Here is a 40,397-nt window from a genome sequence, read left to right as displayed (position 1 = left end):
CGCGGGGAAGGTCGGGATGTCCTGGCTGTACCTGTCAAATCCGTGTGCGTTTTCTTACTACCGTTGCACACGGTGCTGCGGGCGCAGCCGGCGCCCGGCCTTCTCCGCGCCCTCTTTTCGAAGAGGGGGCAACAGAGATGCAAAACCTCGGGCAGATCGTGCCGCGGGAACGAGAGCGCATGTTTCACCGTCATTGCGAGGAGCGAAGCGACGAAGCAATCCATCGCTCCGCGAGCGTATTGATGGATTGCTTCGCTTCGCTCGCAATGACGGAAGTGGGCAGCACGCAGGCCCGCCCTACATCTTCCTCGCCAGCTCCGGCGCCATCGCCTTGGCGGCTTCCGTGGTCCGTGCGGCGTAGGCGCGCAGGCGCGGCAGGATGTCCTCGACGCGTTCGGCTTTCAGCACATCGACCTCGAGGTTGGGCCGGATGAATTGGGCTTGCCGCATATGGGCGAGAAGCGACAGCAGCGGCTCCCAGAAGCCGTCGACGTTGGCGAGCAGGATCGGCTTGGCGTGGCGGCCGAGCTGCTGCCAGGTCATCATCTCCACCAGCTCCTCCAGCGTGCCGACGCCGCCGGGCAGCGCGACGAAGGCGTCCGAGCGCTCGAACATCAGCCGCTTGCGCTCGTGCATGTCGGGCGTGACGATCATCTCCTGCACGCTCGTCAGCGCATTCTCGCGCGCGCGCAGGAAGTCCGGGATGATGCCGGTTACGGCACCGCCATGTTCGAGCGCGGATTTGGCGATAGCGCCCATCAGGCCGACCGAGCCGCCACCATAGACGAGGCGGATGTTGCTCTCTGCGAATATCTTGCCGAGCGCTTGTGCGGTTTCGACGTAGCGGTGGTTTACACCTGGGCCGGAGCCGCAATAGACACAAACAGTCTTGATTTGGTTCATCTTCATCTAAAGCATGTGGCACTGCACAGCGGGAGCGTCAAGCTTATCGGATTCGCCGGGCCAGGAGAATTTCCCCGCAAATCCCCGGAATCGCGAAAGAATTGCCGGCGAGGAGGCTGTACGCGACAGCCAAAGCCTCTATATGACAGGCAACATGCAGCCAGATGAACGAAGACCCGCGGTTCGGGGCAGGCACTGATCGATGGCCCACCCGCATTCGCAAGCCCAAGCGCCAGCGACCGAACCTGCCGCGACCTCGCCCGACAAGGCGACCCTGGCCGGGACGCTGGTGCATCTGTGGCCCTACATCTGGCCGCACGACCGCAACGACCTGAAGATGCGCGTTGTCTGGTCGATGGTGCTGCTGCTCGTCGCCAAGCTCGCCACGCTCTCGGTGCCCTTCACCTTCAAATGGGCGATCGATGCGCTGACCGGCGCCAACACCGCGCCGGTGGAATCTTCCAACTGGATGCTGTGGCTGATCGCCTCGCCCTTGCTGATGACGCTGGGCTATGGCGGCGTGCGCGTGCTGATGGCGCTCTTGACGCAATGGCGCGATGGTCTGTTCGCCCGCGTCGCCATGCATGCGGTGAGGAAGCTCGCCTACATCACCTTCGTCCATATGCACGAGCTCTCGCTGCGCTTCCATCTCGAGCGCAAGACCGGCGGATTGACGCGGATTCTCGAGCGCGGCCGTTCCGGCATCGAGGTGATCGTGCGCATGGTGATCCTGCAGCTGATCCCGACGCTGGTCGAGGTCACGCTGATGTTCGGCGTGCTGTTCTGGCAGTTCGACTGGCGCTACGTGCTGGTGACCGCGATCATGGTCGGCGCCTACATGTACTACACCTATATCGCGACCGAGTGGCGGATCGAGATCCGCCGCAAGATGAACGATTCCGACACGGAAGCGAACACCAAGGCGATCGACTCGCTGCTCAACTACGAGACGGTGAAATATTTCGGTGCGGAGGAGCGTGAGGCCCGGCGCTACGACCGTTCGATGGAGCGCTACGAGGAAGCGAGCATCCGTACCTACACGTCGCTGGCCGTGCTCAATGCCGGGCAGGCGGTGATCTTCACGGTCGGATTGACCGTGACCATGATCATGTGCGCGTTCGGCATCCGCAACGGCACCCATACCGTCGGCGACTTCGTGATGATCAACGCCATGATGATCCAGCTCTACGTTCCCCTGAACTTCATGGGCATGGTCTATCGCGAGATCAAGCAGGCCATCATCGACATCGAGAAGATGTTCAACGTCCTGCAGCGCGACCCCGAGATCAGGGACTTGCCCGGTGCGAAGCCGCTTGTGGTGACGTCGGGCAATGTGCGCTTCGAGGACGTGCGCTTTGCCTACGAGGCGGACCGGGCGATCCTGAAAGGCCTCAGCTTCGAGGTGCCGGCCGGCAAGACGGTGGCGATCGTCGGCCCCTCCGGCGCCGGCAAGTCCACGATTTCGCGGCTGCTGTTCCGCCTCTACGACGTCTCCGGCGGCAGGATCCTTATCGACGGGCAGGACATCAAGGGCGTGACGCAGAGTTCGCTGCGCGCGGCGATCGGCATGGTGCCGCAGGACACCGTGCTGTTCAACGACACCATCCGCTACAACATCCGTTATGGACGCTGGGACGCCGGCGACGCCGAAGTGGAGGAGGCGGCACGGCTGGCGCAGATCGACGGCTTCATCAAGGCTTCGCCCAGGGGCTACGAGACCCAGGTCGGCGAGCGCGGCCTGAAACTATCCGGCGGCGAGAAGCAGCGTGTGGCAATTGCGCGCACGGTGCTGAAGGCGCCGCCGATCCTGGTGCTGGACGAGGCGACCTCGGCGCTCGACAGCCACACCGAGGCCGAGATCCAGGGCGCGCTGGAGCGCGTCTCGCAGAACCGCACCTCGCTGGTGATCGCGCACCGTCTCTCCACCATCGTCGCCGCCGACGAGATCATCGTGCTCGACCAGGGCAGGATCGCCGAGCGCGGAACCCATGCGCAGCTTTTGGCTTCCGGCGGGCTTTATGCCAGTATGTGGAACCGGCAGCGCGAGGCGGAGGAAGCGCGCGAAAAGCTCGCGCAGATCGACGACGAAAGCGAGGCGCCGAACCGCGCGCCACCGCCGGTCGACGATCCGCGCGACGATCCCATCGCCAGCGCTGCGGAGTGAGTTCTCGACCGCTCTCTCAGAACGAGGGCGGGCATACGATAGCGTTTTCGAGCGAAGTGGGTACCGGTTCGCGTTAAGAAAACGCGTCAAACCAATGAGTCAGTGAGAAGCAATGTCCATCAGCAATTCCATCCGCGCGCAGATCCCGCCGATCCATCCCGAAGGCTATCCGTTCATCGGCGGCTTTGCATTGGCGAGCCTGATCCTGTTCTGGATCTGGACACCGCTGGGCTGGATCGGCACGGTGCTGACCGTCTGGTGCACGCTGTTCTTCCGCGATCCCGTGCGCGTCACGCCGGTGCGCGAAGGCGTCGTGGTATCGCCGGCCGACGGCCGCGTCTCCATGATCACGCAGGTGCTGCCCCCCGCCGAGCTCGGGCTCGGCGACAAGCCGCTGACGCGCGTTTCCGTGTTCATGAGCGTGTTCAACTGCCATGTGAACCGCGCCCCCGTGACGGGCCGGATCGAGCGCATCGTCTACCGGCCCGGCGTCTTCATCAATGCCGAGCTCGACAAGGCCAGTGAGGACAATGAGCGCAATTCGCTGGTGATCGGCACGGCGCAGGGCCGCATCGGCGTGGTGCAGATCGCAGGGCTGGTGGCGCGGCGCATCGTCTGCTTTTCCAAGGAAGGGCAGGCGATCGGGGCCGGGGAGCGGTTCGGCCTGATCCGCTTCGGCTCGCGGCTCGACGTCTATCTTCCCGACGGCACCAAGCCGCTGGTTTCGGTAGGCCAGACCGCGATCGCCGGCGAGACCATCCTGGCGGATTTCCGGCTCGGCGATAACGGGCTCGGCTTCCGTGCCAATTAACCATCGGTAATTGTGGACTTTGCCGCTGATACAGCCGATGGCGGAGGGCCCGCCCACTTGCTATATTCGAGGAATGGTGCCGCTCGATTACAAAACCCCTGAAGGACGTCGCCGCCGCTTTCGCCCGATCCCGGTGCGCATGCTGGTGCCGAACGTCATCACGCTGCTGGCGATCTGCGCCGGCCTGACCGCGATCCGTCTTGCCATCGAAGGCAAGATGGAGTGGGCGGTCGCGGCCATCGTGTTCGCCGCCGTGCTCGACGGCATCGACGGCCGCGTCGCACGCATGATCAAGGGGCAGTCGAAGTTCGGCGCCGAGCTCGACTCGCTGGCCGACTTCGTCAATTTCGGCGTCGTGCCCGGCCTGCTCCTGTATTTCTGGCAGTTGCACGAATTGGGCAATGGCGGCTGGATCGCGGCCATGGTGTTTGCAATCTCGGGCGGCCTGCGGCTCGCGCGGTTCAACGCCAGCATCGACGATCCCAACAAGCCGCCCTATGCCGCGAATTTTTTCACCGGCGTGCCCGCGCCGGCCGGCGCGGTCACCGCGCTGTTGCCGCTCTATCTCGGCTTCCTCGGCGTCGGCAAGCCGCCGGCGACGTTGACCGCAGGCTATACGCTGCTGATCGCGATCCTGATGGTGTCGCGCCTGCCGGTGTTCTCCGGCAAGCAGGTGCGCATGCGCGTGGCGCCGGAAATGGTGCTGCCGCTGTTCGTGTCGGTGATCTTCTTCATCGCGCTTCTGATCGGCTATCCCTGGTACGTCCTCTCCATCGGCTCGGCGCTCTATCTCCTGAGCCTTCCTCTGGGCTGGAAGTCCTACAAGAATCAGGAGCGCGCCGCCGCGGCGGCTGCGGCTCAGGCCGCGCCGGCAGGCGAGGCAACTTCCGCCGGCCCGACGCAGACCTTCGCTGCGCCGGTCTCCGACAATCCGCCCGACGATCGTCCGGAGCGGTTGCACTAGAGGAGCGAGGTATTTCCCCTCATCCTGAGAGGCTGTGAATCTTTCGATTCCGGCAATTTTCGACATGAGTCAAATCAAAGACTTAGAGTCGTCGAAAATCGCGAAAGTCGAATAGGTTCACATTCTCTGAGGAGCCGCGAAGCGGCGTCTCGACGGATGAAGGCCCACGCGGGCCATCATGGTTCGAGACGCGCGTGCCGCGCTCCTCACCATGAGGGTCTGACACAAATAGCAGCCATGAGCGCAGCCGAGTTGGGTTCACCCCCGATCTCGGCTATGACCGTGGCTGCACGAGCCCGCGACCAACGCCGGCCGAGACCAGGAGAGAAATGCCGTGACCCAGTCCGCCCCGCCGCCCGCATCGGTCCTCGAAGCGCTGGGTCGCTACGACACCCCGACCATCTGCAATGCGATGGAGATCGTGGCGCCGGAGCGTCGGCTGATCGGCTACACGACCAAACCGCTTGTCTGCCCGTTTCCGAACCTGCCGCCGATGGTCGGCTATGCCCGCACGGTGACCATCCGCTCGGTGCTGAAATCCGGTCTGCCCGCGGATGAGCAGGCCAAACGCCGCATCGCCTATTACGAATATGTCGGCACCGGCTTCGGCCCGCGCATCACCGTGATCCAGGACATCGACGGCGCCGACGTCGGCTATGGTGCGTTCTGGGGCGAGGTGCAGAGCAACGTGCACAAGGCGCTCGGCTGTCTCGGCGTCATCACCGATGGCTCGATCCGCGACATCCCGCAATGGGCGCCGGGCTTCCAGGCGCTGGCCGGCTCGATCGGCCCGTCCCACGCCTGGGTGCATGCCGAAAATTTCGGCGGCGAGGTCCGCGTCGCCGGCATGACCGTGAAATCCGACGACCTGATCCATGCCGACCAGCATGGCGCCATCGTCATCCCCTACGACGTCGCCGCCAAGCTGCCGGACGCCTGCGAGCTCTGCGGCCGCCGCGAGACGCCGATTCTGGAGATCGCGCGAGCCAAGGACTTTTCGCTGGAGAAACTGAAAGAGGCGCTGAAGCGTTCGGCGGAGATCCATTGATCGCAGGTCCTTCGCGATGGAGATGAAAGGCAAGACCGTCTTCATCACCGGTTCGACCGACGGCGTCGGCCGCCATGTCGCGACGCAGCTTGCCGGCCAGGGCGCCAGGGTGCTGCTCCACGGCCGCGACCCGGCGCGCGCGAACGCGGTAATCGAGGACATCGAGAGCGCCGGCGGGGTGACGCCGACGTTCCATCAAGCCGACCTGTCGTCGCTGGCGGAGACCCGAAACCTCGCCGAGCGCGTGCTCGCCGACTGCGACCGGCTCGACGTCTTCGTCAGCAATGCCGGCATCGGCTCGCAGAACGAGGGACCGCAGCGGCAGGTCAGCCGCGACGGGCACGAGTTGCGCTTTGCGGTGAATTATCTTGCCGGATTCCTGCTGGCGAACCTGCTGCTGCCGCGCCTGAAGGCGAGCGCGCCGTCCCGTATCGTCAATGTCGCCTCGCTCGGCCAGCATCCGATCGATTTTGACGACGTCATGATCACCAGGAACTACAGCGGCAGCCGCGCCTATGCGCAGAGCAAGCTGGCGCAGATCATGTTCACCACCGATCTCGCCGAGGAACTGCGCGGCAGCGGCGTCACTGTCAATTCGCTGCATCCGGCGACCTACATGAACACCACCATGGTGCGCGCCGGCGGCATCGCGCCGATGTCGACGGTGGAGCAGGGCTGCGCGGCGATCCTGCACCTCGTCAGTGGCGACGATGTCGCTGGCAGGAGCGGCCTGTTCTTCAACGGCATGAACGAGATGAAGGCGAACGCCCAGGCCTTTGACGCCGAGGCGCGGGCCAGGCTGAGGGCGCTGAGCTGCCGATTGACGGGGCTGTCCGGAGGGTGAGCGGCTTATTCAAACTTCACGCCCAGCCGCTTGGTCTCGCGGCGGATGACGCGGCATTTGCGCGCGAAGTCGTCGGCGCGCACCACGAGGGTGAATTCGGCGGGAACGCCGACCACGCTCTCGACCTCGAGGGCAGCGCCCGTATCCGAAAGATTACGGATGACGCAGTCGATCCCGCCGCCGCGAAACTCGATCGTGCCGGCCTTGAGCACCCGCTTGCGCTGGGAGGCGCGCTTCTCGTCCATCCGCGGAAAACCCCGTTGCGGACCGCCAAGCCGGCAGGATGATCCTGATTTTCCGGTTTGAAAAGTTCGATCTCGCCCGATCGCTGCGATAACCACCGGATTCGGCCACGCATGCGGCGCAGTTGATTATGGTTAGTAGATGGTTGAGATCGCAACCTTCGCTGCGGCGCTTGCGCCTCGCCGGCGCGGCGAAAGCGCTTAACCTTTACGCGTCTTTAATGGCGAAGCCATAGGGTCGGTCCGTGCGGCCGAGTTCGGGCCGCAACGCCGTCCAGGACAGGCGGCGGGTTCGCGTACGCGTTGGAGTCGAGAATGGATATCAACACAACGGTCGGCCTGGTCGCGGGCTTTATTGTCATTGCGACGCTGATCCTGATGGGCGGCGACTTCCGGATGTTCTACGACATCCACGCCGTCATCATCATCTTCGGCGGATCGATCGCGGCCACCTTGATCCGCTTCCCGATCGGCTCGATGCTTCACGGCCTTCCGCTGGGTGCCAAGTTCGCTTTCACCATGAGCCGGCTGTCGGCCCGCGACCTCGTCGACGAGCTCGCCCGCATCGCCGAGATCGCCCGCAAGCAGGGACCGGTGGGCCTGGAAAAGGTCGAGACCGACGAGCCGTTCCTCGCCAAGGGCATCCGCTACGTCGCCGACGGCTACGACCTCGAATTCATCCGCGACAATCTCGAGCGCGACCGCGACAACTTCCTGATGCATCTCGACGAGGGCAGCAAGATCTACCGCGCCATCGGCGACTGCGCTCCGGCCTTCGGCATGATCGGCACGCTGATCGGCATGGTGCAGATGTTCGCCAACATGACCGATCCCTCCAAGCTCGGTCCGTTCATGGCCGTTGCGCTGCTCGCCACCCTCTACGGCGCGCTGGTCGCCAACCTGTTCTGCCTGCCGATTGCCGACAAGCTGCACGGCAAGCTGCTGGACGAGGAGACCAACCGCACCCTGATCATCGACGGCATCCTGATGATCCGCGATTCCAAGAGCCCGGCGCTGGTCCGGGAGATGCTGCTGGCCTACCTGCCGGAGAAGCATCGCAACGAGGAAGGCGAGCCGGTGCCGGCCTGATCGGGCGGGCAGGGGCGGTCCGGAAGATAGCCAATGGCCAAGAAGAAGCGCGGCGATGCACATGGCGGAGGGCACGGCTGGTTCGTGACCTTCGCCGACCTGATGGGGCTGTTGATGAGCTTTTTCGTGATGCTCGTCGCCTTCTCCAACCAGGACCAGCAGAAGCTGAAAATCGTCGCCGGCTCGATGCGCGAGGCGTTCGGCGTGCAGACGGAGTCGCGCTACTCCGGCATCATCGAATCCGACGGCTTGCCGACGCGGCCGAAGCTGAAGAACACCGACCACATTCCGCCGGAAGAGTCCTCCAGCACGCCGACGCCGGACGAGAAGTCGCGCCAGCGCACCCAGGGCGCCAAGCTGAAGATCGACCGCGAATTCGCGCTCGCCTCGGCCTCGCTGCGGCAGGCGCTGCAGGATCTGCCGGAACTGACGGAAATGTCCAAGCACATCATGTTCGAGGAGACCAAGCAGGGGCTCAACCTCGAGATCGTCGACCAGGACGGCCGCTCGATGTTTGCCGACGGCTCCAAGGTGCCGTTCGACCGCACGCGCCGGTTGATCCAGAAGCTGGCGGCGCCGCTGAAGGCGACCCCGCTGCGCCTGTCCATCACCGGCCATACCGCCGCGGGCTTCGTGCCGTCGCGCAGCGACTACGGTGCGTTCGATCTCTCCGCCGACCGCGCCAATGCCGTGCGCCAGATCCTCGAGCGCGAGGGGCTGCCGGCCTCGCACATCTTCACGGTTTCCGGCAAGGCGGACAGCCAGCCACTGTTTCCAGACGATCCGACGCTCCCGGCCAACCGCCGTGTGACCATCACCCTGATGCGCGAAGATCCGCCCCTCCCGCCGGATCTCAAGCCATAAATCCCGGTACGCTACGATAATACCAGTTGCGCGGCGAGGCGAAGTTCGCTTTATGTCGCATCCCCGCGCGACCGGCAGTGCTATGGTCCGCGGACGAGAGTGGATCGAAACATCGGATTCAAGCGTTCCCCAACCGACATGACCGCGAGCGTAACATCCGCCGAGTCCCAGGAGGGACCGGTCACATCCAGCTTTTGGGGGCTGACGCTCGGCAGTATCGGCGTCGTCTATGGCGACATCGGGACTTCGCCCCTCTACGCCTTCCGTGAAGCGGTCGCGGGTGCGGCGGGCCACGGCCAACCGGCGACGCGCGCCATCGTGCTCGGCGTGCTCTCGCTGATCCTGTGGGCGCTGCTGACCGTCGTCACCGCCAAATACGTGCTGCTGCTGCGCGCCGACAACAACGGCGAGGGCGGCACGCTTTCGCTGATGGCGCTCGGCCAGCGCGCGCTCGGGCGGCGCAGCTGGGTGCTGCTGGCGCTGGGGGTGCTCGGCGCCTCCATGTTCATCGGCGATTCAATGATCACGCCGGCGATCTCGGTGCTGTCTGCGATGGAAGGTCTGAAGCTCGCGGCGCCGGCGCTGGAGCACTACGTGGTTCCGCTGACCGTGTTCATCCTGGTCGTGCTGTTCTCGGTGCAGTCGAGCGGCACCGCGCGCGTCGCCTCCGCCTTCGGCCCGGTCATGGTGGTGTGGTTTACGGTGCTCGCGGTGACCGGCGTCATCCATATCAGCGACGATCCGTCGGTCCTGCTCGCGATCAATCCGCTGTACGGAATCGAGTTCCTGCTGACCCACGGCACCATCGGCCTGGTCACGCTGGGCGCCGTGTTCCTCGCAGTGACCGGCGGTGAGGCGCTCTATGCCGACCTCGGCCACTTCGGCCGCAAGCCGATCCAGACAGCCTGGGTGTTTTTCGTGCTGCCGGCGCTCCTGATCAACTATTTCGGGCAGGGTGCACTCGTCCTGGCCAATCCCGGCGCGATCGAGAACTCGTTCTATCGCATGGTGCCGGAAATGCTGGTGTTGCCGCTGGTGGCGCTGGCGACCGCCGCGACCGTGATCGCGAGCCAGGCCGTCATCACGGGCGCCTATTCGCTGGTCCGGCAAGCGGTGCAGCTCGGTCTCCTGCCGCGCTTCGAGGTCCGCTACACCTCCGAGTCCCATGCCGGGCAAATTTACCTGCCGCGCGTCAACCGGCTGCTGCTGATCGGCGTGCTGCTCCTGGTGCTGCTGTTCCGGACCACGAGCGGGCTGGCTTCGGCGTACGGCATCGCTGTTTCCACCACCATGGTGTGTGACGGCATCATGGGTTTCGTGGTGATCTGGAAGTTGTGGAACTTCCGAGCCGCCGCTGCGGCTGCACTGATCGTGCCATTCGTCGTCGTCGACCTCAGCTTCTTTTCCGCCAACCTCCTGAAGCTGTTCGAGGGCGCATGGGTGCCGCTGCTGTTCGGCGCCGTGATGGCGCTGATGATCTGGACCTGGCGCCGTGGCGCTGCCATTCTGGTCGCAAAGACGCGCCGGATCGAGGTGCCGCTCACCGATCTCATCAAGAGCCTGGAGAAGCGGCCGCCGCACATCGTCAAGGGCACCGCGGTGTTTCTCACCAGCGACCCGTCCTTCGTGCCGACGGCGCTGTTGCACAATCTCAAGCACAACAAGGTGTTGCACGAGCACAACGTGATCCTGACCATCGAGACGGCGCAGACGCCGCGCGTCGATCCCGCCGAACGGGTCAAGATGGAAACGATCAGCGACAAGTTCGCCACCGTCAGGCTGCGCTTCGGCTTCATGGAATCGCCGAACGTGCCGAAGGCCCTTGTGATCGCGCGCAAGCTCGGCTGGCAGTTCGACATCATGGCGACGTCGTTCTTCGTCTCGCGCCGCTCGCTGAAACCGTCGGCGCAGTCCGGCATGCCGCAATGGCAGGACCACCTGTTCATCGCCATGAGCCGGTCGGCGAACGATGCGACCGACTACTTCCAGATCCCTACCGGGCGGGTGGTTGAAGTTGGAACCCAGGTAACTATCTGATTATAATAGCGGATTCTGCGTATAAGCGCCGCATAAATATATGCGCTATTGCATGACTGGAACCTGAATCCGGCCTAACCCATGCGTTGAGGGCAGAGTATAGCCGCTGCGGCATTGCTTTTGTGCAGTGAACAATCGAGGCGCTCTTCATGACATCCGAGACGACGGCCACCGCGGCGGCAACGCCCGCGGCCAATGGACATGGCGAAACGCATCCCCCGGCGAGCTTCGCCGCGCTGACGCTGGGTGCGATCGGCGTGGTCTATGGCGACATCGGAACGAGCCCGCTGTATGCGCTGCGCGAGTCGGTGGTGGCGGCGGTCGGCGCCAACAATCCGGCCAGCGAACAGGTCGTGCTCGGCATCCTGTCCCTGATCATCTGGGCGCTGATCCTGGTGGTGACCGTCAAGTACATCGTCATCCTGCTGCGCGCGGACAACAACGGGGAGGGCGGAACGCTCGCGCTGATGGCGCTCGCCAATCGCGCGGTCGGCGGCAGTGCAGTCCTGCTGCTGCTCGGCATTATCAGCGGCGCGCTGTTCTATGGTGATGCCATCATCACGCCGGCACTGTCGGTGCTGTCCGCGATCGAGGGCTTGAAGCTCGCGACGCCGGCTCTTGAGCCCTATGTGGTCCCATTGACCGCGTTGATCCTCGTTGCGCTATTTGCCGCACAGTCGCGCGGCACGGCGAAGGTGGCCGCATTCTTCGGACCGATCACGCTGATCTGGTTCATCGCGCTCGTAGCCGCAGGCATACCCCATATCGTGCAGAATCCCAGGGTGCTCCTGGCGTTCAATCCCCTCCACGGCATGAGTTTTCTGCTGACACATGGTGTGGTTGGATTCATCACGCTCGGCGCCGTCTTCCTCGTCGTCACCGGCGCCGAGGCGCTCTATGCCGATCTCGGTCATTTCGGCAAACGGCCGATCCGCGCCGCCTGGCTCTGCGTGGCGCTACCGGCACTGACCATCAACTATCTCGGTCAGGGAGCTCTCGTGCTTGCCGACCCCAAGGCAATCGAGAATCCGTTCTTCCTGCTGTATCCGGAATGGGCTCTGTTGCCGATGATTGCGCTCGCGACCGCGGCAACCGTGATCGCAAGCCAAGCGGTCATCACCGGCGCCTATTCCATTACGCAACAGGCGATCCAGCTCGGACTGTTTCCTCGCCTGGAAATCCGGCATACCTCGGAGTTGATCGGGCAAATTTACATGCCGAAGGTCAATACGCTGCTTCTGATCGGCGTGCTGCTCCTCGTCGGGCTATTCCGCTCGTCAAGTGCGCTCGCCTCGGCCTACGGCATCGCCGTTACCGGAACGATGGTCGTCACCGCCATGATGGCCTTCGTGGTGATCTGGAAGGTCTGGCGCTGGTCGATGGTAGCAGCCGCAGTGATCATCGCGCCGCTGCTTGCGCTCGATCTCACCTTCCTTTCCGCGAACCTGCTCAAGGTGTTCGAGGGCGGCTGGGTGCCGCTGGCGCTCGGTTCAGTCGTGATGCTTCTGATGTACACTTGGCGGCGCGGCAGCCGGCTCTTGTTCGAGAAGTCGCGCAAGCTGGAGTTTCCGCTGGCCGACCTGGTGGCGATGCTGGAGAAGCGTCCGCCGCAGCGCGTTCCCGGCACCGCAGTATTCCTGACCAGCGATCCCCAGAGCGCGCCGACCGCGCTGATGCACAGCCTCAAGCACTACAAGGTGCTGCACGAAAAGAATGTCATTCTCACCATCGAGACCGTGCCGACGCCGCGGATCGACGATTCCGAGCGGGTGCGGCTCGAGGAGATCAGTGCGACCTTCTCCAAGGTGACGCTGCGCTTCGGCTTCATGGAATCGCCCAACGTGCCCAAAGCGCTGGCGATCGCGCGAAAACTCGGCTGGCAGTTCGACATCATGTCGACCTCCTTCTTTCTGTCGCGCCGGGCGCTGAAGCCGGCCGCTCATTCCGGCATGCCACGCTGGCAGGACCATTTGTTCATTGGGCTGAGCCGCTCGGCCAACGATGCCACCGACTATTTCCAGATCCCGACGGGGCGGGTGGTGGAGGTCGGAACGCAGGTCACGATTTAGATTCAAGACCGCTTTTAAGCCGTTGCGGTGCTTGATTTTTCGCCCGCGAGGGGCGACTTTGGCCGCCGATTTGACGGGGCGCGCGCGTCCCGAACGGGCTCTCAGGAGGATGTGGCGTGGCCGATCAGGTGCAGGATTTGACACCGCAGGAGGTGTCGATGGGGATGGAGGAGGGCCGTTTTCTCCTCGTCGATGTCCGCGAGCCCAATGAGGTCGCGACCGAGGCCTATCCGGGCGGCGTGGTCGTGCCGCTGTCGACCTTCGATCCGGCCGCTATTCCGGACCCGGAGGGAAAGCAGGTGGTGTTCGCCTGCCGCTCCGGAAAGCGCTCGGTGACGGCCTCGCTGGCGGCGCAGGCGGCGGGGCTTCCCTACGACAAGCATCTAGCCGGCGGCATTCTGGGCTGGAAGGCCGCGGGGCTGCCGACCAGGGTCGGCGGCTGACCTTCGATGCTCAGTCTGAACAAGGTCTTTGGCGACCTTCCCGTCACCATCTTCGAGGCGATGTCGCAGCTCGCGCGCGACAACAATGCCATCAATCTCGGCCAGGGGTTTCCCGACCATCCCGGTCCGGAGGATATCCGCAAAGCCGCCGCCGATGCCTCGGTGAACGGCTACAACCAGTACCCGTCGATGATGGGCATCCCGGAGCTTCGCCAGGCCATCGCCTCGCATTACGGGCATTGGCACGGGCTAAGGCTCGACCCCATGACCGAGGTCATGGTGACCTCCGGGGGCACCGAGGCGCTGACCGCCTCGATCCTCGCCGTGGTCGAGCCTGGCGACGAAGTCATCGTGTTCCAGCCGGTCTACGATTCCTACCTGCCGATCATCCGCCAGGCCGGCGGCATTCCGCGCCTGTTGCGGCTCGAGCCGCCGGACTGGCGGCTGAACGAGGACATGCTCAGGAGCGTCTTCAACCCGAAGACCAAGGCGGTGCTGTTCAACAACCCGCTCAACCCGGCCGCCGTGGTCTATCCGCGCGAGGATCTCGAGCTGCTGGCGCGGTTCTGCCAGGAGTTCGACAGCATCGCAATCTGCGACGAGGTCTGGGAACACGTCGTGTTCGATGGACGCGAGCACATCCCGCTGATCACCATTCCGGGCATGCGCGATCGAACCATCAAGGTCGGCAGCGCCGGCAAGATTTTTTCGCTGACCGGCTGGAAGGTCGGCTTCGTCTGCGCCGCGCCGCCGCTGCTCCGCGTAGCTGCCAAGGTGCACCAGTTCCTGACTTTCACGACGGCGCCGAATCTTCAGGCAGCCGTGGCCTATGGGCTTGGCAAGCCAGACGCGTATTTCCACGACATGCGCAAGGATCTGGCGCGGAGCCGCGACCGTCTGACCAAGGGACTGGAGAGCATCGGCTTTCCCGTGCTGAAATCTCAGGGTACCTATTTCCTGACCGTCGATCTTTCGCCGCTTGGCCTCAACGAGACCGACGAGGCGTTCTGCCGGCGCATCGTCAACGACTACAAGGTGGCGGCGATCCCGGTATCGGCGTTCTACGAGCAGGACGCGGTGACCTCGGTGGTGCGGTTCTGCTTTGCCAAACAGGACGCCACGCTGGATACGGCGCTGGAGCGCCTGGCCGATGCGGTGCATCGGCAAAGGGGATCGCGATGATGAAGATAGCAGGTCTTGCGGCAGCAGCAGCGTTATTGCTCTCGCTTGCCCCTGCTGCGGCGCAGGACCGCGTCGTCAACTTCTACAACTGGTCGAACTACATGGCGCCGGGAGTCCTCGAGGACTTCACCAGGCAAACCGGCATCAAGGTCGTCTACGACACGTTCGATGCCAATGAGACGCTGGAGACGCGCCTGCTCGCGGGCAAATCCGGCTACGACGTCGTCGTGCCCACCGGCTACTTCCTGCAGCGACAGATCACGGCAAAGGTGTTTCTCAAGCTCGACAAGTCGAAGCTGCCCAACCTCGCCAACGCCTGGCCGGTGGTGAGCCAGCAGCTTGCGACTTACGACCCCGGCAACAATTACGGCGCCAACTACATGTGGGGCACCACCGGCGTCGGCTACAACGCCAAGGTGGCCGAGAAAATCCTCGGCCCCGGCGTCAAGATCGACAGCTGGGACATCGTGTTCAAGCCGGAGAACCTGTCCAAATTCAAGGACTGCGGCATCCATATGCTGGACTCCGCCGACGACATCCTCCCGGCCGCGTTGAGCTATCTCGGCCTCGATCCGAACTCGACCAGGCAGGCGGACCTCGAAAAGGCTGCCGAGCTCGTCGGCAAGGTCCGCCCCTTCGTGCGCAAGTTCCACTCCTCCGAATATCTCGGCGCGCTGGCATCGGGTGAAATCTGCTTCGTGGTCGGCTGGTCCGGCGACGTGATGCAGGCGCGCAGCCGCGCCGAGGAAGCCAGGAACGGCATCGAGATCGGCTACACCATCCCGAAGGAGGGCGCGCAGATGTTCTTCGACAATCTCGCGATCCCGTCGGACGCGAAGAACGTCGCGGAAGCCCATGCGCTGATCGACTATCTCTACCGGCCGGACGTGGCGGCGAAGAATTCGAACTTCCTATCCTATGCCAACGGCAACCTGGCCAGCCAGAAGCTGATCGACGCCAAGATCCTGAGCGACGGGAACATCTATCCGGACGGGGCGATGCAGAAGAAGCTGTTCGTCATCACCGCGCGTGACCCGGCCACGCAGCGCATCATCAACCGGCTGTGGACGAAGGTGAAGACGGGCAGGTGACGCCGAAGGCGTCACCCGCAGCCGTCATTGCGAGGAGCGATAGCGACGACCCTTCTACGCTTGCTGCGCAAGCTTCGCAGGGCTGGGAGTCCGGCGAAGCGATCTTCGCGAAGCCGGAAGCAATCCATGGCGCGCCGAGCCGAGGGATGGATTGCTTAGCTTCGCTCGCAATGACGAACGGAAACTCCGTCGCTGACTCACCGCCACCTTCTGTGCAGCCACAGCCACTGGTCCGGATATTCGCGCACCCAGCTTTCGACCACTGACGTGACGGCCTGCATGGTGCCCTGGATGTCGATCTGGCCGGAGGCGTCGCGCACCGGCTTCACTTCCTCCGACAATTCCGCCCGGAAGCGGTGGTTGGGCAGGCGGATGATGCGCACGCCGTGGATCGGGCATTCGACCTGGCGCACCAGCCGCGCCAGCGTGGGGTTGGCCTTGGTCTTGCGGCCGAAGAAGGTGACGTCCACGCCGTTGCCGAACCACTGGTCGACCAGCATCGCGACATGCTGCCCGTTCTGCAGGGCCTGGCCGAGCTTGAACGGCGCGTCGCGGCCGGCCGGGATCAGCGTACCCATCTTGACCCTGCGCGTATTCTCGATCGCGCGGTCGGCAGCCTCGCTGTTCGGCCGGCGGAACAGGATCGCCGCATCGAGCCCGTGGGCCACCGCACCCAGCGCCGGCAGCTCCCAATTGCCGAGATGGCTTGCAAAGAAGATCGCCGGCTTGCCGTCGTCGCGCAGCAGATCGAACAATTCCTTGGAGCGCGGACTGAATTCGATGCGGCTCGGCCGTTCCGGATGATCGGGGTCGTAATCCCAGATGTGGTCGAGATGGGCGAACTCGGCGCCGACGCGGCCGAGGTTGTCCCAGACGCCAGCCAGGATCTTCTCGATCTCCTCCGGCGATTTCTCGGGGAAGGCGGCCTTCAGGTTCTCGCGGCCGATGCGGTCCTCGCGCAGGCGGCGGCCGATGAACAGCGCGGCGCGGCCGAAGAAATCGGCGGTCTTGTCCGGATCGAAAAAGCGCGTCGTGCGCAGAAGTGCGATCGTGATGCCTCCGACCGCGGCTTCGGACAGCGGCTTCAGCGCATCGCGCAAACGCGCCTTGAGGCGAAGTAGGAGCAGGCGGTTCATCGTGGGCCGATGGCGGCGTCGCTCAGGCCGGTTCCCGCGTCAGGATCAGCGAGGCATTCTGCCCGCCGAAACCGAACGAGTTGGACATGACCGCGGTGACCTTGGCATCGCGCGACTTGTTGCCGACCACGTCGAAGGGGATCGCGGGATCCGGATTCTCGTAGTTGAGGGTCGGCGGGATGCGTTGATGCTCGAGCGTCAGCAGCGAAAAGATGGCTTCGACCGCACCGGCCGCCGAGATGGTGTGACCCACCGCGGACTTGTTCGAGGTTACAGGGATCTTGGAGGTGTGCTCGCCGAACACGGCGCTGGTCGCCAGATACTCCATCTTGTCGTTCTCCGGCGTCGAGGTGCCGTGGGCGTTGATGTGGTCGATCTGTTCCGGCGCCATGCCGGCATCGGCCAGCGTCTTCAATACGCAGCCGATTGCCGGTTTGCCGTCGGGCGAAGAGCGGGTGCGGTGGAAGGAATCGGTCAGCTCGCCGCAGCCGGCGACGACGCCGAGGATCTTCGCGCCGCGGGCGACGGCCGCCTCGTAGTTTTCCAGCACCAGCGTGCCGGCGCCTTCCGCCATGACGAAGCCGTCGCGGTTCTTGGAGAACGGCTTTGAGGCCGCTTGCGGTGGGTCGTTCTGGGTCGACAGTGCCGACAGCAGCGAGAAGCGGACTATGGCCTCGGGGTTGACCGAGGCGTCGGTACCCACACACAGCGCCGCATCGGTTTCGCCGCGGCGGATCGCCTCGACGCCGAGCTGGATTGCGGTCGCGCCGGAGGCGCAGGCGGTGGACAACGAGATCGGCGAACCCTTGGTGCCATAAGTCTCGGAGAGACTGTTGGCGACCGAGCCGAACATGAAGCGATGATGGAAATTGGCGAACCGGCTGCCGCCGGAGATGCGCAGGATATCGGGATAGCCGAACTCCTTCAGGCCGACGGCACGCCCGACCTCGAAGCGCTGCGGCCATTCCACCTCGACCGGCGCCACCGCCAGGAACAGCGGACCCGGGAAATCGCCTTTGGCGCCGATGCAGGCCTGGGCGAGGGCTTCATCCGTCGCGATGTGGGCGAGACGCTCGGTGAGAGCGGTCGATGAGTCTGCGGTGACGAAATCGACCGTGCCGGCCATCGTGGTCTTCAGGCCGTCGATCGGAAACCGCGTCACGGTTCGGATGCCGGATTCGCCCGCGGTCAGCTTGTCCCAATTGTCTTTCTTGCCGGCGCCGAGCGAGGTCACGACACCCATGCCGGTGACGACGACGATCGGCCGCCCCAGTTTATCGCGTGGTGCTGACATGTGTCCCCCGTCAATGTCTGGCGCAGGATCCTGCACGAGGCCGGATCGGGCGCATTTCGCCTGGAGCATGATCTTGACGGAAAACCGGCTTCCAGTTTTTCCGGATCATGCCCGCGTTACTTGACCGCTTCGACCAAAGCCAGGCCTTCGCCCTGCCAATGGCCGGCGCCCTCGACGACAATCTGGTTCGGCGAGCCGGCCTTTTCAACCTCGAATCCGCTGGAGTCGTTCGGCGGGAACAGCGCGCCGCGCGAGATCGAGAGCGCCGCGAGCGCGAGGCCCAGCGGAAACTGGGTCTCCAGCGTGTGGCCGAAGATGCTGCCCGTGGCACGCACCGCGTAACCCGGATGCTTCTGCAGGAAGGCCTTCTCTTCCGAAGTTACCGGCTCGACGCCGGTCGCACCGGAAATCAGATAGCCTGTATCGTCGGTGAGACCGAGCTTTGGCCACATCGCTTCCAGCGATCTGGTCACCGCGCCCGGCTGCTTGCGCTGCGCGAGGTCGGCCACCACGCGGCTCAGCCTGGCATAGGGCTTGGCGCCGCGCGCCTCGGCGTGCTCGCGCGATTCCAGCACCAGGAACGCGCCGGCCGAGCCGAGCGCGAAGCCGCCATGCGCCTTGTCGCGCGACCACACGGGAGCGTATTTGCCCGTCAGATTGAAGTCGCCAAATTCATAGAGGATAAGGAGGTCCGGCCGCTCGCCACTATGGGCGGCGCCGACGAGGGCGATGTCGCTCTGTCCGCCCTCGATGCGCGCCAGCGCGATCCGCGCCGCGTCCATCGAAGCTGCTTCCTCGCCCATGAAGGTGCGCGAGGTGCCGCAGACGCCATGCACGATGGCGATGTTGCCGGCAAGCAGGTTGGAGAGCTGCGCCAAAAACAGCGTCGGCCGCAGGTCGTTCATCAGCTTCTCGTTGAGGAAGCCGGGCGCCGAATTGCCCTTGGCATCCGCGTTGAGGATGGCGAGATCGACCGCAATGTCGCGCTCGCCGCCGCCGGCCGCGACGATCATGTCCATGCGGGAGAGGATTTCAGGCTTGCCCTTGACGCCGGCGGAGTCGAGCGCAAGGCCGGCGGCATAAACGCCGATGCGCTGCCACGCCTCCATCTGCCGCTGGTCGCCCTTCTTGGGGATCTGCGCGTCGAACGAAACCGGAGCGAGCGGGTGCACGGGGTAGGGCGCAAAGCGCGCCTCGTCTACGTTGACGCGCCTGGCATTCAGCGCCTCCCAATGCGCATCCAGCCCTTCGCCCAGCGACGACACGATGCCGATGCCGGTGATCCATACTTCCTTGGGCCCGGTCATTGCGCGATTGCCTGCAGCGGAAAGCCGATCTTGTGGGCCATCGCGTCCATGTGCGTGCGAAAAGTGGGATCGGGGAAAGGGGCAAGGCCGAAGGTGATTTCAGCGCTGCATTTCATGTCCTTGCCGATGCGGCCCTTTGCCTTGGTGACGGCGAAACCGGAGCCCTCATGCTCGAGCCTGGCCTCGATCGTCAGCACTTGGCCGGGACTGACGAATCCCCGCATCTTCGCCTCCTTCACAATGGCAAGAAACGGCATGCGCTCGAACTTCAGCACGCCAAGGATCAGCCAGCCGGAGCTCTGCGCCATGGCCTCGGTCAGCAGGACGCCAGGCATGATCGGAAAGCCCGGGAAATGCCCTTCGAAGATGGTATGCTTCTCGGGAACCTGGGCCTCGACCGTGATCGTCTTTTTGTCGAGGTTGAGGTCGACGATGCGATCGATCAGCTGGAAATAATCAAGATTCATGGCCGGCGATTAGGTGGCAACGCCGCCCGCGCTCTTGGCCGCGACCAGTTCGTCGATGCGGTCGGCGAGGTTCTTCAGCACGAAATATTGTTCAGTGGTGGCTTTGCCGTCGTTGACCTCCTGGGTCCACTTCTCCAGCGGCATCTTGATTCCGAACGCCTTGTCGATGGCAAAGGCAATGTCGAGGAAGTCCAGGCTGTCGATTCCCAGATCGTCGATGGCGTGGCTCTCCGGCTTGATCGTGTCGCGCGGAATGTCGCAGGTCTCAGCGATAATGTTGGCGATCTGATCGAATGTTGAAGACATCATTAAGCCTTTGATATACTGGGATAATTCCGATGATGTGGGAGACGTCGAGGACCCGTCGCCCCGGAATGCCCATTTTCCCTGATCCGGAGTCGAGAGCCCGTATAACGGAGCGTGCGCCTTAGTTCAATGGAGCTTGGCCGGTCCTGCCAAGGCGGAATCGGCTGCAAAATCGGGCCGCGGGGGCAGCGCGAAAATCAGCCGCGCGGGATCGAGGAAATTTGGGCGCAATCGCGGCGCCCCATCAGCACGCAATCCTGGGTCTTGCGCAGCTCGGCGATGCTGAGCGCAAGCCAGATGCCGATCGCGGTCAGCGCGACCGTGAAGGCGAATGCGGCGAGGTTGGCCAGCATGCGGTGGCGGAAGTCGTCCGGTTCCTCTCCCTTGCGCTCGTAGTGCGAGAGGTCGGCGGCTTCATGCGCCGCCCGGCCCGGCGGTTGGGCCGAGGTACGAGGCCGGAATTTGACGACGCGATGGTCGTCATCCGGGCTGATGGGCCGCTGGGTTTTCACTGCTGCCGGTCCGAACACGTCTCCCGGCATCGCTTCTAGCACGTGAGGCGCGCGGCTCACAGTGAATGTTGTCGCAACATCGACGCGATCGGCCGGCCGCGCCCGCCATGGCGTGGTGGAACTCCTCGGCGCAGGGCGGCTAGCGCAGCGGCTTCTTCAGGAGCGAGAAGCGGTCGGGATCGAGGCCGAGCGAGGGTTGCAGCATCGGGGCTTCCACCGTGCGCGGCTCCGGCGCGCGCGGTTCGGCCGGGCGCGGTTCATAACGCGGTTCAGGGGCGCGCGGCTCGAACGAGCGCGGCGCCGAGGCAAAGGTCGGATCGTTGGCGACCTCGCGCTGCGAGGTCGCGCCGCGCCAGCGCTCCAGCACGGCACTGACGAAGTGCATGTCGTGGCCGGCGGAGACCGACGGCACAGTGCGGATCGTCGCCTCGCTGCGCGGCAGTTGGTGCGGCGGCACTTCCTTGAAGCGCAGCCGCGTCGGCAGCGCCACGCCTTCGCCGAAGGCCAGCACCTCGCGGGTGCCGAGCGACGGCACGAAGGACAGCAGGTTCGCAGCCGCATCCGAGACCGCCGAGCGCAGCAGCGCCTGGTCGCGGTCGTTGGCAAGGCGCATCGAGAACAGCGTGTTGCACTGGGAGATGATGGTCGCGTCGAGCTCGGCCGGACGCTGGGTGACGAGGCCGAGATAGACACCGTATTTGCGGCCTTCCTTGGCGATGCGCGAGATCGCCTTGCGGGTCGGGCCGAAGCCGATGTTGCGGTCGGCCGAGGCATAGCGATGCGCTTCCTCGCAGATGAAGAGCAGCGGCGAGACGCCGTCGCTCCACAGGCCGAAGTCGAATGCCATGCGGCAGAGCACCGACACGACGCTGTCGACGACTTCCGCCGGGAAGCCGGCGAGCTGCATCACCGTCATCGGCCGGCCGTTGGCCGGCAGGCGGAACAGATGGCTGATCACTTCGGCCATGGTGTCGCCGCCGACGTTGGCATTGTCGAACATGAAGGCGTAGCGCGGATCATTCTTGACCGTGTCGATGCGCGAGATCAGCTTGTGATAGATGATGCGCGAGGAGCGGTTCTCCAGCTTGCCCATGCGCTCGTCGATCAGCGAGACCAGATCCTGCAGCCGGTACGGCACCGGCGTATCGACGGTGAAGCCGACCTGCTTGGGATCGATGCGCTTCAGACCGATGCGATCGGCGTTCTGGTACTGGGTATAGATACCCTTCGCCATCGGAATGACTTCCGCGAGGATGTCGAGCTCTTCGGGCACGCCGGGACGGCCCGCGAACAGCACGTCGACGATTTCCTCGAAATTGAACAGCCAGAACGGCAGTTTCAGGTTGCGCGGGTTGAGCACCAGCGCCTTGTCGCCGAAACAGCGGCCGTATTCGTTGTGCACGTCGAGCAGAAACAGGCGCAGGTTCGGCCGCGCTTTCAGGATTTCGTTGAGCAGCAGCGACACGCCGGTGGACTTGCCGACGCCGGTCGAGCCGAGGATCGCGAAGTGCTTGGACAGCATTTCCTCGACGTCGACATAGGCGATGACGGAACGGTCCTGTTGCAGCGTGCCGACATTGATCTGGTCGGCGCCGCTCGGCGCGTAGACGGTGCGCAGCTCCTGGGCGGTGATGAGGTCGACAGTGTCGCCGATGGTCGGATAGTTGGTGACGCCGCGCTGGAATTTCGGCCGCTCGCCGCCGAGGATTTCGCCGAGCAGGTCGACGCCGGCGCTGGCGACGTATTTGTCCGACGTCGGCACGTCCTCCGTCGTCACGTCGGTGATCATGGCGACGATGGTCGATGAGGCACAGCGGATCGAGATGAAGCGGCCTACCGTGGCGCGCATTTCCGACATGGGCATGTGGCTGGTCGCCAGCAGCCCCACCCGGGCCAGCGAACCGCGCACGGAGATCACACGTCCAAATGATGTCACAGCGATATTTCCGATTAGTTCCAGAGCGATGACGCCGGCATTATCGGGGGCCAGACTGGACAAATTGTTAAGCAGGCGGATTCCGGCCTCCCAAACCGGTCGGCGCGCGCGATCGTCGACGGCTACGATTAACGTTCACTGATCTCCGCACGGGGATTTGCCGCAAAAGGCCCGGCTTTCCGGCGCTTCTCGAGCGCTGGCCCGCGCGTTAACGAGTCGTTCACTATTCGCCGAGCTTGGTGCGACAAGATGCGTGGAACGATCGGGCCTCGCGCACCGGCGATGTTAGCTTGCCCGAAACCTTTAACCCGCCGCTAACCGCAAGTCCTAACGCCACTTCCACCTGTATCGGAGTCGCCGGGCGGCCGCGCCATCGAAATCGTCGACAAGCCCCTGCCGTCGGGCGGATGGGTTGCCACCATCGAGGACATCACCGCGCGCAAGCGTGCCGAGGAGAGGATCGCGCAGCTCGCGCATTACGACGCGCTGACTGAGCTGCCGAACCGAGTGCTGTTCCGCGACGCAGCCTGAAGATACTCCGCTGCTGCATTTGCCCGCGCGCGCAGCGCATGCTCGCGTCATTGACTCGGCTTGGAGCGGCGGCATAGTTTTCCACAAAGCGATCTCGCCGCCGGGCCGTTCCCGGCCAACAAGAAAACGGGCAGGGTGGAACGCGATGATCCGCGGCATCGAGCTTTGAGCGAGACTGCGCGCCCTTCCGCGCTCGCCCCGTTCCGTATCCGGAATTACCGCTTTCAGTGGCCGGCCGATCTGCTCACGTCGTGGGCGTTCGAGATGGAGCAGATCATCCTCGGCTGGTACGTGCTGGTCGAGACCGGATCGGTGCTGCTGCTGACGCTGTACGCCTCGTTCGGATTTGTCGGCACGTTGATCGCACCGATGTTCGGCGTGGTCGGCGACCGCATCGGCCACCGCGACCTGCTTGCCATGATGCGCGCGACCTATGCGGTGCTGGCGGCGGCGCTGCTGACGCTGGTGCTGACCGGCACCTTGAGCCCGCTCTACGTCTTCATCATTGCGATCCTGATGGGTCTGGTCAGGCCGTCCGACCTCGGCGTGCGCGGCGCGCTGGTGGCGACCATCATGCCGCACGATCTCTTGATCGGCGCCATCAGCGTTTCTCGTACCACGATGGACACTGCGCGTATTGCGGGCGCGCTCACCGGCGCCGGATTGTTCGCGGCGCTCGGCATGGGCGTGGCCTACGCCGTGATCGTCTGTCTCTATATCGTGGCCACGCTGCTCACGCTGTGCGTGGTGGCGCCGAAGCAGCATCCGGTGACGGATGCGGCCGGCGACGTGCTGCGCGCCTCGCCCCTGCGCGACCTGAAGGAGGGCGTGGCCTACATATGGACCACGCCGCGGATGCAGGCGGCGATGTGGGTCGCCTTCCTCGTCAACCTGACCGCCTATCCGCTCTCGAACGGCCTGTTGCCCTACATTGCGAAGACGATCTACGGCACCAACCAGACCGGACTGGGCTATCTTTCGGCGAGCTTTGCGATCGGCTCGCTCGCGGGCTCGCTCGGGCTCAGCATGATCGGCGGCGTCCGCGTGGCGCGGCTGATGATCGCCTCGACCGTGGCGTGGTACGCGGCGCTGCTGGTGTTCGTGCAGATGCAGACCGTGCCGACGGCGATCGTCTGCCTGTTGCTGACGGGCTTCTGCCAGAGCCTTGCCATGATCTCGGTCGCCGTGATCCTGATGCGCGCCGCCGGCGAGCATCTTCGCGGCCGGGTGATGGGCGTACGCATGATGGTGATCTATGGCCTGCCGCTCGGGCTGCTCGCCGCCGGCAGCCTGATCGAGGAGATCGGCTTTGCCGCCACGGGCACGCTCTACGCGGCGACGGGACTTGCCATGACGCTGGCGATCCTCGCGCATTGGCGATCGGACCTGTGGCCGGTGCATGCGCCGGCCAATGTGCGGTAGGCGCGGGCGCTAGGGCGCAAGCCGCATCCTGAAGAAAGCCAGCACATCGTCCCGGGCGGCGATCGTCGGCTGGCCGGCCTCGTCGATCAGATGCTGGGTGACGACGCTATGCGGGTAGGGGACGTGGCGGGCGAAGAACGGCGAAACGTCGCCGCCCGCGGCCTCATCCGGCAGCTCGCGGCCGATGAAGCGGTCGCCCAGCGCCGCCGCATAGGCAGCGAAGCGCTCGGCACGGCAGATCTTGTCGCCCTTGAAGCGATAGGCGAGCACGGTGAGGTCCTCGCGGCGGAGCCGCTCGCGTACCGCGGCAAGCTCATCCGGCGCGATCTCGAGGCCCGCGGGCTCGCGCAGCGGCAGCGAGGGTTGCGACAGCACCGGCGCCAGCATGGCCGGCTCCAGCATCATCGTCAGCGCGAAATTGCCGGTGAAGCACATGCCGATGGCGCCCACGCCGGGGCCGCCGCATTCCTCGTGTGCCAGCCGCGCCAGCGCGCGCAGCCATTGCGTCACCGGGCTCGATGCGTTGGCCGCCATGGCCCGGAATTCGGCGCTCATGCAGGCGCGCTGGAACACGCTCGCGCCTTCCTCGGCCTCGGGCACCGCGCCGTCGCGGCCGAACAGGGAGGGCATGTAGACGGTGAAGCCGGCATCGCGCACCCACCGGGCAAAGCGGGCGACATGCGGGCTGATGCCCGGCATCTCCGTCATCACGATCACCGCGGGGCCGTTGCCCGCGGCGTAGACGCGCTTGGCCGCCCCGTTCAGCGTGATGTCGCGGCGGGCGAAATCCTCCAGCGGATCGTCCACGTTCATGCTGCGCGCGGCCATTGCGTTTACTCCATTTGGGTCCATATTATGAACTCAGGCTTATACAGGCTAAATCCAGAAAAGCAACTCAGAAGATGGACGCCATGACCGATGCTCCCGTGATCCGCCGCTCGCCGGTAAAGCCCCGCGACTGCAACCTGGCGCGCAGCTTCGAGCTGATCGGCGACCGCTGGACGCTGTTGATCCTGCGCTCGGCGATGTACGGCGTGCGCCGCTTCGACGATTTCCAGGCCGAGCTCGACGTGCCCCGCAGCGTGCTGAGCGCCCGTCTCGCCGCGCTGGTCGATGCCGGCATCATGGAGAAGCGCGAATATCGCGAGGAGGGGCAGCGCGCGCGCATCGAATATCCGCTGACCAGGATGGGCAGCCAGCTCGGGCTGCCGTTCGTCGCCATGACCGAGTGGGGCGACCGATGGCTCTCCGAGGGCGAGCCGCATTTCGGCCTGCGCTCGCGCGCCAACGGCCAGAAGCTGCGGGTCATGCTGGTCGACGAGCGCGGCAAGCCGGTGAAGCCGCAGGACATCCAGTACGTGGTGGACGACGAGGTGTGGCCGCAAGAAACGCCTGGCCAGGGGCCGGCCAAGCCGCGGCGCAAGTCCGGCTGAGGTGAGTGCGGCTGCTCTGTGCAGCGGTTGCCTTTGCGGCGCTCCCGTTCCATACAGCTGACATGACCGGGAAATTGCTGGGCCGCAGTATCGACCGCCTCGAGGACGAGCGCTTCGTGCGGGGGCAGGGGCGCTACGTCGCCGATCTCGCCGCTCCGAACGCGCTGCATGGCCTCGTCGTCCGCTCGCCGCACGCGCATGCGCGCCTCGTCTCGGTCGACATCGATGCGGCACGCAAGATGCCCGGCGTCGCCGCCGTGCTCACCGGGGCAGATCTCGCGGCAGACAACATCGGCCCCTTGCCGTGCGCGGTGACCAGCCTTCCCATGGCAAAGCCCTTGATCGTTCCGCCCTGTCACGCGCTGGCGCGGGAGGTCGTGCGCTATGTCGGCGAGCCCGTCGCGTTCGTGGTGGCGGAAAGCGTGGAAGCTGCGCGCGATGCGGCCGAAGCGGTCATCGTTGAGTACGAATCGCTCACGCCGGTCATTTCGCTCACCGAGGCGGTCCGGCCGGGGAGCCCACTGGTCTGGCCGGAGGCGCAGAATAACGTCGCGCTCGAATACCATCGCGGCGAAATGGCGCCGGTCGAGGCGGCGATTCGCGATGCCGCCCATGTCGTGGAATGCGAGCTGGTCAATAACCGCGTGGTCGCCGCACCCTTGGAAACCCGAGGCGCGCTCGGCGAATACGATGCGTCCACCGATCGCCTGCACCTGACGGCCTCGGCCGCCGGTGCGCAAGCGATCCGCGATCTGCTTGCCGCTTCCGTGTTCTGCATCCCCGGCGAAAAGCTTCGCGTCAGCATTCCCGACGCTGGCGGCGGCTTCGGGATGAAGAATGTGCTCTATCCGGAATGGGTGCTGGTGCTGTGGGCGGCGCGCCGCCTGAAGCGCCCGGTGCAGTGGATCGGCGAGCGCAGCGAGGACTTCGTTGCCTCCGTGCACGGCCGCGACAGCGTCGTGCGCGCGCGCCTGGCGCTGGACAAGGACGGCAAGTTCCAGGCGCTCGAAGCCAGAGTTCTTGCCGACATGGGTGCTTACGTCTCGACCCTGCAGCCGGGGGTTCCGACCAGGGCCATGGGCAGCGCGATGGGCGGCGTCTACGACATCCCGCTGATTGCATTCGTCACGCAGGGCGTCTTCACCAACACGACGCCGATCGATGCCTATCGCGGCGCCGGCAAGCCCGAGGCGAACTATCTGATCGAGCGCTGCATCGATATCGCCGCCAATCAATTGGGCATGGATGCGCTGAAGCTGCGGCGCAAGAACATCATGCGCCGCTTTCCCCATCGCTCCGCGATGGAGCTTACGATCGAGCAGGGCAGTTTCGGCCACGCGATCGATCTCGCGGTCAAGGCCGCCGAAGGCTTCAAGGCGCGTCAGCGGGATTCGCGCAAGCGCGGCAAGCTGCGAGGCCAGGGCTTTGCCTGCTTTATCGAAACCGCGCGCGGCCAGCCCAACGAGGTGGCTGAGTTGCAGGTCAACGAAGCGGGCCACATCGACATCAAGGTCGGCACGCATTCCAACGGCCAGGGCCACGAGACGACCTTTGCGCAGATCGCCGCCGACGCGCTCGGCTTGCCGATCGGGATATTCCAGTTCCACCAGGGCGACACCGACGATCTAGACAGCGGCGGCGGCCATGGCGGCGCGCGCTCGATGCACCAGGGCGGCACGGCGGTGCTGATGGCGGCCGAAGGCCTGATCGACAATGCGCGGCGGCTGGCCGCCGGGCTGCTGCAGACCAGCGTCGATGCCGTCGCTTACGAAGGGGGCATGCTGCGTGTCGCCGCGACCGGGCAGGAGATCAGCCTGGAGGACGTGGCCCGCGCTTCCTGGGAGGCGCCGAGCGACGACATCGCGCCGGGCCTTACGCACAAGGCGACGCATGTCTGCGACCTCTACACCTTTCCCAACGGCTGCCACCTTGCCGAAGTCGAGATCGATCCTGACACGGGCGCGGTGAGGCTCGACCGCTACGTCATCTTCGACGACTTCGGCCGCCTGCTCGACCCGCGCCTGACGCTCGGCCAGGTCCATGGCGGCGTCGTGCAGGGCATCGGCCAGGCCCTGCTCGAGCAGGCGAAGTACGACGCCGAGAGCGGCCAGATCCTGTCCGGCTCGCTGATGGACTACGCCCTGCCGCGCGCCGATGACGTTCCCACATTCGAGGGCGCGCTGACGCCGGACTTCCCCAGCCGCGCCAACCGCCTCGGCGTCAAGGGCAGCGGCCAGGCCGGGGCGATTGCTTCGCCCGCCACGGTGATGAACGCCGTGATGAATGCGCTGGCGCCGCTCGGGGTGACGCACATCGATATGCCGGCGACGCCGGTACGGGTGTGGGAGGCGATACGGAAGGCACAGGGCCGGGTGGCGGACTGACCGGCGCGGGGGTGATCCCCGCGTCGGTCACTTGCGCCTGCGTGTGCCCGACCTCCGGGAGGCGGACAACGGCCTTAGCGGGACGTCCTCCAGGCGCTCCGGACGCACATCCGCCTCACCGGCGCGCACGTCCGCCTGCCGGACCGCGGCGCCGAAATCGAGGTCGGTCAGTCGCTCGACTTCGCTGATTGTGGTCAGGAAATCGTCGACACGCTCGAGCTCATCTGCGTCGCCAAAAGCTTCCGGCACACCGGTCAGATCGATGGACTCGGCACCGAACAATGCTTCCGGCCATGGACCGAACACCGGCCGCTGGTCGGCAATCATCGCCAGCGATCGCAAGCCTTCGTCATCGGCCCAAACGGCTATCTTGAAGAAGCGGCCCGGAACCTGGATCGAGCGGAATTCCCGGTCGTCATCCGCGAAGATCGGTCCGGTAAATGCACAGACGCGGGTACGCATCGTTCGGGCGTTGCGCAAGACGAGGTTCTCCACGGCGCGCCAGAGCTTCCCACCGCCGGTCCCGGGCTGGTTGGGCCTGCCTCTGCCCATATTGAAGAATCCGACCTGCGGGGCGCAGTTGGTGAAATGAAAGGTGTCGGCCTCGGCAAGCCTGGCCTGCGTCGGCGTGCCCCACGCCGGATCGAGCCTTCGCACCAGATGCCCGCGTTGGAACATCCTCAGGGTGCGCTTCATCCCGGTAGAGGTCGGGAATCCCGGCACATTCTGTTTCTCGTAGGTATCCGAGCCTGCGACGGCATCGACAGGCCGCAGCCGGTCGTCATCGAACCATTCCTCGGCTGCTTCGGCGCCCTCGAGACTCTCCGACAGCCCGTGCTTCGGGTTGGAAGGATCGAGGGCGGACACTTGCCCGCTATCGCGATCGACGAACTTCGAGGTTCTGCCGTCGATATTGCAGGCGGCCACGAACGCGAGCTTGCGCTTGGCGTTCACCAATGCGCTGAAGTGGTGATACTGGAATTCGTGGGGATTGTCTCCCGCATGGGCGTCCTTGTTCCGCGCGGCGTCGGCGCGCTGGGCGGACGAGAGCTTGGGTAGCGGGACCACGTGGTCCGGGATAAAGCCGGGTTCATAACCGGCCCGGTCGCTGTAGTCGTTGCTCGGCGTGAGCTTCTCGGCCGCCGTGGGCGTCAGCAGGGCTTTCGTTCCAGGACCATCCGGAGCAGCCGCCGGCGGGGCGCCCGAAAGCAGAGGTGCCCGAACGGTGATCTCGATCGGAAAGATCCAGCTGATCGAGCCATCGTCGTTCGTGCGCGGGCCGGTGGATGACGCTGCGGCTTCCCGGGCGGCAGGTATCGATTCGGTGCGGCCCTGGCTGACTTCCCACTGGCCCAGCGCGCTCTCGATCAGGGCGGCCTGCACCGACGCCATATTTCTCCGTGCAGCCTTGATCGCCTGGACGATGCTGCTGATGCGGATGCCCTCATTGACCTCGCGAGGCACCTGGTAGCCGGCATCGTCGACCAGATTGCGGTAGGGTCCGCCCCAATGATGGAGCGCAACGGCCTGCCATTGGTTGTTGAACACGGGCGAGCCTGAAGAGCCCGGCAACGTGTCGGCAACGTAGTGCAGGGCTTGCGGCGCGCGCGCCACCAGGCGGTTTTCACGCAGAACGACTTCCTTGTAGCGGCCATTGGGGTGCTGAACCACGTTGACGACTTCGCCGATCGCATGCTTGTCGCTGGCGTCGGACAGGGCGCAATAGCCGAAACTTGCGAGTTCGCGCGACTCGCCGTTGCGTTCACCGATCGCGATCAGCGTGAAGTCCAGTCCTGCCACGCCGTCCGTCAGGAAAAATCTCTCGGGAGCGAACGAGAATGCGGACGTGCGAAGCGGGTTCTCGTGGATGTCGAGTTCGTAGTCGAATTCGACATGGAGGTCGCGCGCCATCTCGGCCGTCGGAATGACGTGGTTGTTGGTGAGGAACAGCTGGTCCGAAACCATGAAGCCGGAGCCCCGCGCCCTGCCGGTATTCCACGCCACGCGAGCGACGGCGTCCGAGGCGGTCCGGCCGCGCTCGAAGAAGGATACGCCGGTGAAGTCGATGGTCTGGCCCCACACGGCTTCCGCTCCTGCGGCCTCGCCGCCGCCGGCCATCATCGTCGTTCGTTCCGCAGCCGACATGCCGGAAAATGCGCGAATGCCGACGGCCGTTGCCGCCGCTTCCTCGCGTGTCATGAGGTTCTTGGCCATCAGCCGCGCGACCAGGCGCTCCGGACTCTTTTCCGACGCGAGCGGGTTGCCCGCGGCCACATTGGCCATTGTCTGCTTGATTGTTTCGCGGTTCCTGAAAATGCGTTCCTGCGCAACGAGTGCGACCGTCGACGAAGGGTCATCGGCCATAATCGATACCTCTCTGGCAATGCGGCAACACGATTGTATAGTACTACGCTACGACTTTTGGATGTGTCTGCCAAATGCAAAGAGGCTCGCGGTGCGACGAGGCGACGCGACATGGTGGCGCGTGCGCCCCGTGGCCAAGCGCCGGGCAGACCGGCGCTGTGTTGAAGCAGCCGCCAATTGCAGGGCGGCTGCCGCAAACTCAGCTAACTCGATCATCAGGGATGCGACAGGCGGCTGGCATGAGGCGACATTGCGCCGACGAGGGGGAAAGTTGCCACGCCGGCTCGAACGCAAACATGATCGAAGTTCAGTGTGCGCTCGATTGCTGGCTGGGGAACCTGGATTCGAACCAAGACAAACAGAGTCAGAGTCTGTTGTGCTACCGTTACACCATTCCCCAACGGATTACCCAGTGTAATCAATAGCTTATTTGGCTATCCGGGTAAATCACATGCGGCGGGAACAGGATCAAATCGCTGCCCGCCGGTGGGTCGTTCTACTCGCTCGATACTGTGCTTGGCAAGTACGGAAGCAAGGGCAATTTTCCAGAGGGATTGCCTCACCAGACTTGATGGAGACGCTCGTGAACAAGCCCAATCCGCCTTCGCCGTTCCAGGCCATTCGCGCCATCGACTACACCGTCATCTTCGTCCGCGACATGACCGCGATGCGCCGCTTCTATGAGGACGTTCTTTGCTTGCCGCTCTCGCGCGAGCTTTCGCCCGGCTGGATCGAATACCGGATCGGCGGCAACACGCTGGCGCTGGCAAGGCCGAGCCGCACGGCTTCGGATGCGCCGACGCCCGCCGGCAGCGCGTCGCTCCAGCTCGCCTTCAGGGTCGCCCCGCCCGAGGTCGATCGATGCGCCGACGAGCTGTTGCGCCACGGCGTCACGCTGGTCTCGCCGCCGACCGATCAGGCGTTCGGCCATCGCACGCTGTTCTTCCGGGACCCCGACGGCAACCTGCTGGAGGTGTATGCGGAGATCTAGATGCAGAGCGCAGGATGGGCAGAGCGGCGGCGAAGGCCGCAAGTGTCGGGATCAGCCCGCAAATGCCTTGTCGAGGTCGGCGATGACGATCTTCTGCATCTTCATCATGGCCTGCAAGGCACGATCGGCCTTTTGGCGATCGGGATCGCTCAGGTAGCGGCCGAGAGCGGTGGGCACGACTTGCCAGGACAGGCCGAATTTGTCCTTGAGCCAACCACACCTTGATTCCTCGCCGCCGTCGGCAGTCAGCCTGCTCCAGAAGTAATCCACCTCTTCCTGGGTATCGACGCTGATGAAGAAGGAGACCGCCTCGTTGAACTTGTGTCTTGGACCGGCATTGAAGGCGTTGAACCTCTGCCCCTCGAGCTCGAAGGTCGCCATGGAGCCGTTGACGGTTTCGACCTTGGCATTCGGAAACACCGATTTGTAGAAGGCGACAGCCTCTTGCAGGTTGTTGTCGAACCAGAGGAACGGCGTGATGGAAGGCATGGGATATCCTGATGGTTGGGGGTGGCGGGGTCTCATCAGGAGGACGAACGGTGGAACGGGAATCCGACAGGGGGATGAAATCTTTTTGTGCGATCTTGTGATGCCCAATCCGGCGCCATTTGGACCGGTTTTGCCGGTGTCAGGCTCACCCTATCTCCGCTTCGAGCAATTGCCGCAGTAGATTGGCCAGCCGCACCTCCAGCTCCGCATCATGCAGCGACAGCGGACCGGGATCGTTGAGAACAGCATTCACCAGCGTGCCCAGCACGACCTTGAAGCCGAACGCAATCGTTCGGCCCTTGGCGGCGCGGCGGCCCTTGCCCATCGCGGCAAGCAGGAGAGGGGTGGCGCGTTCGGTATTGGCGCGGGCGAGCTCGTGGTCCGGCCTCGACATCGGCCGCGACCGCGGCAGTCCGGTGTCGCACTACGCCGCGCCGTTCGAGTTCACGGGTAAGCTGCTGCGGGTGACCGTCGTCATGCATGACGACCAGAAGCTGGACGGCGAGGGCGTGGGCAAGGCCGAGATGGCGCGGCAGTGATGCCTTCGACCGTCATTGCGAGCGAAGCGAAGCAATCCATCTGTCCCCACGCGGCGGCATGGATTGCTTCGTCGCTGTGCTCCTCGCAATGACGGTGCGGCAGATCGGAGCCGTCTACTTGATCTTCTCAAACACCGTCGCGAAGTCGCCGGGCGGCATCGGGATGTTGACGGTCTCCTTGGCCAGCGTCTGGAACGACACCTTGAGTTGCTTGCCGGACAGGCTCGGCCTGCGGCGTGGCGGGCGACTTCTGCGCCACGGGCGGCGCCTTGGGCTTGGGTTGTTGCGCCCGGGCTGCGCCCGTCAAGGCGGTCGCAATGGCGACGGCAAGGAGAAATCTCTTCAAGCGAGCGGCTCCGAATTGAATGATTCCTGGATGTGTCGCGGCGTCGGCAAAGTCAAGTCAGCGTGGGCGAAACGAGCATCGAGACGAAGATCGTCATCGCCAGCACGACCGCGAATTCGCGGACCCGATGATGCGGCCCATCAGTAGGAGCGGGATAAATGCCGAGTCGCACGCATGTTATGACTTGGCAACGCATCCGAAGATTCACGTGATGGTCAATGCTCGATTTAGAACGCCTCCAAACAAACTTCTAAGAAAGAGAACAGTCTACGGCCAATTTTGGAATCGTTCTGATTTGGATGGATCGATTTTGGATCGATTAAAATGTAACTGCGCCGCATTCGCGTTGACCGCGCCTTGCCTGCTCGATACGAAAACCTACGAACAGTTCATTCGCGCTTCTCACGACGCGCGCAGGCGCATGTTCGAGAGATGACAACAAGGGCAGGCGACAATCCGCGCAACGTATTCGTTGCGCGGCGGTGGTCGCGCGACATTTTTTGGGGCGTGCAATGACAGAGGCAGTTTCACACCGGCATCGGCTCGGCCGAATTGCGAAGGCGGCGCTGTTTTCGGCGAGCTGTGCTGCGCTTGGACTGCTGGTGGCCCCCGGCCGGACTCACGCGCAATCTTCCGGAGCCTCGCAACTTCCTCCCGTCCAGGTTTCTCCCCCTGCAGAGCAGAAGCGGCGTGCCGCCAGCACATCGAATTCGCAGCGCGCGGACCGCTCGGCGCAGCGGCGGCGCGCGCAAACGGCGCGGCGAACCGACGCCGGCGTGGAGCCGAAGGCGTTCGGCCAATCGCAGGATGTGCGCACTGGAACGTCCGGCGTCTACGCCAACAGCACCTCGACGGCGACCAAGACCAACACGCCGCTGGTCAACATCCCGCAGTCCGTCAGCGTCGTGACCAAGGACTTCATCCGCGACCAGAGCTTCCAGAGCATCACCGAGGTCACCCGCTACGTTCCCGGTGTCATCATGCACCAGGGCGAGGGTAGCCGCGACCAGCTTGTGTTCCGCGGTGTCGATTCCACCGCCAATTTCTTCGTCAACGGATTCCGCGACGATGTCCAGTATTTCCGCGACCTCTACAACGCGCAGAGTATCGAATTCCTGAAGGGGCCGAGCGCGCTGATCTTCGGACGCGGCGCCGGCGGCGGTCTCGTCAACCGCACGCTCAAGGAAGCCGACGGCACGCGGATCTACGAGGCGACCGGGCAGGTTGGCTCCTGGAACAACAAGCGCGTGACGCTGGATGCAGGGCAGGCGGTGAACGAGAACGTCGCCGTGCGCTTCAACGCCATGTACGAGAATAGCGACACTTTCCGCGACTACGGCCATCTCGAGCGCTACGGCATCAACCCGACGGTGACGCTGAAGCCGGGCGACGACACCACGATCAAGCTGAGCTACGAGTTTTTCCACGACTTCCGCCTCGCCGATCGCGGCAATCCTTCGCAGGGGCTTCCGGGCGGTGCGACGCGCTTCAACCCGACCGCGCCCTTTGCCCCGAACGGCAACCTCTCGACCTTTTTCGGCAGCCCGATCAACAACGCCAAGGTCGAGGTGCAGACCGGCATGGCGATCATCGAGCATGATTTCGGCAACGGCCTGACCGTCAGGAACGGCTCGATGTATTCCGACTACAACCGCGGCTACAACAACGTCTATCCGAACGGCGCGGTGAACACGGCCCAGACCCAGGTTGCGCTCGCCGCCTACCAGCAAATCACGCCGCGCGAGAACGCCTTCAACCAGACCGACTTCGTCTACAAGACCGCGACTGGCCCCGTCCTGCACACGCTCGCCTTTGGCACGGAATTTGGCCGCCAGACCGGCCTTACGCTGCGCGACAGCGGACGCTTCCCGGGCAACGCTGCCTCCGTGATCGTCAATCCGTTCAACCCGACCTACTTTGGCCCGGTCACCTACAACCACCTCGCCAGCGATATCAACAGCACGCACCGGCTCAACACCGAGTCGGCCTATCTGCAGGACCAGATCGAAGTGACCCGCTGGCTGCAATTTCTGGTCGGCGCCCGCTATGACAACTTCGATCTGACTACGCTCGATCTGAACACCAACACCAGGCGCAGCAGGGTCGATGACTTCGTCTCGCCCCGCGCCGCGGTGATCGTGAAGCCGATCGATAGCCTGTCGCTTTATACGGCCTGGAGCGTCTCGTATCTGCCGGCCTCCGGCGATCAGTTCAACGCGCTGAACACCAGCACCCTCATTCTCGACCCGCAGCGGTTCGAGAACGCGGAGATCGGCGCGAAGTGGAACATCAATCCGAAACTGTTGTTTACGGCCGCCGCCTATCAGCTCCTTCGCGCCAACGTGCCGATTAATCTCGGGGCGGCAGGATCTATCCCCGGCGGCTCGCAAATTGTTCGCGGCTTTGAGACCGCGCTGACGGGCTATGTTACGCCGGATTGGCAGGCTGTGCTGGGTTATGCCTACACCGATGCGCGGATCGCGAAAGACTTGACCGGGCCCGCCGTGAACCCGCCGATCGTCGCCGGCAATCGCGTCCAGCTCGTGCCATACAACCAGCTTTCGCTGTGGAACAAATACCAGTTCAACCCGACCTGGGCGGCGGCGCTTGGCGTCATTTATTTCTCAGACTCCTTTGCGTCATCCGACGATACCGTGCGCCTGCCTGGCTTCGTCCGCGTCGATGCCGCCGTCTATGCCAAGATCGACGAGATGTGGCGCGTCCAGTTGAACGTGGAGAACATCTTCAACGAGGCCTATTGGGCGACCGCCCACGCAAACAACAACATTTCGCCCGGTCAGCCCCGGACCGTCCGTCTGACCGCGATCGCGAAGTTCTGAGGCCGAACGGACGCCGGGTTCCGGGTTGACCGGGAAGTCCCGATGACACGTGTTGGCCGGGTTTCGCCTTTTTTCCTCGCCTCGGGCGTGTTACGGCATCCCCGGTTCGCGATGCTATGGGGTCGATAGCGCGCTTCGCTGCGGTCGGTGCCAAGGTTTCGGGTTAAGGGGGCAGGATATTACCGCCCACCGCGCGGATGTGGCCGGCGAACTGAAGGATGAGCGTGGCGATGCATAAATCGGTTCTCACATTGGCGATCGCGGCGATTTTGGCGCTCACCGCGCCTGCGGTCGCCCAGCAGCCCTCCGGCGCACCGGCATCTGAAGCCGCGCCGGCCGCACCCCAGTCCTTGCCTTCGGCGCCGGCAGGCCCCTCCGCTGCGCCCGCCGAGGGCGCATCGACCAGGCTGACGATCAACGTCCCCAAGGAATTGTCGCCGTGGTCGATGTTCATGTCGGCCGACGTCGTCGTGAAAGGCGTGATGATCGGCCTGGCCTTCGCCTCGCTCATCACCTGGACCATCTTCATCGCGAAACTGATCGAGCTGTCGATCGTGCAGCGGAAAGTGCGCTCTGCGTTGAAGAAGATTTCCGACGCGCGCTCGCTCGCCGAGGCACAGTTCGCGCTCGGCTCAAAGGAGGGCGCGCTGCCGTCGCTGCTGGCTGCCTGCATGCGCGAGGCGCGGCTGTCGGCCGGCATTTCCAGCGACGCCGGCATCAAGGAGCGGGCGGCATCGAGTTGTGCCGAGATCGTGCGCGCGGAAGCCCGCCGCGTCCGCCTCGGCATGGGCCTGCTCGCCACCATCGGCGCGACGTCGCCCTTCGTCGGCCTGTTCGGCACGGTGTGGGGCATCATGAATTCCTTCATCGGCATCTCGAAGGCGCAGACCACCAATCTCGCCATCGTCGCCCCCGGCATTGCCGAAGCGCTGCTCGCCACCGCGATCGGTCTGGTCGCTGCGATCCCGGCGGTCATCATTTACAACCACTTCGCGCGGGTGACGAAAGGCTATCTCGAGCTCGTCAACCGCGCCTCGGGCGCGGCGGCGCGGCTGTTGTCGCGCGATCTCGACCGCACCCATGTCAGCGGCGGCGCGATGCCGCGCGCGGCGGCGGAGTAGGGCGATGGCAGTCTCGATCGCAGGCAGCGAGTTCGACGACGAGGGCGATTTCGCCGAGACCCACGAGATCAACGTCACGCCGTTCATCGACGTGATGCTGGTGTTGCTGATCATCTTCATGGTGGCTGCTCCGCTCGCCACCGTCGACCTTCCGATCGACCTGCCGACCTCCTCGGCGGTGGCGCAGAAGAAGCCGGACAAGCCGACCTATGTCAGCATCAAGCCGGATCTCACGGTCGCCGTCGGCGAAACGGCGGTGAAGCGCGCCGAGCTGGTCGCTACCCTCGATGCCGCCCCGGACAACAGCAAGGACCGCTTCGTCTTCCTGCGCGCCGACAAGGCGGTTCCTTATGGCGATCTGATGGACGTGCTCGAAATCCTGCGCGCCGGCGGCTATACCAAGCTCAAGCTGGTCGCGCTCGAGGTTCCATCGGCCGCGCCGGCGCAGGCGTCCGAACCACCCAAGCCCTGAGGGGCCGACCGCTATGTCCGATCTCGACAACGAGCCGAAGCCGTCGAAGCGGCTATGGGTGTGCGCCGCGGCCGGCGCGCTCGCGCTGCATCTTTGCGGCGCGGCGCTGGCGGTCGCGCACCTGCGCACCGACGGGCTCGACGACTCTCTCGGCGCCAACGCGATCGAGATCGGGCTTCTCGCTTCGCCCCATGTCGAGCAGAACGACCTGCCGCCCGGACCCGACAGCGATCCTTCCGCCGCCGCGCCGCAGCTCAACGAGCAGAAGGCGGAGGTGAAGCAGACCGATCTGCCGAAGGACACGCCGCAGGAAGCCGAAGACCCCGACCGGATCGTCACGCAGAACGAATCCAACAAGCCGAAGGAAGACGAGCCGAAGGAAGCCGCGGTCGCCACCGCGGCCTCGACCGAGTCGGTGGCGCAGGAAGCGACCTCGCGCCAGACGCTCGACGAGAAGGCGCCGGAAGCGGAGAAGGCGCGGGCCCCGAACCTCGGCATCGGCAAGGACAAGGGCAAGCTCGCGGCCGACTGGGGCAAGCAGATCAGCGCTTATTTCGAGCTGCACAAGCGCTATCCCAAGGTGAAGAAGAACAAGACCGCCACGGTCAAGGTCCACCTGACGCTCAACCGCCTCGGCAACGTGGTGCAGGTCGGCGTCCTGCAATCGTCGGGCGATACCGCGTTCGACGAGGCCGCGATCGACATGATCCGCCGCAGCGATCCCGTGCCTCGCCCGCCGGCCGAGCTGACGGACGATACCTTCAGCTACAGCCTGAACGTGAATTTCAACGAGAAGAAGTGACGAACCGCGTGTCGCGGTTCGTCATGCCCGGGCTTGACCCGGGCATCCACGTCTTTCTTCTCTTCGGCGTCAAAAGACGTGGATGGCCGGCCATAGGCGAGCGGAAGCGACGCCGTCCTTCGGACGGCTATGCCCGGCCATGACGTGGTTGAGGCCGCCGCGGAAGGAAAGGCGGATTGCGCTGGCGCCAATCCGCCGTGTGGCCGCGAAAGGATTGGCGGATTGCGCTACACTGGTCCGGCCCGCGAATCTGCGTGGGTTACACGAAAAGTGTCCAGCCATGCTGCTTGAAACTCCCCCGGCCATCGCCACGGAAGCGTTCACAGACGCAAGCGCCGCGGTCGATCGCCTGGAGCAGATCTACGAGCGCAACACGAAATTCCTCCGCGATCGGTTCGAGGCCTATGCCCATGGCGGAGCGCTCACGGCGCGGGTGCGCGCTTTCTATCCCTTTGTGCGGATCACGACCTCGACCTATGCGCGCCTCGATTCGCGCCTCGCCTACGGCTTCGTCGCGGGGCCGGGCGTGCACGAGACCAGCGTGACGCGTCCCGACCTGTTCCGGAACTATCTCACCGAGCAAATCCGGCTGCTGGTCGAAAACCACGGCGTGCCGGTCGAAATCGGCGAATCGAGCGAACCGATCCCGATTCACTTCGCCTTTCGGCGCGACATCAACATAGAAGTCTCGCTTCGGGTCAACGACGACGCGGTCGTCACGCGATTGCTGCGCGACGTGTTCGACACACCCGATCTTGCCGCGATGGACGACGCGATCGCCGACGGCACATTCGAGCTGCTGCCCGGAGCGCCGGAGCCGCTTGCCTTGTTCCGGGCGGCGCGCGTGGATTACTCGCTGCGCCGGCTCTATCACTACACCGGCACCGACCCGGAGCACTTCCAGAATTTCGTGATCTTCACGAACTATCAGTTCTACGTCGATGCCTTCGCACAGCTGTGCCGGCAGCGCCTCGCGACCGGCCAGGCCGGGCCCGAAGCCTTCGTCGGGCCGGGCAACGTGATGACCCGCAACGGTCGTCTTGGCGGCGGCACGGTCGGGACGGCGCCCGAGCGTATGCCGCAGATGCCGGCTTTCCATCTCGTCGAGCCGCGCGACCGCGGCATCACCCTGATCAACATCGGCACCGGCCCGTCCAACGCGCGCAATGTCACCGATCACGTCGCGGTGCTGCGGCCGCATGCCTGGCTGATGCTGGGGCATTGCGCCGGCCTCAGGAACACGCAGCGGTTGGGCGACTACGTGCTCGCGCATGGCTATGTCCGCGAGGACCACGTGCTCGACCGCGAACTGCCGCTGTTTGTGCCGATACCCGCGCTTGCCGAGATGCAGGTCGCGCTCGAACAGGCGGTCGGCGAGGTCACGGGGCTTTCGGGCTTCGAGCTGAAGCGATTGATGCGTACCGGAACCGTTGCAAGCGTCGACAACCGCAATTGGGAAATCAGCGGTCCATCGATCATCCGTCGGCTCTCGCAATCGCGCGCGGTCGCGCTCGACATGGAGTCGGCGACCATCGCCGCCAACGGCTACCGGTTTCGCGTTCCCTACGGCACCCTGCTTTGCGTCTCCGACAAGCCGCTCCACGGCGAAATCAAGCTCGCGGGCATGGCGAGCGAGTTCTACCGCCGGCGTGTCGGCCAACATCTCGAGATCGGGCTGAAGGCGCTGGAGAGGCTCAAGCTCCAGGAATCGGAGCGCCTGCATTCACGCAAGCTGCGAAGCTTCGCCGAGGTCGCTTTTCAATAGCTGGTCTGGCGAGCGAAGCGTAATCCGCAGCGTCACCGCGGACCATGGCGGATTACGCTGGCGCTAATCTTACTGCGTCATGGGCGTCGGCGTCCATTTGATGCTGCGATGGCGCCGCAGCAAGGACATCGCGGCAAGGTTTTGATGAGCTCTCGGATCAGACGCACGCGCATGGTTGCGATCGAGTTC

35 protein-coding genes, 1 tRNA gene and 2 pseudogenes are annotated in these 40,397 nt (G+C 64.6%); 23 read left to right on the top strand and 15 right to left on the bottom strand.

Features of this window, described 5'->3' with window-relative positions; genetic code table 11:
* Positions 1–297: 297 nt before the first annotated feature.
* A complete protein-coding gene (locus ACT4OC_RS03250; RefSeq protein WP_444837571.1) occupies positions 298–903 on the bottom strand; it encodes an LOG family protein in 606 nt (201 codons plus the stop codon).
* A gap of 202 nt (positions 904–1,105) precedes the next feature.
* Between ACT4OC_RS03250 and ACT4OC_RS03245 the strand changes: the two genes are divergently transcribed.
* The 5 genes from ACT4OC_RS03245 to ACT4OC_RS03225 all read left to right on the top strand — a co-directional run bounded on the left by ACT4OC_RS03245 (position 1,106) and on the right by ACT4OC_RS03225 (position 6,734).
* On the top strand, positions 1,106–3,067 hold the full coding sequence (locus ACT4OC_RS03245) for an ABCB family ABC transporter ATP-binding protein/permease (RefSeq protein ID WP_444837568.1): 1,962 nt from the start codon (positions 1,106–1,108) through the stop codon (positions 3,065–3,067).
* Between the two features lie 112 nt (positions 3,068–3,179).
* Positions 3,180–3,878, top strand: coding sequence for a phosphatidylserine decarboxylase (locus tag ACT4OC_RS03240; RefSeq protein ID WP_444837567.1), 699 nt, complete (start codon positions 3,180–3,182; stop codon positions 3,876–3,878).
* 73 nt (positions 3,879–3,951) lie between these two features.
* Positions 3,952–4,842, top strand: coding sequence for a CDP-alcohol phosphatidyltransferase family protein (locus tag ACT4OC_RS03235; RefSeq protein ID WP_444837566.1), 891 nt, complete (start codon positions 3,952–3,954; stop codon positions 4,840–4,842).
* 412 nt (positions 4,843–5,254) lie between these two features.
* Positions 5,255–5,890 carry an RraA family protein gene (locus tag ACT4OC_RS03230; protein WP_444837570.1) on the top strand — a complete coding sequence of 212 codons (636 nt, stop codon included), beginning with the start codon at positions 5,255–5,257 and terminating at the stop codon, positions 5,888–5,890.
* A 16-nt stretch (positions 5,891–5,906) separates the two neighbouring features.
* A complete protein-coding gene (locus ACT4OC_RS03225) occupies positions 5,907–6,734 on the top strand; it encodes an SDR family NAD(P)-dependent oxidoreductase (protein ID WP_444837565.1) in 828 nt (275 codons plus the stop codon).
* Between the two features lie 5 nt (positions 6,735–6,739).
* On the opposite strand, the gene ACT4OC_RS03220 is transcribed toward ACT4OC_RS03225, so the two are convergent.
* Complete coding sequence (locus ACT4OC_RS03220; RefSeq protein WP_444837564.1) at positions 6,740–6,979, bottom strand: PilZ domain-containing protein; 240 nt, start codon at positions 6,977–6,979, stop codon at positions 6,740–6,742.
* 312 nt (positions 6,980–7,291) lie between these two features.
* Between ACT4OC_RS03220 and ACT4OC_RS03215 the strand changes: the two genes are divergently transcribed.
* The 7 genes from ACT4OC_RS03215 (at position 7,292) to ACT4OC_RS03185 (ending at position 15,751) form a co-directional block, all read left to right on the top strand.
* Positions 7,292–8,065, top strand: a complete 774-nt coding sequence (locus ACT4OC_RS03215) for a motility protein A (protein ID WP_444837563.1) — start codon at positions 7,292–7,294, stop codon at positions 8,063–8,065.
* A gap of 33 nt (positions 8,066–8,098) precedes the next feature.
* Positions 8,099–8,929, top strand: a complete 831-nt coding sequence (locus ACT4OC_RS03210) for a flagellar motor protein MotB (RefSeq protein ID WP_444837562.1) — start codon at positions 8,099–8,101, stop codon at positions 8,927–8,929.
* 138 nt (positions 8,930–9,067) lie between these two features.
* Positions 9,068–10,966, top strand: coding sequence for a potassium transporter Kup (locus ACT4OC_RS03205; RefSeq protein WP_444837561.1), 1,899 nt, complete (start codon positions 9,068–9,070; stop codon positions 10,964–10,966).
* 149 nt (positions 10,967–11,115) lie between these two features.
* Positions 11,116–13,035: a potassium transporter Kup gene (locus ACT4OC_RS03200; RefSeq protein ID WP_444837560.1), complete on the top strand. Its 1,920-nt coding sequence runs from the start codon at positions 11,116–11,118 to the stop codon at positions 13,033–13,035.
* Positions 13,036–13,151: 116 nt separating this feature from the next.
* A complete protein-coding gene (locus ACT4OC_RS03195) occupies positions 13,152–13,478 on the top strand; it encodes a rhodanese-like domain-containing protein (RefSeq protein ID WP_444837559.1) in 327 nt (108 codons plus the stop codon).
* Between the two features lie 6 nt (positions 13,479–13,484).
* Positions 13,485–14,660: an aminotransferase gene (locus ACT4OC_RS03190; protein ID WP_444837558.1), complete on the top strand. Its 1,176-nt coding sequence runs from the start codon at positions 13,485–13,487 to the stop codon at positions 14,658–14,660.
* Positions 14,657–15,751 (top strand): polyamine ABC transporter substrate-binding protein, encoded by a 1,095-nt coding sequence (locus ACT4OC_RS03185; RefSeq protein WP_444837557.1) that lies wholly within the window; start codon positions 14,657–14,659, stop codon positions 15,749–15,751. The genes ACT4OC_RS03190 and ACT4OC_RS03185 overlap by 4 nt, the downstream gene beginning before the upstream one ends.
* Before the next feature lie 197 nt (positions 15,752–15,948).
* Here the strand turns inward: ACT4OC_RS03185 and ACT4OC_RS03180 are convergent, their stop codons facing one another.
* The 7 genes from ACT4OC_RS03180 to ACT4OC_RS03150 form a co-directional block, all read right to left on the bottom strand.
* Positions 15,949–16,887, bottom strand: coding sequence for a lipid A biosynthesis lauroyl acyltransferase (locus ACT4OC_RS03180; protein WP_444837556.1), 939 nt, complete (start codon positions 16,885–16,887; stop codon positions 15,949–15,951).
* Positions 16,888–16,909: 22 nt separating this feature from the next.
* Complete coding sequence (locus ACT4OC_RS03175; RefSeq protein WP_444837555.1) at positions 16,910–18,181, bottom strand: beta-ketoacyl-ACP synthase; 1,272 nt, start codon at positions 18,179–18,181, stop codon at positions 16,910–16,912.
* 116 nt (positions 18,182–18,297) lie between these two features.
* Positions 18,298–19,488, bottom strand: a complete 1,191-nt coding sequence (locus ACT4OC_RS03170; protein WP_444837554.1) for a beta-ketoacyl-ACP synthase — start codon at positions 19,486–19,488, stop codon at positions 18,298–18,300.
* Positions 19,485–19,955 carry a 3-hydroxyacyl-ACP dehydratase FabZ family protein gene (locus tag ACT4OC_RS03165; RefSeq protein ID WP_444837553.1) on the bottom strand — a complete coding sequence of 157 codons (471 nt, stop codon included), beginning with the start codon at positions 19,953–19,955 and terminating at the stop codon, positions 19,485–19,487. Before ACT4OC_RS03165 ends, ACT4OC_RS03170 begins: the two co-directional genes overlap by 4 nt.
* 9 nt (positions 19,956–19,964) lie before the next feature.
* Positions 19,965–20,261 (bottom strand): acyl carrier protein, encoded by a 297-nt coding sequence (locus ACT4OC_RS03160; protein ID WP_444837569.1) that lies wholly within the window; start codon positions 20,259–20,261, stop codon positions 19,965–19,967.
* A 197-nt stretch (positions 20,262–20,458) separates the two neighbouring features.
* A complete protein-coding gene (locus ACT4OC_RS03155; RefSeq protein ID WP_444837552.1) occupies positions 20,459–20,773 on the bottom strand; it encodes a hypothetical protein in 315 nt (104 codons plus the stop codon).
* Between the two features lie 139 nt (positions 20,774–20,912).
* On the bottom strand, positions 20,913–22,709 hold the full coding sequence (locus tag ACT4OC_RS03150; RefSeq protein WP_444837551.1) for an ATP-binding protein: 1,797 nt from the start codon (positions 22,707–22,709) through the stop codon (positions 20,913–20,915).
* A gap of 345 nt (positions 22,710–23,054) precedes the next feature.
* On the opposite strand from ACT4OC_RS03150, the pseudogene ACT4OC_RS03145 reads away from it, so the two are divergent.
* Both ACT4OC_RS03145 and ACT4OC_RS03140 read left to right on the top strand, forming a co-directional pair.
* A pseudogene (locus ACT4OC_RS03145) lies at positions 23,055–23,231 on the top strand (PAS-domain containing protein); the annotation flags it as partial.
* A gap of 174 nt (positions 23,232–23,405) precedes the next feature.
* Positions 23,406–24,662, top strand: coding sequence for an MFS transporter (locus tag ACT4OC_RS03140; RefSeq protein WP_444837550.1), 1,257 nt, complete (start codon positions 23,406–23,408; stop codon positions 24,660–24,662).
* 9 nt (positions 24,663–24,671) lie between these two features.
* Here ACT4OC_RS03140 and ACT4OC_RS03135 read toward each other — a convergent pair whose 3' ends face one another.
* A complete protein-coding gene (locus ACT4OC_RS03135) occupies positions 24,672–25,490 on the bottom strand; it encodes a dienelactone hydrolase family protein (RefSeq protein ID WP_444837549.1) in 819 nt (272 codons plus the stop codon).
* Between the two features lie 83 nt (positions 25,491–25,573).
* Here ACT4OC_RS03135 and ACT4OC_RS03130 point away from each other — a divergent pair, with 83 nt between their 5' ends.
* Together ACT4OC_RS03130 and ACT4OC_RS03125 are read left to right on the top strand one after the other, a co-directional pair.
* The gene (locus ACT4OC_RS03130) at positions 25,574–26,095 is read left to right on the top strand and encodes a winged helix-turn-helix transcriptional regulator (protein ID WP_444837548.1); all 522 of its coding nucleotides are present in this window, start codon (positions 25,574–25,576) and stop codon (positions 26,093–26,095) included.
* A gap of 62 nt (positions 26,096–26,157) precedes the next feature.
* Entirely contained in the window at positions 26,158–28,479 is a 2,322-nt protein-coding gene (locus ACT4OC_RS03125; RefSeq protein ID WP_444837547.1) for a xanthine dehydrogenase family protein molybdopterin-binding subunit, read from the top strand.
* Positions 28,480–28,506: 27 nt separating this feature from the next.
* Here the strand turns inward: ACT4OC_RS03125 and ACT4OC_RS03120 are convergent, their stop codons facing one another.
* Entirely contained in the window at positions 28,507–30,843 is a 2,337-nt protein-coding gene (locus tag ACT4OC_RS03120) for a DNA/RNA non-specific endonuclease (protein WP_444837546.1), read from the bottom strand.
* A gap of 326 nt (positions 30,844–31,169) precedes the next feature.
* Positions 31,170–31,243, bottom strand: a tRNA-Gln gene (locus ACT4OC_RS03115).
* 171 nt (positions 31,244–31,414) lie between these two features.
* On the opposite strand from ACT4OC_RS03115, the gene ACT4OC_RS03110 reads away from it, so the two are divergent.
* Entirely contained in the window at positions 31,415–31,834 is a 420-nt protein-coding gene (locus tag ACT4OC_RS03110; RefSeq protein ID WP_444837545.1) for a VOC family protein, read from the top strand.
* 51 nt (positions 31,835–31,885) lie between these two features.
* Here the strand turns inward: ACT4OC_RS03110 and ACT4OC_RS03105 are convergent, their stop codons facing one another.
* Positions 31,886–32,323 (bottom strand): VOC family protein, encoded by a 438-nt coding sequence (locus ACT4OC_RS03105; RefSeq protein ID WP_444837544.1) that lies wholly within the window; start codon positions 32,321–32,323, stop codon positions 31,886–31,888.
* A gap of 145 nt (positions 32,324–32,468) precedes the next feature.
* Positions 32,469–32,717, bottom strand: coding sequence for a hypothetical protein (locus ACT4OC_RS03100; protein ID WP_444837543.1), 249 nt, complete (start codon positions 32,715–32,717; stop codon positions 32,469–32,471).
* Positions 32,718–32,739: 22 nt separating this feature from the next.
* Here ACT4OC_RS03100 and ACT4OC_RS03095 point away from each other — a divergent pair, with 22 nt between their 5' ends.
* Positions 32,740–32,862 carry a hypothetical protein gene (locus ACT4OC_RS03095; protein ID WP_444837542.1) on the top strand — a complete coding sequence of 41 codons (123 nt, stop codon included), beginning with the start codon at positions 32,740–32,742 and terminating at the stop codon, positions 32,860–32,862.
* 114 nt (positions 32,863–32,976) lie between these two features.
* On the opposite strand, the pseudogene ACT4OC_RS03090 reads toward ACT4OC_RS03095, so the two are convergent.
* Positions 32,977–33,081 (bottom strand): annotated as a pseudogene (locus ACT4OC_RS03090) (invasion associated locus B family protein); the annotation flags it as partial.
* 639 nt (positions 33,082–33,720) lie between these two features.
* Here ACT4OC_RS03090 and ACT4OC_RS03085 point away from each other — a divergent pair.
* From ACT4OC_RS03085 to ACT4OC_RS03065, 5 genes are all read left to right on the top strand, one after another.
* The gene (locus ACT4OC_RS03085) at positions 33,721–36,048 is read left to right on the top strand and encodes a TonB-dependent receptor (protein WP_444837541.1); all 2,328 of its coding nucleotides are present in this window, start codon (positions 33,721–33,723) and stop codon (positions 36,046–36,048) included.
* Between the two features lie 230 nt (positions 36,049–36,278).
* Positions 36,279–37,169 (top strand): tonB-system energizer ExbB, encoded by an 891-nt coding sequence (gene exbB / locus ACT4OC_RS03080; protein ID WP_444837540.1) that lies wholly within the window; start codon positions 36,279–36,281, stop codon positions 37,167–37,169.
* A gap of 4 nt (positions 37,170–37,173) precedes the next feature.
* Complete coding sequence (gene exbD, locus ACT4OC_RS03075) at positions 37,174–37,641, top strand: TonB system transport protein ExbD (RefSeq protein ID WP_444837539.1); 468 nt, start codon at positions 37,174–37,176, stop codon at positions 37,639–37,641.
* A 13-nt stretch (positions 37,642–37,654) separates the two neighbouring features.
* Positions 37,655–38,443 carry an energy transducer TonB gene (locus ACT4OC_RS03070; protein ID WP_444837538.1) on the top strand — a complete coding sequence of 263 codons (789 nt, stop codon included), beginning with the start codon at positions 37,655–37,657 and terminating at the stop codon, positions 38,441–38,443.
* 280 nt (positions 38,444–38,723) lie between these two features.
* Positions 38,724–40,208: an AMP nucleosidase gene (locus ACT4OC_RS03065; protein ID WP_444837537.1), complete on the top strand. Its 1,485-nt coding sequence runs from the start codon at positions 38,724–38,726 to the stop codon at positions 40,206–40,208.
* The last annotated feature ends 189 nt before the right edge of the window (positions 40,209–40,397 follow it).

It is taken from the genome of Bradyrhizobium sp. (assembly GCF_052389815.1).
Lineage (GTDB): Bacteria > Pseudomonadota > Alphaproteobacteria > Rhizobiales > Xanthobacteraceae > Bradyrhizobium.
This window is presented reverse-complemented; position numbering and strand designations above follow the sequence as displayed.

What these genes read in the sequence shown, in the direction of transcription:
- ACT4OC_RS03180 (WP_444837556.1), bottom strand. Translation starts at nt 16,887, where the DNA reads ATGAACCGCCTGCTCCTACTTCGCCTCAAGGCGCGTTTGCGCGATGCG.
- ACT4OC_RS03160 (WP_444837569.1), bottom strand. Translation starts at nt 20,261, where the DNA reads ATGTCTTCAACATTCGATCAGATCGCCAACATTATCGCTGAGACCTGC.
- ACT4OC_RS03220 (WP_444837564.1), bottom strand. Translation starts at nt 6,979, where the DNA reads ATGGACGAGAAGCGCGCCTCCCAGCGCAAGCGGGTGCTCAAGGCCGGC.
- ACT4OC_RS03225 (WP_444837565.1), top strand. Translation starts at nt 5,907, where the DNA reads ATGGAGATGAAAGGCAAGACCGTCTTCATCACCGGTTCGACCGACGGC.
- exbD (WP_444837539.1), top strand. Translation starts at nt 37,174, where the DNA reads ATGGCAGTCTCGATCGCAGGCAGCGAGTTCGACGACGAGGGCGATTTC.
- exbB (WP_444837540.1), top strand. Translation starts at nt 36,279, where the DNA reads ATGCATAAATCGGTTCTCACATTGGCGATCGCGGCGATTTTGGCGCTC.
- ACT4OC_RS03070 (WP_444837538.1), top strand. Translation starts at nt 37,655, where the DNA reads ATGTCCGATCTCGACAACGAGCCGAAGCCGTCGAAGCGGCTATGGGTG.
- ACT4OC_RS03175 (WP_444837555.1), bottom strand. Translation starts at nt 18,181, where the DNA reads ATGTCAGCACCACGCGATAAACTGGGGCGGCCGATCGTCGTCGTCACC.
- ACT4OC_RS03120 (WP_444837546.1), bottom strand. Translation starts at nt 30,843, where the DNA reads ATGGCCGATGACCCTTCGTCGACGGTCGCACTCGTTGCGCAGGAACGC.
- ACT4OC_RS03065 (WP_444837537.1), top strand. Translation starts at nt 38,724, where the DNA reads ATGCTGCTTGAAACTCCCCCGGCCATCGCCACGGAAGCGTTCACAGAC.
- ACT4OC_RS03240 (WP_444837567.1), top strand. Translation starts at nt 3,180, where the DNA reads ATGTCCATCAGCAATTCCATCCGCGCGCAGATCCCGCCGATCCATCCC.
- ACT4OC_RS03185 (WP_444837557.1), top strand. Translation starts at nt 14,657, where the DNA reads ATGATGAAGATAGCAGGTCTTGCGGCAGCAGCAGCGTTATTGCTCTCG.
- ACT4OC_RS03085 (WP_444837541.1), top strand. Translation starts at nt 33,721, where the DNA reads ATGACAGAGGCAGTTTCACACCGGCATCGGCTCGGCCGAATTGCGAAG.
- ACT4OC_RS03125 (WP_444837547.1), top strand. Translation starts at nt 26,158, where the DNA reads ATGACCGGGAAATTGCTGGGCCGCAGTATCGACCGCCTCGAGGACGAG.
- ACT4OC_RS03100 (WP_444837543.1), bottom strand. Translation starts at nt 32,717, where the DNA reads ATGTCGAGGCCGGACCACGAGCTCGCCCGCGCCAATACCGAACGCGCC.
- ACT4OC_RS03200 (WP_444837560.1), top strand. Translation starts at nt 11,116, where the DNA reads ATGACATCCGAGACGACGGCCACCGCGGCGGCAACGCCCGCGGCCAAT.
- ACT4OC_RS03105 (WP_444837544.1), bottom strand. Translation starts at nt 32,323, where the DNA reads ATGCCTTCCATCACGCCGTTCCTCTGGTTCGACAACAACCTGCAAGAG.
- ACT4OC_RS03210 (WP_444837562.1), top strand. Translation starts at nt 8,099, where the DNA reads ATGGCCAAGAAGAAGCGCGGCGATGCACATGGCGGAGGGCACGGCTGG.
- ACT4OC_RS03165 (WP_444837553.1), bottom strand. Translation starts at nt 19,955, where the DNA reads ATGAATCTTGATTATTTCCAGCTGATCGATCGCATCGTCGACCTCAAC.
- ACT4OC_RS03110 (WP_444837545.1), top strand. Translation starts at nt 31,415, where the DNA reads ATGGAGACGCTCGTGAACAAGCCCAATCCGCCTTCGCCGTTCCAGGCC.
- ACT4OC_RS03235 (WP_444837566.1), top strand. Translation starts at nt 3,952, where the DNA reads ATGGTGCCGCTCGATTACAAAACCCCTGAAGGACGTCGCCGCCGCTTT.
- ACT4OC_RS03205 (WP_444837561.1), top strand. Translation starts at nt 9,068, where the DNA reads ATGACCGCGAGCGTAACATCCGCCGAGTCCCAGGAGGGACCGGTCACA.
- ACT4OC_RS03135 (WP_444837549.1), bottom strand. Translation starts at nt 25,490, where the DNA reads ATGGCCGCGCGCAGCATGAACGTGGACGATCCGCTGGAGGATTTCGCC.
- ACT4OC_RS03190 (WP_444837558.1), top strand. Translation starts at nt 13,485, where the DNA reads ATGCTCAGTCTGAACAAGGTCTTTGGCGACCTTCCCGTCACCATCTTC.
- ACT4OC_RS03130 (WP_444837548.1), top strand. Translation starts at nt 25,574, where the DNA reads ATGACCGATGCTCCCGTGATCCGCCGCTCGCCGGTAAAGCCCCGCGAC.
- ACT4OC_RS03250 (WP_444837571.1), bottom strand. Translation starts at nt 903, where the DNA reads ATGAACCAAATCAAGACTGTTTGTGTCTATTGCGGCTCCGGCCCAGGT.
- ACT4OC_RS03245 (WP_444837568.1), top strand. Translation starts at nt 1,106, where the DNA reads ATGGCCCACCCGCATTCGCAAGCCCAAGCGCCAGCGACCGAACCTGCC.
- ACT4OC_RS03230 (WP_444837570.1), top strand. Translation starts at nt 5,255, where the DNA reads ATGGAGATCGTGGCGCCGGAGCGTCGGCTGATCGGCTACACGACCAAA.
- ACT4OC_RS03215 (WP_444837563.1), top strand. Translation starts at nt 7,292, where the DNA reads ATGGATATCAACACAACGGTCGGCCTGGTCGCGGGCTTTATTGTCATT.
- ACT4OC_RS03170 (WP_444837554.1), bottom strand. Translation starts at nt 19,488, where the DNA reads ATGACCGGGCCCAAGGAAGTATGGATCACCGGCATCGGCATCGTGTCG.